The sequence below is a fragment of the Ruegeria sp. AB10 genome, assembly GCF_056542745.1.
In genome coordinates this window covers 168352-223110 of sequence record NZ_JBQGAI010000002.1, presented here as the reverse complement: position 1 = coordinate 223110, position 54759 = coordinate 168352, and the positions used below count along the sequence as shown (strand labels likewise).

General features: G+C 60.7%; 59 protein-coding genes, 1 tRNA gene and 1 pseudogene (1 of these 61 only partly in view). 32 read left to right on the top strand and 29 right to left on the bottom strand.

Features of this window, described 5'->3' with window-relative positions; genetic code table 11:
• The first annotated feature begins 98 nt into the window (after positions 1-98).
• From ACR0NT_RS06095 to ACR0NT_RS06085, 3 genes are all read left to right on the top strand, one after another.
• Positions 99-1181: a TRAP transporter substrate-binding protein gene (locus tag ACR0NT_RS06095; RefSeq protein WP_170443460.1), complete on the top strand. Its 1083-nt coding sequence runs from the start codon at positions 99-101 to the stop codon at positions 1179-1181.
• 121 nt (positions 1182-1302) lie between these two features.
• Complete coding sequence (locus tag ACR0NT_RS06090) at positions 1303-2229, top strand: TRAP transporter small permease subunit (RefSeq protein WP_170671871.1); 927 nt, start codon at positions 1303-1305, stop codon at positions 2227-2229.
• A gap of 17 nt (positions 2230-2246) precedes the next feature.
• Positions 2247-4601, top strand: a complete 2355-nt coding sequence (locus ACR0NT_RS06085) for a TRAP transporter large permease subunit (RefSeq protein ID WP_170671869.1) — start codon at positions 2247-2249, stop codon at positions 4599-4601.
• Between the two features lie 132 nt (positions 4602-4733).
• Here the strand turns inward: ACR0NT_RS06085 and ACR0NT_RS06080 are convergent, their stop codons facing one another.
• From ACR0NT_RS06080 to ACR0NT_RS06065, 4 genes are all read right to left on the bottom strand, one after another.
• Positions 4734-5123, bottom strand: coding sequence for a VOC family protein (locus ACR0NT_RS06080; protein ID WP_170671867.1), 390 nt, complete (start codon positions 5121-5123; stop codon positions 4734-4736).
• 5 nt (positions 5124-5128) lie between these two features.
• A complete protein-coding gene (locus tag ACR0NT_RS06075; RefSeq protein WP_170671865.1) occupies positions 5129-5953 on the bottom strand; it encodes an arginyltransferase in 825 nt (274 codons plus the stop codon).
• 75 nt (positions 5954-6028) lie between these two features.
• Positions 6029-6460, bottom strand: a complete 432-nt coding sequence (locus ACR0NT_RS06070) for an RDD family protein (protein ID WP_170671863.1) — start codon at positions 6458-6460, stop codon at positions 6029-6031.
• 65 nt (positions 6461-6525) lie between these two features.
• A complete protein-coding gene (locus tag ACR0NT_RS06065) occupies positions 6526-6948 on the bottom strand; it encodes a DUF2852 domain-containing protein (protein WP_170443472.1) in 423 nt (140 codons plus the stop codon).
• Between the two features lie 154 nt (positions 6949-7102).
• Here ACR0NT_RS06065 and ACR0NT_RS06060 point away from each other — a divergent pair, with 154 nt between their 5' ends.
• From ACR0NT_RS06060 to ACR0NT_RS06040, 5 genes are read left to right on the top strand one after another with little or no spacing between them, the layout of a single operon-like run.
• The gene (locus ACR0NT_RS06060; RefSeq protein ID WP_170671861.1) at positions 7103-7492 is read left to right on the top strand and encodes a nuclear transport factor 2 family protein; all 390 of its coding nucleotides are present in this window, start codon (positions 7103-7105) and stop codon (positions 7490-7492) included.
• Positions 7489-10278, top strand: a complete 2790-nt coding sequence (locus ACR0NT_RS06055; protein ID WP_170671859.1) for a [protein-PII] uridylyltransferase family protein — start codon at positions 7489-7491, stop codon at positions 10276-10278. The genes ACR0NT_RS06060 and ACR0NT_RS06055 overlap by 4 nt, the downstream gene beginning before the upstream one ends.
• Positions 10265-10537, top strand: a complete 273-nt coding sequence (locus ACR0NT_RS06050; RefSeq protein ID WP_170443478.1) for a hypothetical protein — start codon at positions 10265-10267, stop codon at positions 10535-10537. The genes ACR0NT_RS06055 and ACR0NT_RS06050 overlap by 14 nt, the downstream gene beginning before the upstream one ends.
• Before the next feature lie 38 nt (positions 10538-10575).
• On the top strand, positions 10576-11778 hold the full coding sequence (locus ACR0NT_RS06045) for an RSP_2647 family RNA methyltransferase (protein ID WP_170671857.1): 1203 nt from the start codon (positions 10576-10578) through the stop codon (positions 11776-11778).
• A complete protein-coding gene (locus ACR0NT_RS06040) occupies positions 11775-12317 on the top strand; it encodes an RSP_2648 family PIN domain-containing protein (protein WP_170671855.1) in 543 nt (180 codons plus the stop codon). Before ACR0NT_RS06045 ends, ACR0NT_RS06040 begins: the two co-directional genes overlap by 4 nt.
• Before the next feature lie 70 nt (positions 12318-12387).
• Here the strand turns inward: ACR0NT_RS06040 and ACR0NT_RS06035 are convergent, their stop codons facing one another.
• The gene (locus ACR0NT_RS06035) at positions 12388-13077 is read right to left on the bottom strand and encodes a M48 family metallopeptidase (protein ID WP_170671853.1); all 690 of its coding nucleotides are present in this window, start codon (positions 13075-13077) and stop codon (positions 12388-12390) included.
• 150 nt (positions 13078-13227) lie between these two features.
• Here ACR0NT_RS06035 and ACR0NT_RS06030 point away from each other — a divergent pair, with 150 nt between their 5' ends.
• Positions 13228-14031 carry a methyltransferase domain-containing protein gene (locus tag ACR0NT_RS06030; RefSeq protein ID WP_170671851.1) on the top strand — a complete coding sequence of 268 codons (804 nt, stop codon included), beginning with the start codon at positions 13228-13230 and terminating at the stop codon, positions 14029-14031.
• Between the two features lie 18 nt (positions 14032-14049).
• Here the strand turns inward: ACR0NT_RS06030 and ACR0NT_RS06025 are convergent, their stop codons facing one another.
• The 5 genes from ACR0NT_RS06025 to ACR0NT_RS06005 all read right to left on the bottom strand — a co-directional run bounded on the left by ACR0NT_RS06025 (position 14050) and on the right by ACR0NT_RS06005 (position 18184).
• Positions 14050-15234, bottom strand: coding sequence for a vWA domain-containing protein (locus ACR0NT_RS06025; RefSeq protein WP_170671849.1), 1185 nt, complete (start codon positions 15232-15234; stop codon positions 14050-14052).
• Positions 15235-15237: 3 nt separating this feature from the next.
• Positions 15238-15408 (bottom strand): hypothetical protein, encoded by a 171-nt coding sequence (locus tag ACR0NT_RS06020; RefSeq protein WP_170671847.1) that lies wholly within the window; start codon positions 15406-15408, stop codon positions 15238-15240.
• A gap of 3 nt (positions 15409-15411) precedes the next feature.
• Positions 15412-16776, bottom strand: a complete 1365-nt coding sequence (locus tag ACR0NT_RS06015; protein WP_170671845.1) for a DUF2927 domain-containing protein — start codon at positions 16774-16776, stop codon at positions 15412-15414.
• The gene (locus ACR0NT_RS06010; RefSeq protein ID WP_480442735.1) at positions 16773-17222 is read right to left on the bottom strand and encodes an N-acetyltransferase family protein; all 450 of its coding nucleotides are present in this window, start codon (positions 17220-17222) and stop codon (positions 16773-16775) included. The genes ACR0NT_RS06015 and ACR0NT_RS06010 overlap by 4 nt, the downstream gene beginning before the upstream one ends.
• 116 nt (positions 17223-17338) lie before the next feature.
• Positions 17339-18184: an AAA family ATPase gene (locus ACR0NT_RS06005; RefSeq protein ID WP_170671843.1), complete on the bottom strand. Its 846-nt coding sequence runs from the start codon at positions 18182-18184 to the stop codon at positions 17339-17341.
• Between the two features lie 371 nt (positions 18185-18555).
• Here ACR0NT_RS06005 and dksA point away from each other — a divergent pair, with 371 nt between their 5' ends.
• Together dksA and ACR0NT_RS05995 are read left to right on the top strand one after the other, a co-directional pair.
• Entirely contained in the window at positions 18556-18978 is a 423-nt protein-coding gene (gene dksA / locus ACR0NT_RS06000) for an RNA polymerase-binding protein DksA (RefSeq protein WP_170443495.1), read from the top strand.
• Positions 18979-19049: 71 nt separating this feature from the next.
• Positions 19050-20201, top strand: coding sequence for an FAD-dependent monooxygenase (locus ACR0NT_RS05995; RefSeq protein WP_170671841.1), 1152 nt, complete (start codon positions 19050-19052; stop codon positions 20199-20201).
• Positions 20202-20205: 4 nt separating this feature from the next.
• Here the strand turns inward: ACR0NT_RS05995 and xth are convergent, their stop codons facing one another.
• Together xth and ACR0NT_RS05985 are read right to left on the bottom strand one after the other, a co-directional pair.
• On the bottom strand, positions 20206-20985 hold the full coding sequence (xth, locus tag ACR0NT_RS05990) for an exodeoxyribonuclease III (RefSeq protein WP_170671839.1): 780 nt from the start codon (positions 20983-20985) through the stop codon (positions 20206-20208).
• Positions 20986-21266: 281 nt separating this feature from the next.
• Complete coding sequence (locus tag ACR0NT_RS05985) at positions 21267-21590, bottom strand: HesB/IscA family protein (RefSeq protein ID WP_170325221.1); 324 nt, start codon at positions 21588-21590, stop codon at positions 21267-21269.
• Between the two features lie 76 nt (positions 21591-21666).
• Here ACR0NT_RS05985 and ACR0NT_RS05980 point away from each other — a divergent pair, with 76 nt between their 5' ends.
• Positions 21667-22809, top strand: a complete 1143-nt coding sequence (locus ACR0NT_RS05980; RefSeq protein WP_170671837.1) for a deoxyguanosinetriphosphate triphosphohydrolase — start codon at positions 21667-21669, stop codon at positions 22807-22809.
• Here ACR0NT_RS05980 and ACR0NT_RS05975 read toward each other — a convergent pair whose 3' ends face one another.
• Positions 22810-23361: a molybdopterin-binding protein gene (locus ACR0NT_RS05975; RefSeq protein ID WP_170671835.1), complete on the bottom strand. Its 552-nt coding sequence runs from the start codon at positions 23359-23361 to the stop codon at positions 22810-22812.
• A 132-nt stretch (positions 23362-23493) separates the two neighbouring features.
• On the opposite strand from ACR0NT_RS05975, the gene argS reads away from it, so the two are divergent.
• From argS to ACR0NT_RS05945, 6 genes are all read left to right on the top strand, one after another.
• Positions 23494-25239: an arginine--tRNA ligase gene (gene argS, locus ACR0NT_RS05970; protein WP_170671833.1), complete on the top strand. Its 1746-nt coding sequence runs from the start codon at positions 23494-23496 to the stop codon at positions 25237-25239.
• Positions 25240-25278: 39 nt separating this feature from the next.
• Positions 25279-26391 carry an SPOR domain-containing protein gene (locus ACR0NT_RS05965; RefSeq protein ID WP_480442733.1) on the top strand — a complete coding sequence of 371 codons (1113 nt, stop codon included), beginning with the start codon at positions 25279-25281 and terminating at the stop codon, positions 26389-26391.
• Entirely contained in the window at positions 26388-27395 is a 1008-nt protein-coding gene (gene nagZ / locus ACR0NT_RS05960; RefSeq protein WP_170443508.1) for a beta-N-acetylhexosaminidase, read from the top strand. Before ACR0NT_RS05965 ends, nagZ begins: the two co-directional genes overlap by 4 nt.
• Positions 27385-28179, top strand: a complete 795-nt coding sequence (locus ACR0NT_RS05955) for a segregation and condensation protein A (protein WP_170443510.1) — start codon at positions 27385-27387, stop codon at positions 28177-28179. Before nagZ ends, ACR0NT_RS05955 begins: the two co-directional genes overlap by 11 nt.
• Complete coding sequence (gene scpB, locus ACR0NT_RS05950) at positions 28172-28828, top strand: SMC-Scp complex subunit ScpB (protein WP_170443512.1); 657 nt, start codon at positions 28172-28174, stop codon at positions 28826-28828. Before ACR0NT_RS05955 ends, scpB begins: the two co-directional genes overlap by 8 nt.
• A 64-nt stretch (positions 28829-28892) precedes the next feature.
• Positions 28893-29069 (top strand): hypothetical protein, encoded by a 177-nt coding sequence (locus ACR0NT_RS05945; protein ID WP_170671613.1) that lies wholly within the window; start codon positions 28893-28895, stop codon positions 29067-29069.
• Between the two features lie 27 nt (positions 29070-29096).
• Here ACR0NT_RS05945 and ACR0NT_RS05940 read toward each other — a convergent pair whose 3' ends face one another.
• The 8 genes from ACR0NT_RS05940 to ACR0NT_RS05905 form a co-directional block, all read right to left on the bottom strand.
• Positions 29097-30176 carry a 2'-deoxycytidine 5'-triphosphate deaminase gene (locus ACR0NT_RS05940; RefSeq protein WP_170671831.1) on the bottom strand — a complete coding sequence of 360 codons (1080 nt, stop codon included), beginning with the start codon at positions 30174-30176 and terminating at the stop codon, positions 29097-29099.
• A 61-nt stretch (positions 30177-30237) separates the two neighbouring features.
• Positions 30238-30314 (bottom strand) — tRNA-Pro (locus tag ACR0NT_RS05935).
• Between the two features lie 61 nt (positions 30315-30375).
• Positions 30376-30996: a MerR family transcriptional regulator gene (locus ACR0NT_RS05930; protein ID WP_170671829.1), complete on the bottom strand. Its 621-nt coding sequence runs from the start codon at positions 30994-30996 to the stop codon at positions 30376-30378.
• 18 nt (positions 30997-31014) lie between these two features.
• Positions 31015-31317: an integration host factor subunit alpha gene (gene ihfA, locus ACR0NT_RS05925; protein WP_008755922.1), complete on the bottom strand. Its 303-nt coding sequence runs from the start codon at positions 31315-31317 to the stop codon at positions 31015-31017.
• A 96-nt stretch (positions 31318-31413) separates the two neighbouring features.
• On the bottom strand, positions 31414-32385 hold the full coding sequence (locus ACR0NT_RS05920; protein ID WP_170443518.1) for a beta-ketoacyl-ACP synthase III: 972 nt from the start codon (positions 32383-32385) through the stop codon (positions 31414-31416).
• A 20-nt stretch (positions 32386-32405) separates the two neighbouring features.
• Complete coding sequence (plsX, locus tag ACR0NT_RS05915) at positions 32406-33494, bottom strand: phosphate acyltransferase PlsX (RefSeq protein ID WP_170443520.1); 1089 nt, start codon at positions 33492-33494, stop codon at positions 32406-32408.
• Between the two features lie 23 nt (positions 33495-33517).
• Positions 33518-33724, bottom strand: a complete 207-nt coding sequence (gene rpmF / locus ACR0NT_RS05910; RefSeq protein WP_008756996.1) for a 50S ribosomal protein L32 — start codon at positions 33722-33724, stop codon at positions 33518-33520.
• 206 nt (positions 33725-33930) lie between these two features.
• Entirely contained in the window at positions 33931-34467 is a 537-nt protein-coding gene (locus ACR0NT_RS05905; RefSeq protein ID WP_170671827.1) for a DUF177 domain-containing protein, read from the bottom strand.
• Positions 34468-34552: 85 nt separating this feature from the next.
• On the opposite strand from ACR0NT_RS05905, the gene ACR0NT_RS05900 reads away from it, so the two are divergent.
• From ACR0NT_RS05900 to ACR0NT_RS05890, 3 genes are all read left to right on the top strand, one after another.
• Positions 34553-35029, top strand: a complete 477-nt coding sequence (locus ACR0NT_RS05900) for an outer membrane protein assembly factor BamE (RefSeq protein WP_170671825.1) — start codon at positions 34553-34555, stop codon at positions 35027-35029.
• A 97-nt stretch (positions 35030-35126) separates the two neighbouring features.
• Positions 35127-35861, top strand: a complete 735-nt coding sequence (locus tag ACR0NT_RS05895) for a GNAT family N-acyltransferase (RefSeq protein ID WP_170671823.1) — start codon at positions 35127-35129, stop codon at positions 35859-35861.
• Between the two features lie 68 nt (positions 35862-35929).
• Positions 35930-37738 carry an ABC-F family ATP-binding cassette domain-containing protein gene (locus ACR0NT_RS05890; protein ID WP_480442731.1) on the top strand — a complete coding sequence of 603 codons (1809 nt, stop codon included), beginning with the start codon at positions 35930-35932 and terminating at the stop codon, positions 37736-37738.
• On the opposite strand, the gene ACR0NT_RS05885 is transcribed toward ACR0NT_RS05890, so the two are convergent.
• Positions 37735-38280 (bottom strand): sugar O-acetyltransferase, encoded by a 546-nt coding sequence (locus tag ACR0NT_RS05885; protein ID WP_170671821.1) that lies wholly within the window; start codon positions 38278-38280, stop codon positions 37735-37737. The two genes, ACR0NT_RS05890 and ACR0NT_RS05885, sit on opposite strands and share 4 nt — an antisense overlap.
• A 9-nt stretch (positions 38281-38289) precedes the next feature.
• The gene (locus tag ACR0NT_RS05880; protein WP_170671819.1) at positions 38290-39045 is read right to left on the bottom strand and encodes an SDR family NAD(P)-dependent oxidoreductase; all 756 of its coding nucleotides are present in this window, start codon (positions 39043-39045) and stop codon (positions 38290-38292) included.
• Between the two features lie 210 nt (positions 39046-39255).
• On the opposite strand from ACR0NT_RS05880, the gene ACR0NT_RS05875 reads away from it, so the two are divergent.
• Positions 39256-40029 (top strand): hypothetical protein, encoded by a 774-nt coding sequence (locus ACR0NT_RS05875; RefSeq protein ID WP_170671817.1) that lies wholly within the window; start codon positions 39256-39258, stop codon positions 40027-40029.
• A gap of 85 nt (positions 40030-40114) precedes the next feature.
• On the opposite strand, the gene tyrS is transcribed toward ACR0NT_RS05875, so the two are convergent.
• On the bottom strand, positions 40115-41368 hold the full coding sequence (gene tyrS / locus ACR0NT_RS05870; RefSeq protein WP_170443534.1) for a tyrosine--tRNA ligase: 1254 nt from the start codon (positions 41366-41368) through the stop codon (positions 40115-40117).
• 90 nt (positions 41369-41458) lie between these two features.
• A complete protein-coding gene (locus ACR0NT_RS05865; protein ID WP_170671815.1) occupies positions 41459-42724 on the bottom strand; it encodes an MFS transporter in 1266 nt (421 codons plus the stop codon).
• A 210-nt stretch (positions 42725-42934) separates the two neighbouring features.
• On the opposite strand from ACR0NT_RS05865, the gene ACR0NT_RS05860 reads away from it, so the two are divergent.
• Positions 42935-44038: an anhydro-N-acetylmuramic acid kinase gene (locus ACR0NT_RS05860; protein ID WP_170443538.1), complete on the top strand. Its 1104-nt coding sequence runs from the start codon at positions 42935-42937 to the stop codon at positions 44036-44038.
• A 9-nt stretch (positions 44039-44047) separates the two neighbouring features.
• Positions 44048-44470: a GIY-YIG nuclease family protein gene (locus ACR0NT_RS05855; RefSeq protein WP_170671813.1), complete on the top strand. Its 423-nt coding sequence runs from the start codon at positions 44048-44050 to the stop codon at positions 44468-44470.
• Between the two features lie 67 nt (positions 44471-44537).
• On the opposite strand, the pseudogene ACR0NT_RS05850 reads toward ACR0NT_RS05855, so the two are convergent.
• Together ACR0NT_RS05850 and ACR0NT_RS05845 are read right to left on the bottom strand one after the other, a co-directional pair.
• Positions 44538-45314 (bottom strand): annotated as a pseudogene (locus tag ACR0NT_RS05850) (fatty acid desaturase).
• Positions 45315-45428: 114 nt separating this feature from the next.
• Positions 45429-45848: a cupin domain-containing protein gene (locus ACR0NT_RS05845; protein ID WP_170671811.1), complete on the bottom strand. Its 420-nt coding sequence runs from the start codon at positions 45846-45848 to the stop codon at positions 45429-45431.
• Positions 45849-45935: 87 nt separating this feature from the next.
• On the opposite strand from ACR0NT_RS05845, the gene ACR0NT_RS05840 reads away from it, so the two are divergent.
• The 8 genes from ACR0NT_RS05840 (at position 45936) to ACR0NT_RS05805 (ending at position 53245) form a co-directional block, all read left to right on the top strand.
• Positions 45936-47354 (top strand): protein adenylyltransferase SelO, encoded by a 1419-nt coding sequence (locus tag ACR0NT_RS05840; protein WP_170671809.1) that lies wholly within the window; start codon positions 45936-45938, stop codon positions 47352-47354.
• A gap of 80 nt (positions 47355-47434) precedes the next feature.
• Positions 47435-48274: an isocitrate lyase/PEP mutase family protein gene (locus tag ACR0NT_RS05835; RefSeq protein WP_170671807.1), complete on the top strand. Its 840-nt coding sequence runs from the start codon at positions 47435-47437 to the stop codon at positions 48272-48274.
• Between the two features lie 188 nt (positions 48275-48462).
• Complete coding sequence (locus ACR0NT_RS05830) at positions 48463-48825, top strand: cupin domain-containing protein (protein WP_170671805.1); 363 nt, start codon at positions 48463-48465, stop codon at positions 48823-48825.
• A gap of 48 nt (positions 48826-48873) precedes the next feature.
• Positions 48874-49596 carry an endonuclease/exonuclease/phosphatase family protein gene (locus tag ACR0NT_RS05825; RefSeq protein ID WP_170671803.1) on the top strand — a complete coding sequence of 241 codons (723 nt, stop codon included), beginning with the start codon at positions 48874-48876 and terminating at the stop codon, positions 49594-49596.
• 55 nt (positions 49597-49651) lie between these two features.
• Positions 49652-50065, top strand: a complete 414-nt coding sequence (locus ACR0NT_RS05820; protein ID WP_170671801.1) for a Fur family transcriptional regulator — start codon at positions 49652-49654, stop codon at positions 50063-50065.
• Between the two features lie 137 nt (positions 50066-50202).
• The gene (locus ACR0NT_RS05815; RefSeq protein WP_170443557.1) at positions 50203-51084 is read left to right on the top strand and encodes a DMT family transporter; all 882 of its coding nucleotides are present in this window, start codon (positions 50203-50205) and stop codon (positions 51082-51084) included.
• A 145-nt stretch (positions 51085-51229) separates the two neighbouring features.
• Complete coding sequence (gene eno / locus ACR0NT_RS05810; protein ID WP_170443559.1) at positions 51230-52507, top strand: phosphopyruvate hydratase; 1278 nt, start codon at positions 51230-51232, stop codon at positions 52505-52507.
• Positions 52508-52567: 60 nt separating this feature from the next.
• Entirely contained in the window at positions 52568-53245 is a 678-nt protein-coding gene (locus tag ACR0NT_RS05805; protein ID WP_170671799.1) for a haloacid dehalogenase type II, read from the top strand.
• A gap of 394 nt (positions 53246-53639) precedes the next feature.
• Here ACR0NT_RS05805 and ACR0NT_RS05800 read toward each other — a convergent pair whose 3' ends face one another.
• Both ACR0NT_RS05800 and ACR0NT_RS05795 read right to left on the bottom strand, forming a co-directional pair.
• Positions 53640-54089: a GNAT family N-acetyltransferase gene (locus ACR0NT_RS05800; protein WP_170671797.1), complete on the bottom strand. Its 450-nt coding sequence runs from the start codon at positions 54087-54089 to the stop codon at positions 53640-53642.
• A protein-coding gene (locus ACR0NT_RS05795) for a nucleoside hydrolase (protein ID WP_170671795.1) crosses the window boundary here: on the bottom strand, positions 54086-54759 show its 3' portion. The gene runs 268 nt beyond the window's last position; the window shows 674 of its 942 coding nt (coding positions 269-942); the start codon falls outside the window, past its right edge; its stop codon occupies positions 54086-54088. Before ACR0NT_RS05795 ends, ACR0NT_RS05800 begins: the two co-directional genes overlap by 4 nt.

Sequence of the window (54759 nt, the reverse complement as noted above, 5' to 3'; positions counted from 1 at the left end):
ATTCACATTCAATATCCGCTGTTTAAGCTGACGCACACTGATAACGACTGCACCCGGACTCTGTCCGGGTTTTGAATATGTAGGGGAGGAACACTCATATGGATCGTCGTTCATTTCTAAAAACATCTGCTCTGGGCGGCTCGGCAGCTGCGGCCACCACGCTGGCAGCTCCGGCTTATGCGCAGGGCAATCGCACCCTGACCATGGTGACGTCATGGGGTCGTGGCGCGGCAGGTGTGTTTGACAGCGCGCAGCGGTGTGCCGACAGCATCAACGCCATGTCGGATGGCAGCCTGACGGTTGACATCAAGGCAGCGGGCGAACTGGTCGGCGCATTTGAGGTGTTCGATGCTGTATCGTCGGGTCAGGCCGACATGTACCACGCGGCAGACTATTATTTCGTGGGCCAGCACCCGGGTTACGCGTTCTTCACGGCTGTTCCGTTTGGCATGACCGCGCAAGAGCAGGTGAACTGGTACTATCATGATGGCGGCATGGAGCTGCATGACGAACTGGGCGAGATCTTTGGCCTCAAGTCGTTCCTGGCCGGTAACACTGGTGCGCAGGCGGGTGGCTGGTTCTCGAAAGAGATCAACAGCCCCGACGATTTCAATGGCCTGAAGTTCCGGATGCCGGGTCTGGGCGGTAAGGCTCTGGGCAAACTGGGTGCATCGGTTCAGAACATTCCGGGTTCGGAAGTGTATCAGGCGCTGTCCTCGGGTGCGATTGACGGCACTGAGTGGATCGGGCCATGGGCTGACGAAAAGATGGGTTTCCAAGAGATCACCAAGACGTTCTACACCGCCGGATTCCATGAACCCGCAGCGGGTCTTTCGCTGGCGACAAACCGCGATGTATTCGATGAACTGACACCCGCCCAGCAGAAGATCATCGAGATCGCCGCCGCCGAAGCGCACCAGTGGAATCTGGCGCAATTCCTGGCAAATAACGGTGCGGCCCTGCAGCGTCTCAGCTCTGGCGGCGTGAAGGTTCTGGAATTCCCTGACAGTGTCTGGGATGCCTTTGGTCAGGCCAGCCAGGAAGTGCTGGACGAGAACATGAGCGATGACCTGTTCAAAAAGATTCACGACAGTGCGATGGCTTCGATGGCAGCCTCTTCGGCATGGCTGAACCTGTCTTCGGGCGCTTACACCACGCAGCGTGACCGCGTGCGCGGCTAATCGCAGAATCTATGCTAGACTGGTTTCCCCGCAATAGCGGGGAAACCTTTCCCGTTGCACATGCGCGGTTCGGACAAATCCGCGATAAACAGCAGTGCAACCGATACGACCTGGGGACAACATGCAGGACGAAAACGGTATCTCGTTCTTCGGCGCCCTGTGGAACGGACTGGTGTGGTTCGTTCAGAACATTGCCGAAGCCTTCTATAATTTCGGATACGCCATCACGCATCCGCAACTCTGGCTGAACTGGTCGGACAAAGAAGCCATCATGCGCTTTGTCTATTACGGCGGATCGGTCGAGTTCTTCTTTGTGGTATTCACCCTGTTTTTGGTGCTGACGGCCATCGGGCTGTATTACCGGAGCTTCATGTGGGGGATGGTGCGTGTCCTTGAAGGGTTCGCCAACACGACCGGGCGCTTCTTTGCCTGGGCGGGACTGCTGATGGTGATCCAACAGATCGTTATCGTGTTCATGCAACGGGTTTTTGCACGGCCGGATATGTCCTTTGGTCTGGGTATCCCGTTCAGTCAGGACATCAGCTGGTATGCGGAAGAGCTGAAGCTTTATAACGCCATGGTCGTTTGCCTGTGCTGTACCTACACTTTCGTTCAGGGCGGCCATGTGCGGGTTGATCTGGTCTATGCCGGGATCAGCCACCGGGCCAAGCGTGTTGTCGACATGCTGGGGTCGTTGTTGTTCATGATGCCCATCGCCGTGCTGACATGGATGTATGGCTGGTACTTCATGTGGCGGCACCTGATCGTGCCGAAACCCTCGGCCAGTGACGCGCTGGATCGATTGATCGCGAAGTCCCGTGCGCTGCGTTGGAACGTGGAAACCATCGGGTTCAGTCCGAACGGGTTCAACGCCTATTTCCTGTTCAAAATCCTGCTGGTCGGCTTTGCAGCCATGGTGTTCCTGCACGCGATTGCCTTCTTCTACCGGTCGTATCTGGAATACGTGGAAGGCCCCGACAGCGTTGGAAAATACCTCGACAAGGACACCCTTGGCGAGGGTGAAGAAGCCTACGAAGGCGCACATTAAGGACGGAGACCAAGACAATGCTATTCGGGCTTGATGGCGTCGAGATAGGCCTCATTATCGTATTTCTATGCCTTTTCGGGGGCATCCTTTCCGGTTTCCCGGTGGCGTTTGCCATTGGCGGCGCGGGTATCATTTCCTTCGGGATCATCGCGGCGCTGGACAGTGCCGGTCTGCTGATCCATCAGGCGATTGATACCGGATCTCAAGCCTATCGGGATCTGGTCAATTCCGGGGTCAAACCCGATACCGTGTCCACGTTCCGATACCCGGACTTACCCAGGATCGCCGAACCGGTCTTTGTGCAGGGCTGGGAAACCGCGCTGGACCGCAATGTTTCGTTCATCGTGAACCGTATCAACGAGCGTGTTCTGGCCGGTCAATCCATCGAGACCCTGCTGGCCGTTCTGATGTTCGTCCTGATGGGCATCACGCTGGAACGCTCGAAGATCGCAAACGATCTGCTGACCACGATGGCGCGTGTCTTTGGCCCGCTGCCGGGCGGTCTGGCCGTTTCGATCGTGGTTGTGGGGGCGTTTCTGGCGGCCTCGACCGGGATCGTCGGCGCGACCGTGGTGACCATGGGCTTGCTGGCGCTGCCAACCATGCTGCGAAACAACTATTCGCCGGAGCTGGCGACCGGTGTAATCGCGGCCTCGGGTACGCTGGGGCAGATCATTCCGCCCTCGATCGTGATCGTTCTGCTGGGTACGCTGGCCGGAGACCTCTATTCCACCGCGCAGGAAACCCGTGCGGTTGATGCCGGATGTACCGATGCGCTGACCTATTTGGGTGAGCCTGCTGTGGTCTCGGTGGGTACGCTGTTTCAGGCGGCGCTGCTGCCGGGGATCATGCTGGCCTTGCTCTATGCGCTCTATGCGTTTGGTTATGCGTTGCTGAACCCCGAAAAGGCCCCGGCGGTCGAGATTTCGGGCGGCAGTGGTGAGCCGATCACCCGCGCCGAAGGCCTGACTTGGCTGTTGGGTGCGCCGGTCGCGCTGATCGTCGGCGTGGTCATGCTGGGCAGTGCGGGTGTGATTGGCAGCCAGAACATCAACGTGTCCGCCTTTTCGGATATCGGTGAGGGAGCATCGCTTCGGACCAACGTGTCCGCAGAGTGTCAGGCATCGATGATCGAACTGCATGGTCAGTCCGCCTGGGATCAGGCCGTGGCCGAGCAAGAAGCCATTGACGCCGCTGGTGGAGCGGCAGCATCCACCCGCCTGAACGAGGAAGAACTGGCCGCAGCGAAGGAAGCCAAGATTGCGGCGGCTGCTCCGATTGGCAATGGCGTCGCCGTGGTTGTGGTGCTGCTGGGTCTGACCTTGCTGATGGGGCGCGGTATCGCACCGTCGAAATCGCCGCAGCCGCTGATCCTCGGGACCATTGGTCTGTTGCTGATGCTGCTGGTGGATTTGGTGCTGATCGCGCCGACAACCTCATCCGGTGCCACGTTCCTGTTGCTGGCGCTGCCGTTTGCACTGGCGATCTATGGGGCCAAGGAGGCCGCGATCCGATGTTCAACCAATGACCTGATCCGGGTGGTCTTTCCGCCGCTGGTTCTGATCATCGCGGTGCTCGGCTCGATCCTCGGAGGCGTCACCAACCCGACACCGGCGGCTGCGCTGGGGGCGGGCGGAGCGATCATGCTGGCGGCCTATCGCAAGCTGCAGGATCAGGAACGTTCGGGCAAGGTGATCATCTGGTCGACCTTTGCCGTCATCATCTGCCTGGTTCTGGGCGTGAACTTCGATCTGCGCGTCAATCAGGGTAGCGTCACGGTCGAGACCTGGATTGCGTTTGTTCTGGCTTATGCGGCGTATCTGTATGCGCTGTTCGGCCTGATCTACGCCTGCTGGGTCCTGTTCTCCAGCGGGGTTCTGACCCCTGTGGTGCGCGAGACGGCCAAGGTGACCTCGATGGTCTTTACCATCCTGATCGGGTCGCAGCTGTTGAACCTTGTGGTGATCTCGTTCGGCGGTGAGCACTATATCCAGCAATTCCTCAAGAGTTTTGACAACGAGTTCACGGTCTTCCTGATCGTGATGCTGGTGCTGTTCTTCCTGGGCTTCGTGCTGGATTTCCTTGAGATCATCTACATCGTGATCCCCATCGTGGGCCCGGTGATCTATGGCGGGTCGTTTGATCCGAAATGGGTGACGATCATGGTGGCGGTGAACCTGCAGACCTCGTTCCTGACGCCACCGTTCGGCTTTGCGCTGTTCTACTTGCGGGGCGTTGCGCCGAAAGAGGTGACGACGGGGCATATTTACCGCGGCATCGTGCCCTTTGTGATCATTCAGGTGGTGGGGATTGCGATCCTGTGGTTCTTCCCGTCGATTGTGACCATTGTGCCGGATCTGATCCCGAAATGATCTGTTGCATGACCAAATGGAAAAGGGGGCCGTATGGCCCCCTTTGCTTTGGTGCCTTGGGGAAGGGGCCAGCCCCTTCTTGGCCTGCGGCCAATTCAACCCCGAGATATTTTTGGCCAGATGAAAAGCGGATCAGGTGAACTGGATCAGGTCCCAGCGATTTCCGAACGGGTCGCGCCACACGGCGACTTTGCCATAGGGTTCGTGTCTTGGGTCTTCTTCGAAATGGACCCCTCTGGCGTGCATTTCGCGGTGGTCGCGGTCGAAGTCATCGGTTTGCAGAAAGAAGCCGACGCGGCCTCCGGTCTGGTTACCGACGGCGGCGATCTGGTTCGGGCCGTCAGCCCGGGCCAGCAACAGTGAGGCACCGGCTGAGCCCGGAGGCGTCACCAGCACCCAGCGCTTACCATCGCCCAGATCAATGTCCTGTGCCAGGCTGAAGCTCAGTGTCCCGGTGTAGAACGCGATGGCGGCATCGTAATCCGGCACCACAAGGGTGACGGCAAAAAGGCTCTGGCGCATGGGGGTCAGCCCTTGGTCGGGTGGCGGTCGGGCAGTTGGATGCCCGCGACCTGTTCGGCGATCGGGGCCGTGGACAAGGGGTGATGGCTGGCGTCCGCCAGTGCAGCCGGATTGTCGACGCGGTTCCAGTTGCCCTGCATGTAGGCCTCGAGGCCGGAAAAGCGCGCCTTGTATCCCATCTTGGGGCTGCCGGGCACCCAATAGCCGAGATAGACGTAAGGCAGTCCGGCCTCGCGCGCGATATCGATGTGGTCGAGGATCATGTAGGTACCCAGAGAGTTTTGCGGCTGTTCCGGGTCATAGAAGGAGTAGACCATGCTCAGCCCGTCATCCAAAACGTCGGTCAGGCTGACGGCGATCAGGTTTCCGGTTTCGGGGTCGGCGTATTCCACCACGCGGCTGCGGATCGGGGTTTCCTCGATCATTGCAGCGAACTCGAACACGTCCATGTCAGCCATGCCGCCATCGGCGTGGCGGGTATCCAGATAGCGGCGGAACAATTCGTATTGTTCATCCGTTGCCCAAGGCGAATTTGCCCGGCGGCGCAGGTAGGCGTTGCGCTTGGCGGCGCGTTTCTGGCTTTTGCTCGGGCGAAAGGCCGAAACGTCGATCCGGGCGGACAGGCAGGCGGAGCAATCGGTGCAGGAGGGACGGTAGAGTACGTTCTGCGACCGGCGAAACCCTTGTTGCGACAGGGAATTGTTCAGCTGATCGGCGCCTTCGCCCTGTAGGGCGGTGAACAGCTTACGCTCCATCCTGCCCTCAAGGTAGGGGCAGGGCTGGGGGGCCGTCACATAGAATTGCGGCGCGATTGGCAGCGTGTGTCGCATGAAGGTTCCGTGTTTCCTGAGATAGGATGATAACAACGGTTCCCTGAGCCGCCAAGTGATTCAATTGGCTGATCATTATGCCCGTTGGTTGATCATGACGGTGCCCAGGAACGCATCGGTCAGGCCCTGACAACGCGCGCTGGTCAGCATCATGATGACCGAGATGATCTGGACCACAAAGAACGCCATGCTGACAAAATACCCTGCGGTATGGGCCACGGCCTTGCCCGTATCCATCCGGGCGCCAAAGGCGTCGCGCAATTCGATACCCATGAAACGCATCCCCAGCGTTGCCGATCCGTTGGCAATTGTGACGACGCGGTAAACGAAACTGATGACGCCGTAGATCAGCGGCAGAAAGAACAGCCCCGCGCCGAGTGTCAGGAAAACCGGCACGATGCACAGAAGCGAGATTAAGGCGATGTCAAAGAGCCATGCGACAAAGCGTTTGGTTGCCACCGACTGATAGAATTCGGGTTGGCTGTCTGGATCGGGCAGGTGGGTCATTCAATGTAATCCGCGTCGTTGATGGGGGGACCCTGTCCCGAAATGCAGGACAGGGCAAGGTTGGATCAGGCGCGCTCGCCGTTTTCGGCCTCATCGCGGTTTTCGCGGGCACGTTCGTCCATGAACTGGTCGAACTCGGCCTTGTCCTTGGCTTCGCGCAGGCGACGCAGGAAGGCCTCGAAATCTTGCTGCTCGCGCTCCAGCCGCGCCAGGGTGTCAGCCTTGTAGGCATCAAACGCGCTGTTGCCCGAGGGTTTCATGGCGCTCATGTGGCTGTGCCAGGATTTGCGGCGGCTGCAGGATTTGCTGAACATGCGTTTGCTCCAGATCATGTAGGCCAAAAGGGCGAGGCCAACGGGCCAGAAGAAGATGAACCCAAGGACCATGGCGGCGATCCAGGCCCCTTTGCCCTTGTCATCCATCCAGGCTTCGGCTCGGGAAAGCCATCCCGGGTTTTCAGGGACGGCGTGGTCGGAAAGTGCAGTCATTTGTGGTCTCCGGGGTTGATGTAAATTGTTTTCACATTGTTAAGATGGGGAGCGTGCGGCCTGTTGCAAGGGACCGATGTGAAAAAGATTTACATTGGGTGTGCCGACGCGTTCTTCGGTTGACCTCACCCCGGATCAGGCGCAGGTTTCGCAGATGCAAAATACTGACGACACGACCCCTCCGGCGCTGGACGAAATTCTCACTTTGGAAAAGCAGGTCTGGGCTGCATTGGTTGATGGCAATGCCTCGGCCGACCGGGCGCTGCTGAGCGCGGATTTCCTGGGGGTGTACCCCACCGGTTTTGCCAATCGGGATGATCATGTCGGGCAATTTGCCGATGCGCCGACCATGGCCCGGTATGAGCTGAGCGAGACGAAATTGCGGATTCTGACCCCGGACATCGTGTTACTGACCTATCGCGCGGATTATCAGCGCCCCGGATCAGAGGGATGGGAGGCAATGCTGATCTCCTCTCTGTGGGAGCGCCGCCTGGACGTCTGGGTCAACAGTTTCAGCCAGGATACCCCGTTGGAGGCGCAATGACCGGCCCGCTGACCATCCACCGTGTCCCGCGTGCCTTTGATGCCGCGTTGGGTGATGAGGCGCTGAATGCAGTTTCCGGCCTCACGCCCGAACAGGGGGAACTGATCGCCGGGGCGGCCGGATCCAGCCCCTATCTGAAAGGTCTGATCGAGCGCGAACGTGAGTGGTTGCCGCAGGCCTTGCAGCAACCGGATCAGGCGCTGGCTGATGTCATGGCTGCGGCAAAAGCTCTGCCGCCGGATCAATTGAAACCGGGCCTGCGGCAGGCGAAACGGCAAATGGCGCTGCTGACCGCGCTGGCCGATCTGGCTGGGGCGTGGCCGTTGGAGAAGGTCACGGCGGCGCTGACGGATTTTGGGGCGCTGGCGGCGGATGTGGCCGCCAAGGCCGAGATCGCGGCACTGATCCGGCGTGGGAAGCTGCCCGGCATGGGACCGGATGACGTCGAGACCGCCGCCGGGATGATCATTCTGGCGATGGGTAAGATGGGTGCGCATGAGCTGAACTACAGCTCGGATATCGACCTGATCGTGCTGTTCGATGAAACCCGCTTTGACCCGGATGATTTCTACGACGCACGGCAAGGCATGGTGCGGGCGACGCGCAACTTCTGCGCCACGCTCAGCGACAAGACCGCTGATGGCTATGTCTTCCGCACCGACCTGCGCCTGCGCCCCGATCCTGCCGTGACTCCGGTCTGCATGGCGGCTGAGGCGGCCGAGCGGTATTATGAAAGCCTTGGCCGCACCTGGGAACGCGCCGCTTATATCAAGGCACGCCCTTGCGCGGGCGATCTGGCGGCGGGCCAACGCTTTCTGGATACGCTGCGCCCCTTCGTGTGGCGTCGGCATCTGGATTTTGCCGCCATCCAGGACGCTCACGACATGCGCCTGCGCATTCGCGAGAACAAGGGCACTGGGGGGGCGCTGACCGTTCCGGGCCATGACATGAAGCTGGGGCAGGGTGGCATCCGTGAGATCGAGTTCTTCACCCAGACCCGTCAACTGATCGCAGGGGGGCGCGACCCCGATCTGCGGGTGCGCGGCACGGTGCCCGGATTAGCTGCGCTGGCCGGGAAAGGCTGGGTCCCGCACGAGGTCGCCAACAAGCTGACCGACCATTACCGCGCCCATCGCGAGGTCGAGCATCGCATTCAGATGGTCCACGACTCGCAGACCCATAAGGTGCCTCAATCGCAGGACGGGATCGACCGCGTCGCTTGTCTGATGGGCATCGACAGCACCGCGCTGACCGCCGAGTTGACCCACCGCCTGACCGAGGTACATGAGTTGACCGAAGGGTTCTTCGCGCCCGGCTCCTCGACCCCGACTCCGGCCAAAGAGGCTGAATTCGACCAAAGCGTTCTGGCGCGATGGCCCACCTATCCGGCGCTGCGCTCGCAGCGGGGCGCGCGGATTTTCGAGCGGCTCAAGCCCGAACTGCTGTCGCGCCTGTCGAAAACAGCAAAACCGGATGAGGCACTGCTGGCGCTGGACGGGTTCCTGTCAGGTCTGCCCGCCGGGGTGCAGCTGTTTTCCCTGTTCGACGCCAACCCGCACCTGATCGACCTGTTGGTGGACATCGTGGGGACGTCGCACGCGCTGGCCGGGCATCTGTCACGCAATGCCGCCGTGTTTGACGCCGTGATTGGCGGCAGTTTCTTCAATGACTGGCCGGGGCAGGCAATCTTGCAGGCCGAACTGTCACAGGCGTTACAGCAGGAGGCGGACTATGAAACGCAGCTGGATTACGCCCGCCGCTGGTGCAAGGAATGGCATTTTCGCATCGGGGTTCACCACCTGCGCGGGTTGATCGACGGATCGCAGGCCGGGCAGCAATATGCCGAACTGGCCAGCGCAGTGATCGCCGCGATCCTGCCCTGTGTCGTCGAACAATTCGCCAAGAAACACGGCCCCGCGCCAGGACGTGGCGCAGCGGTGTTGGGTATGGGCTCGATCGGGGCAGGGCGGATCAACTCGCAGTCCGATCTCGACATGATCGTGATCTACGACCCGCAAGATCAGGACATGTCCGACGGTCCGCGCCCTCTGGCCACGCGCACCTATTACGCCCGGTTCACGCAGGCGCTGATCACGGCGCTGTCGGCGCCGATGTCGCAAGGGCGGCTTTATGAGGTCGACATGCGCCTGCGCCCCTCGGGCAATCAGGGGCCGGTGGCGACCAGTTGGGCCAGCTTCACCAACTATCAGCAGAACGAAGCCTGGGTGTGGGAGCATCTGGCCCTGACCCGCGCCCGCGTGGTGGCCGGAGACGCAGGGCTGGCACAGGATATCGAGACCTTCCGCGCTGATTTTCTGAAACAGCCCGAAGACCGTGAAAAAGTCCTGGGCCAGGTGGCCGAGATGCGCGTCCGTCTGGCGGCGGCCAAAACTCCGGCCGGGATATGGGATGCCAAGAACGGTCCGGGCCGGATGATGGATATCGAACTGGTGGCCGAAACCGGGGCGTTGCTGTCGGGCGTTGCGCAGCGCGACGTGCAGTCCGGGCTGCAGGGGGCTGTCGCTGTCGGTTTGCTGGACGTCGCTCAGGCACAGACGCTCAGGGACTGCTACGATCTATGCTGGTCGGTGCAATGCGCGGCCCGGCTGCTGTCGGGCAAGGTGATCGAGGCCGACAAGATCGGCGAGGGCGGCGCGGCCTTCCTGTGCCGCGCTACCGGGTTCGAACAGGTCGAACAGCTTCAGGCCGCCTTGCAGGACGGGTATACCACCGCCGCCGAGATCATCGGCAGCGTGATAGAGGAGGGGAAAGATGCCGCGCAGTGACGATCCGAATGATCACAAGGGCCTGATCCGAGAGGCTTATCGCATCGACGGCATCACGCTGCCCGAATGCCGCAGCATCTTTCTGGACTGGGCGCTGAGCCTGCCGGCCGAGCGCGACCAAAAGCAGGCCCTGACCGAGCTGCACGCGGTCTACGCCGCGCAAGAGGCTGATCACCCGATGACTCAGGTGCTGGCCGAAGGGCTGCAATCGGCGCAGGCACCAAAACGGCGTGGTGGCTGGCGATCCCGGCCTCGCTAGGGCTTTCCCCCCGACGTGTTCACCACTATGAGGGCGTCATGACCCAAGCCACTGACCGCCCCCGTATCCGACTGAAACCCAAAGCCAACGCGCGCGGTCTGCGCCATGGCTTCCCGTGGGTCTATGCCAATGACATCGTCACCGACCGCCGCACGCGCAAAATCCCGGCTGGTGCGTTGGCCGTGCTCGAGGATGAAAAGCGCGCGCCTATTGCTTTGGTCGCAGTGAACCCCGAGTCCAAGATCATGTGCCGTGTTCTGGATCGCGATCTGGATGCCGAGCTGAACGCAGAATGGTTCGAAACCCGCCTGCGCCGCGCGTTGGACATGCGCGAGCGCCTATTCGACGCGCCGTACTACCGCCTGATCCACGCCGAAGCGGACGGTTTCCCCGGCGTGATTATCGACCGGTTCGGAGACGCTTGCGTCATCCAGCCCAACGCCGCCTGGGCCGAGGCGCATCTGGACACGTTGACTGATGCTCTGGTCCGCGTCGCCGGGGTTACGACCGTGCTGAAAAACGCCTCGGGCCGCACGCGGGGCTTGGAAGGGCTGGATGACGAAAATCAAACCCTGCGCGGTACCGCGCCCGATGCGCCCCTGCCGGTTCCGATGAACGGGGCCACCTATATGGCCGACCTGACCGGCGGACAGAAAACCGGCCTGTTCTACGACCAGCGCCCCAACCATGCATTCGCCGCGCGGCTGGCACAGCCGGGCGCAAAAGTGCTGGACGTATTCAGCCACGTGGGAGGGTTCGGATTGGCGATGCTGGCCGGAGGGGCGGGGCAGGCCCTGTCCGTCGACGGATCCGCCGCCGCCCTCGATCTGGCCGCGCAGGGTGCGCAGGCCTCGGGTTGCGCTGATCGCTTCGCAATCCGACAGGGCGATGCGTTCGACGTGCTCACCCAACTGGGCGAAGAGAGTGCGCAATTCGACGTCGTCATCTGCGACCCACCCGCCTTTGCGCCCTCGAAACAGGCGCTGGACGCTGGGCTTCGCGCCTATGAACGTATCGCACGTTTGGCGGCGCCGCTGGTGAAACCCGGCGGCTATCTCGGCCTGTGCTCCTGTTCCCATGCGGCAGATCTGGGCCGGTTCCGTGATGCGTCTTCGCGGGGCATTGGCCGGGCAGGGCGACAGGCGCAGTTGATCCATACCGGCTTTGCTGGATCCGACCATCCGCAACTGCCGCAACTTGCCGAAAGCGGCTATCTCAAAGCCGTGTTCTATCGGCTGTGAAAGCCGTTCTGGATACCTGCGTCATTTACCCCACAGTGATGCGAGAGATGCTGCTGGGTGCGGCCAAGCGCGGCCATTTCCAGCCCATTTGGTCCGCCCGAATCCTCGAAGAATGGGCCCGCGCCGCCCGCAAACTTGGCCCGGATGGTGAGGCGCAGGCCCGTGCCGAAATCGCCCTGACGCAAGCACATTGGCCAGACGCAGAGCGCGCGGCCCAACCGGGCGTCGAACAGCGTCTCTGGCTGCCCGACAGCGCCGACATTCATGTTCTCGCAACGGCCCTTACGGCCTCGGCGGATGTCATCGTCACCGTGAACGCCAAGGATTTCCCCCGCAACATCCTGTCGGAAGAGGGCCTGACCCGCCAAGACCCCGACGCGCTGCTGCACGGTTTCTGGCAAACCGATCCCAAAGGGCTGTCGGACGCCGCCCAACGTGTCCTGGCCGAGGCCAACCGCCTTTCGGGCGATCAATGGACCCTGCGCGCCCTGATGAAAAAAGCCCGCCTGCCAAGGCTCGGCAAAGCCCTCACAACCTGAACCGGATCCGCTCTTCATCTGTCTAAAAATATCCCGGGGTGTGTGAGGGGCTGGCCCCTCGCATCCAAACCTATCCGCCCGCGCCCCAACGCCGCTCAAGCGCTTCCAGCGCGGCGATCCGCTCATCGGTATTCGGATGGCTCATCAACCAAGCCGGAACCACACCGGCGCGTTGCTGGGTCAGGCCTTCCAGCTTGTGAAACAGGGATTTTTGCGGCCCGATCCCGATGCCAGCCTTGGTCAACAAAGCGGCGGCGTATTCATCGGCCTCATACTCATCCCCACGTGACAGGCGTGAGGCGAGAAGATGCGTCAGCATGTTGGCAATCCACGCGCCGATAAAGGGAATGAACCGGGCAAACAGCATCATCAACGCCGCCCGCAACGCGTTTTGGCCGGAAAAATCAATCATCCGCCGCCGCGCGTGCCCCAAGGCCACATGCCCCAATTCATGTGCGATCACGCTGGCCATTTCGTCGGCCGAGACTTCTCCGTTACGGAACTTGCGATAAAACCCGCGGGTGATGAATATCCGCCCGTCCGGGGCTGCCAACCCGTTTACCGGATCAATCTCATAGATATAGACGGGCACCCGGTCGATCTCCAACGCGGCCGCCAGCCGATCGGTCATGCGTTTCAGCGCCGGATCGGCCAGTTCAGTCGATTTCGCATCCAGTTCCCGATGGGTGCGCCAGACGGAAATCCGATACATCACGACGGCATAGGCGATGGCCAGCAGGATTGGGGTCAGGCGAAGCATGGGTTAGATATGGGTTGGCCAGCACGACAGAGCAACACAAATCTGCGTATTCAGTCCGGCACGCTCGGGTTTCGCCGCCACACAGGGCGCGGCAGGTGAGCATTTCCCCAATGTGAGGTATGATAGGGACATTTAATCAGGAGCCGTCCTTTGTCCGATCCTTATTCCGATCTCGCCGCGCAACAGAAACACATGCAGGAACGCATCGCCGACGCGATGGAGGCACGCTGTCTTGAACCGGCGCAAAAGGCGATCAGGCGGGCCTATCTTGCCGATATCAACCTTTCGGCAGAGGCAAAGGCGCTTGAGATGGGGTCGGGGACCGGGCATGTGACCGAGGACCTGTTGCATCTGGCTGGGGCGACCTCAGCCATTGGGATCGAGCCGTCTCCGGTCATGGTCGCCCGCGCAACGGAACAGTTTTCTGACAATCCGCAGCTCAGCTTCGAAATTGGCGATGCCAAGAACACCGGTTTCCTTGACGAGTCGTTCGACATGATCCTGATGCATACCTTGCTGTGCCATGTGCCCCAGCCGCGGGAGGTTCTGGCCGAGGCCCACCGGTTGCTGAAACCGGGTGGTGTGTTGGCGATTTGCGACGGGGATTACGATACCGCAACAGCCCAGATTGCCGACTATGACCCGCTGGATCAGCTTGTCCGCTTTATGATCAACCAGAACGTCACCAATCTGTGGATCATGCGTCAGATCTCGGGGTTGCTGGACGAATTTGGATTCCGGCTAGGGGCGCGGCAGGGGCACAGTTACGTGGCTGAGGGCGATGCGGCCTATTTTCTGACGGTCATCGACCGGGGCGCCGACCGGATGTTCGAAGAGGGGATGTTGGGGTCTGAGACCGCAGCCGCGCTGAAGAAGGAGGCGCGGGACCGGGTGGACAAAAACACCTTCTTCGGATTCATGTCCTATGTCAGTCAGATCGCATACAAGCCCTAACCCCCGGCGCGGGTCGCGTTACCGGGTCAGGTCCCGCATCCCCTGTTCCAGCCCGGCCAGTGTCATCGGCACCATGCGGTTTTCGAAAACCTCCTGAATCATGCCGATGGAATGGGTGTAACCCCAGTATTTCTCGGGCACCGGGTTGATCCACAGGTTCGATGGCCATTGTTCGCGCGCACGTTGCAGCCAGACCTGTCCGGCCTCTTTGTTCCAGTGCTCGTTGGCACCGCCGGGATAGGCGATCTCATACGGGCTCATCGAGGCGTCGCCGACGAAGATGCACTTGTAATCCGAGCCATAGGTCCGCAGCACCTCATGCGTCGGGGTCTGCTGATCCCAGCGGCGGCGGTTGTCGCGCCAGACGCCTTCATAGAGGCAATTGTGGAAATAGTAATATTCCAGATGCTTGAACTCGGTCCGCGCGGCCGAGAACAGCTCTTCTACCACCTTGATATGCGGGTCCATTGATCCACCCACGTCGAGGAACAGCAGCACCTTGACCGCGTTGTGACGCTCGGGGCGGGTTTTGACATCCAGATAGCCGTGCTCGGCGGTGGCGCGGATGGTGCCGTCCAGATCCAGCTCCTCGGCTGCACCCTCACGCGCCCAGCGGCGCAGGCGTTTCAGGGCGACCTTGATGTTGCGGGTGCCCAGTTCAACCGTGTCGTCCAGGTTCTTGAATTCGCGCTTGTCCCAGACCTTGACCGCGCGCTGATGGCGGCTTTCCTTCTGGCCGATACGCACGCCTTCGGGGTTATAGCCATAGGCCCCGAAGGGCGAGGTCCCGGCGGTGCCGATCCACTTGTTGCCGCCCTGATGGCGACCCTGCTGATCTTTCAGACGCTCGCGCAGCGTCTCCATAAGCTTGTCGAATCCGCCAAGCGCCTCGATCTCGGCCTTTTCTTCGGCGCTGAGGTGCTTTTCGGCCATCTTCTCAAGCCATTCGGCGGGAATATCCACCGCTTCAAGCACCTGATCAAAGCTGATCTCGTTCAGGCCCTCGAAACTGGCGGCAAAGGCGCGGTCGAACTTGTCGATGTTGCGCTCGTCCTTCACCATCGAGACGCGGGCGAGGTAGTAGAACGCCTCGACATCATAGGTGGCCAGACCCTTTTTCATGCCCTCCAGAAAGGTCAGGTATTCGCGCAAGGATACGGGAATGCCAGCTTTGCGGAGGTTTTCGAAAAAGGGCAGGAACATCGCTTACCCTACAAACCTGACAAGGATCAGCGACAACACCAGCCCGACCAGCGCAAAGGCGATGCCATAGCCGGCAGCGTATTGGGCCATGTCGGCGCCGTTACCGTTGCGTTTGCGTGCCGTCAGCGCCCCAAGGATTGCCCCCAGTACCGCCATTCCCAAAACCACGACCATGCGTTATCCGCCCCTGTTGTTGGGGGGCCCTTCCGCAACGTCCTGCATCAGCGACCGGGCCACCGTCTCCGAGCCGAACCCGTAGCGCGCCCACCCAAGACTGTCCAGCCTGACGGAACGTGCCTGAGCGGTCCGGCCCGCCTGGTTGAGCGCCTCGGATTTCAACAGCAGCAGCGTCGCCAGTTGCGAGGCATTTTCGGCGCGCGTCATCACATCGATGGCCTTGTTCAGCTCGGGCAGAACCTCGGGTCCTTTGCCTTGCGCCAGCGCATAGGCGGCGGTCTGGGTGGTGATATAGGCCTGATGCACCTCGGTGCCGGGGGTGGTGCGCAGGAACTGAAGGGCCGTCTGGTAGTTGCGCAATGCCTCTTGCGGGTTGTCGAACTGCTCCATGCGGCCCATCACGTAGTACGGATAGGCGCGGCGGTGGTCCGTCCATCCCTGTTCCTGCCCGATCCGGGCGGCCTTTTGGGCGTCTTTCAGACGTCTCTGTGCCCCGCGTGTCGGCCGCAGAGATTTCTGAATCGCATTGATCCATTCGCGCGGTGTATCGGAAACCGGTTGCGTGGGCAGGGCGTCTCCGCGCGGGTTCAGGCGGCTGAGAATGCCGGGCAGGGCGGCTTCGACCTGTTCGCGGGTCATGCCGCTGCGCAATTCGGGCGCATAGGCCGTGCGCAGGATCAGCATGTCGAACCCGGTCAGAACGGTGTGAATGTTGTCGTCGTTGAACACTGAATCCGGCAGGTGATAGAGGTCGTTCAACGGCCCCAGCGCCTGCGCGATCTCTTCATGCAGGCAGTCGCGCTTTTCCTGCGGACTGACGTCGTAGGGGATGAACACCCCCAGACGTTCACGGCTGCGCAGGCGGGACCAGCTGCTTTTCTGTTTCCGCCGGTCGCGGCGGTATTCCTCGAAGCTTGAGGAATTCGGCACCACGAAACAGGCCGCCTGCGGCAGGATGGCATGGATCTGTTCCTGGCTGACGGCCTCGACGGTGATGTTGGCTGCACCGCTTGAGACCTGGCTGATGTTGATCCCGGCCTCATTGCGCAGGCGGTTCAGCAAGCGGGTCAGGTCGCGCTGCATCGACGGGGTAGGGGCGCCGGTCAGACGCACGGTGATCGGGGCTTCAAACCGGGTGAACACCGGCAGTTGCGCGCCGCCCTCCAGCGCGAAATGCAACGAGACGAAATCGGCCGCGATATTGGCGTTCGAGCGGCCAGGGGGCGTCGGGGCTGAACGGGTGAAAGACTTGGCCGGCGGCAGTTTTTCTTCAATCGCCTGAACGCGGGTCGGAACCTCAATCGGCTCTACCGCCGCGCAGCCCGCCAGCGCCAGGGCGGCAAGGATCGCGGCCCATCGCGTCATGGGCGCTGATACCGGATGAACGGGGTCTGCTTGCCGATGCGGTCATACAGCTTGCGGGCCGTGTGGTTGAAATCCTGCGTCAGCCAATAGACCGAGGGGGCGCCTTGCCGGTCGGCCTCGTCATACACCGCCTGGATCAGGGCCCGCCCGATGCCGGTGCCGCGTGCCTCGGGTCGGGCAAACAGGTCCTGCAGATAGCAGACGGATTCGACTTTCCATGCGTGGCGGTGAAACAGGTAGTGGGTCAGGCCCAGCAGTTGCCCGTTGGCCTCGGCAACAAAGCACGAGAAATCATGCGGATCGTCGCCCAGCAGGCGGGTAAAGGTGGTGTCATAGACCTCATCCGGCACCGATGTTTCATAAAATGCCAGATAGTCCCGCCACATGTCGGACCATTCAGCGCGGTCTTCGGACCGCAACGCGCGGATGGTCACAGTGTCAGCCAATCAGATTGCCCCGTTTTGTCCGGTCTTACATAGCCCGAATGCACCGGGCCGCCACCTGCAATGCTGACAGGCTGATCTGCCCAAGGCAAGCGGCGATCACCGAAGGTTCAATAGCCTCAACGTTTGGCGCGCGCCATAAAGGCCAAACGTTCGAACAGATGCACGTCCTGTTCGTTCTTAAGCAGCGCCCCGTGCAGCTTGGGCAGGGCATTGGCACCGTCGCGTTTGAGGTCCTCGGAGGTCAGGTCCTCGGCCAGCAGCAGCTTCAGCCAGTCCAAAACCTCGGATGTCGAAGGCTTCTTCTTCAGCCCCTGTGTCTCGCGGATTTCATAGAACTGGGTCAGCGCGGTGGTCAGAAGCGCATCCTTGATGCCGGGGTGATGCACCTCGACGATCCGGCGCATGGTCGCCTCATCCGGGAAGCGGATATAGTGGAAGAAGCAGCGGCGCAGGAACGCATCGGGCAACTCCTTTTCGTTGTTCGAGGTGATGATCACGATGGGACGGTGCCTGGCGCGGATCGTCTCGCCGGTCTCGTAGACGTGGAACTCCATTTTATCGAGCTCCTGCAGCAGGTCGTTGGGAAACTCGATATCGGCCTTGTCGATCTCATCGATCAGCAGAACGACCTTTTCGTCGGCATCGAACGCCTGCCACAGCTTGCCCTTGCGGATATAATTCGACACATCATGCACGCGCTCATCGCCCAACTGACTGTCGCGCAACCGGCTGACGGCATCATATTCATACAGACCCTGTTGCGCGCGTGTGGTTGATTTCACATTCCACTCGATCATCTTCAGACCCAGCGCACCGGCCACCTGTTTGGCCAGTTCGGTCTTGCCGGTTCCGGGCTCACCCTTGACCAGCAGGGGGCGTTCCAGCGTCACGGCAGCGTTTACCGCAATGGTCAGGTCATCGGTGGCAACATATTCTGCGGTGCCTTGGAAACGTGCGGTCATGGGCCCCTCGTGTGGTTTCGCGCGATCTGTGCCGTTGGGGTTACAGAGAGGCGATGATTTTGACAAGCGGGCCGCGGCGTCCCGAACCGCGAACTTCGCCGCGACTCCGGTCCCTTTTGCTTGATTCGGCGGCTATCGGATGTCCCGCTGGTTGTGGTTTGCCACAGAAATGCCCAACGAATTCCGCAGAAAAACAAGGTTTTGTTGTTACATGTCTCATATTTAGACAAGGCCAGAGGCGTGACGAATCAACACGGCGTTTGTGTAGTGACATTCCCATGCGCGTCAGATAAACGCTCCGCAGAAGGGAGAGCCAAATGTCAGGTGAAACAACCGCTACCGACGTTTCTGGCCATACCGAGGGAGCAAAGATGAAGCAGGAAGTTTTTCTGTCGGAGGACTACCGTCCGGCTGAAGATGAGCCTTTCATGAATGACCGTCAGCTTGAGTATTTCCGTCGCAAGCTGCTGGATTGGAAGAACGAACTATTGGCGGGCAGCCGCGACACGATCGAAGGGCTGCAGGACAACACCCGTAACATTCCGGACGTTGCTGACCGCGCGAGCGAGGAAACCGACCGCGCGCTTGAGCTGCGCACCCGTGACCGTCAGCGCAAGCTGGTGGCCAAGATCGACTCGGCCCTGCGCCGCATCGACGAAGGTGAGTACGGCTATTGCGAGATGACGGGCGATCCGATCTCGCTGAAACGTCTGGATGCGCGTCCGATCGCAACCATGACGCTGGAGGCACAAGAGCGCCACGAGCGCCGCGAGAAGGTCCACCGCGACGATTGATCGCTGGGAAATTCGGGAAAACTCGAACGCCGGGGCCTGTGGCTTCGGCGTTTTTGCGTTAAGGCGGTGCCATGAATATCGACGGTCTGAAATTCAGTGTCATCGGTGGCGGCATCGGCGGCCTGGCGGCCGCTCTGGCGCTGCGGCAGCGCGGGGCGCGAGTTACGGTTCTGGAACAGGCTCCGGCCCTGACCGAGGTTGGTGCTGGGTTGCAGATCAGCGCCAACGGTATAGCGGTTCTGCGGGCCCTGGGTGTGGTTGGGAAGGTGCCCGAGGACGGGCAGGTCTCTCACGGAACGATACTGCGCGATTACCGTAAGGGTCGTGTGATCAGCCGGGTTCCCGCACCCGCCGTCGGTCCGACCTATTACTATCACCGTGCCGATCTTCTGGACCTGTTGCACCGGGCGGCGCGGGATGCAGGTGTCGATATCCGGCTGGGCGCGCGGGTGACGCAGGTTGTCAAATACCCAAGCGAGGCTGACGTCGTGCTGGACAGCGGCGAGCGGCTGCGGTCGGAATGCGTCATTGCCGCAGACGGAGGGCGCAGCACAATCCGCCCGATCCTGAACGGCACCGAGACGCCTCAGTTCACCCATCAGGTCGCCTGGCGCGCAACGATCCCCTGGTCGCAGCATAATGAGATGCCGCGCGCGTCGCTGACCATGGGGCCGGGGCGCCATGTGGTCACCTATCCGTTGCGCGACCAACGTCTGATGAATGTGGTGGCGATCGAGGAGCGCTCGGACTGGCAGGATGAAGGTTGGCGTCTGCAAGGCGATCCGAAGGATTTGCGCGCTCGTTTCGCTGATTTTGGCGGCCCGGTGCGCGACATTCTGGCCGAGGTGACCGAGACCCATCTCTGGGCCCTGTTCCTGCGCCCCGTTGCGCAAAGCTGGCAAAACGGGCGTCTCGCCTTGCTGGGGGATGCCGCGCATCCGACGCTGCCCTTCATGGCGCAGGGCGCATGTCTGGCGCTGGAGGATGCGTGGATTCTGGCCCGCGCGTTCAAAGACCAATCGGGGGTTAAACAAGCCCTTGCCGCCTATGAAACCCAACGCCGCCCAAGGGCAAGGCAAGTGGTCGCCGCCGCCGGAGCAAATGCGCGTAACTTTCACCTGCGTGGCCCCATGCGACTGGCGGCGCAGATGGCGCTGATGGCCGTTGGAGCGCAACTGGCAAAGAAATACGAGTGGATCTACAGCTACGACGCCACCGCGTGATCGGTTAAAGGTCGAGGTCAACCCATACCGGCACGTGGTCTGAGGGCTTTTCGTGCCCGCGCACCGCTGAGTCAATCTGGCAGTCACGCATCCGATCAGCAGCCTGCGGCGTCAGTAGAAAATGGTCGATGCGGATGCCGTCATTCTTGTTCCACGCCCCGGCCTGATAGTCCCAAAAGGAATAATGACCGGGTCCCTGAGTGCGCGCGCGGAAGGCTTCGGTGAACCCGAGGTTCAGAATCTTGCGAAACGCGGCGCGGCTTTCGGGGCGGAACAGGGCGTCTTCGCGCCAAACACCCGGGCGGGCCGCGTCTTCGGCTTGCGGAATAATATTGTAGTCACCTGCCATCAATGCCGGTTCTTCGCTGGCCATCAAGTCGCGCGCGCGATGATACAGCCGCTCCATCCACGCCAGTTTGTAGTCGTATTTCGGACCGGGGGCCGGGTTGCCGTTGGGCAGGTACAGGCCACAGATACGCAGCGCCTGGTTGCCAATCACCGTGGCCTCGATCCAGCGCGCCTGTTCGTCCTCGTCATCGCCGGGCAAGCCTCGGGAGACGTCTTCCAGCGGCAGCTTGGACAAAATCGCCACGCCGTTGAAGCTTTTCTGCCCATGCGTTTCGACGTTATAGCCTCGCTCTTCGAAGACCTCGCGGGGGAAGTTCTCGTCGACCGACTTGATCTCTTGCAGCAGAACAACGTCCGGCTGCGCGTCGTCAAGCCACCGGGGCAGAGCCTCGGCCCGCGCTTTGATGCCGTTGATATTGAACGTGGCGATTTTCATGCGCGATCCTCCGGTGGCTTATGGCAACCTATCGCCCAGAACCAATCCAACGGCAAGGCGGTTGGCTTGGTTGCGAGGCTCTGCCTCGCGCTCCGGGATATTTTTGGACAGATGAAGAAACGGATTCTTAACCATTTTGAGTGAAGAAGATCGGGCGGTACAGGCGGGGACGCCGATGACCGCGACAGGTGAAGCTCTCCGGCGGAAGGTCGGAGAGCGGATCCCTGCTTCATCTGTCTAAAAATATCCTGGGGGTGTGGGGGCAAAGCCCCCGCCGGCGCTTACATCGAAAAAGACGTGCCGCAGCCGCAAGAGGACGTGGCGTTTGGGTTTTCGATCACAAAGCGCGCACCGATCAGTTCCTGCGTGAAATCGATTACCGCGTTTTCCAGAAACGGCAGGGAAATTGAATCCACGATGACTTTCTGGCCTTTGCCTTCCAGTACAAGGTCGTCCTCTTTCGGCTCGTCCAGCGCGATTTCGTATTGAAAACCGGAACATCCGCCGCCTTCCACCGCAACGCGCAGGGCTTGCCCCTGATCGGCCGCGCCGATCTCGGCCAGGCGGTCAAAGGCGCGTTCTGTGACTGTTGGGGGCAGATTCATGCCGGACTCCAAAGGTTTATTTCCTTACCGCAGTACAATATATGAAACCTAAGGACAGGCGACAAGGACAAGACCTTTGGACAGAGCGGGTTTTGCCTCGGACCCAGGCCGCGCAAGAGGGCGGCTTGTGCCAGAGGAGGAGAGCAGTTTTCGGTCATGCTTTCAGCGTGATCGCGACCGTATCATTCATGCTAGCGCGTTTCGGCGGCTCAAACACAAGACGCAGGTGTTTGTTGAGCATGAGGGTGACAGCTATCGCACCCGTTTGACTCATTCGATCGAAGTCGCGCAAGTGGCGCGCACGATTGCCGGGGCGTTGGGCCTGAACCCGGAGCTGACCGAAGCGGTGGCGCTGGCGCATGACCTGGGGCACACACCATTTGGACATACGGGTGAGGACGCTCTGCATGCGTTGATGGAGCCCTATGGCGGATTCGACCACAACGCTCAGGCCATTCGGATCGTGACCAAGCTGGAACGGCATTATGCCGAGTTTGACGGATGTAACCTGACTTGGGAGTGTCTTGAGGGCATTGCCAAGCATAACGGGCCGGTCGTCGGTGAATTGCCCTGGGCTCTGGACGAGTGCAATGAGTGCTTCGATCTGGAACTGCACACCCATGCCAGTGCCGAAGCGCAGGTGGCCGCGCTATCGGACGACATCGCCTACAACAATCATGATCTGCTGGATGGTCTGCGCGCCAACCTTTTTACAGACGATGAAATCCTGCAATTACCAGTTGTGGGCGACTGCTATGCAGAAGTGGATCGCAAATACCCCGGTCTCGACTCCTATCGCCGCCGACATGAGGCGCTGCGGCGGGTGTTTGGGGTCATGGTGTCCGATGTGATCGACACTTCGCGCGGGTTGATCGCCGCGTCAGGGGCGCAGACGGTCGAAGATATCCGGCACCTTGGCTATCCGGTTGTTCAGTTCTCGAACGACCTGTGGGCGCAACTCAGGGAAATTCGCTCTTTCCTGTTCACCCGGATGTATCGGGCCCCCAGCGTAATGGAAGTGCGCGCCGAAGTCAGCGCAGTCGTGCAGGAGTTGTTTCCGATATACCTCAATGATCCCAAGCAGATGCCTGCGCGCTGGCACCACGATATCGAGGCCGCAAAGGACGAAACGGCACTGGCCCGGATTGTGTCGGATTATATCGCCGGCATGACGGACCGCTTCGCCTTACAGGATCACAAACGGCTGACGGGCAAATAGTTACTCGACCCCGATATAGGCCAGCGCCCAAACCTGTTGGCCAGATTGTTCTTGCGCCAGTTCCGCATCGTCGGTCGGAGGGAAGACGATCATGGTGGGGCCATATCCGCCAATCCCCATTGGGCTGCCATCCGCGTGGGTCGCGACAATCGGCTGATGCGCCGTGATGCTCTGCCACGGAATTTCTGACTGATAGCCGTCCAGCGCCATCGGCTTTGCGGTTTTGCCCGCAGCGCCTGCCATCGTCATCACGTCAGACAGCAGCGGGCCTGAAAAGGCGATGTCACGCTGGTTGCCTTCGGGGCCGTAGGTGACGGTGATCTCGACCTGGTCCAGACCATCCAGCATGGCGGCGTCGAACCCCGCGGCCCCGTCGTGCTGGACTTCGAGATAGCCCAGAAGGCCGCCGTCATTCTCGCCCCGGGCTGGCAGGTTGGCTTCGGTAACCGCGCCGCCCAGCGTCAACAGAACGTGACCTTGCGGCGCAGGCATTTCGGCCCAGGCCGGCAACAAAATGGTCAGGGCGATGGCAAGGGGCAGGGCTAGGCGCATGAAACGGTCTCCGGGTTGGCATTTCCTGAGACCTTAGCCCCGTTTACGGTTAATCCAAGCGGAAACTGATCGCTTGCATTGACCTTGCCGCTTTGCGTGGTAAACCGCCGAGCAAGCAAAAGGACATCCGAAATGAACCTGTTTTCCGAGATACGCGGCCTTGTACTGGACGCGCTGGCACAGATGCAGTCCGAAGGCGCGCTGCCCGAGGGGCTGAGCTTTGACAACGTGGCGGTCGAACCGCCGCGCGACGCCGCGCACGGCGATATGGCGACAAATGCTGCAATGGTGCTGGCAAAACCGGCCAAGATGAAGCCGCGCGACATTGCCGATGTGCTGGCCGGGAAACTGGCCGCCGATGACCGGATCACCAGTGCCGAGGTGGCCGGACCGGGGTTTCTGAACCTGCGTCTTGCGCCCTCTGTTTGGCAAGGTGTTCTGGCGGCGGTGCTGCAGCAGGGCACGGACTATGGCCGCTCGACCATGGGGCATGGGCAGAAGGTGAACGTGGAATACGTCTCGGCCAACCCGACCGGCCCGTTGCATGTCGGCCATACGCGGGGCGCTGTGTTCGGCGATGCGCTGGCCAGCCTGCTGGCCTATTCCGGCCATGACGTGACGCGTGAGTATTACATCAACGACGGCGGTGCGCAGGTGGATGTGCTGGCGCGCTCGGCCTATGAACGCTATCGCGAGGCCAACGGGCTGAGCCCCGAGATCGCCGAAGGGCTGTATCCGGGTGACTACCTGATCCCGATCGGTGAGGCGCTGAAAGAGAAGTACGGCGACAGCCTGATCAACAAGCCGGAAAGCGAGTGGCTGGAAGAGCTGCGCGAATTCTCGACCGATGCGATGATGGACCTGATCCGCGCTGACCTGAAGGCGCTGGGCGTCGAAATGGATGTGTTCTTTTCGGAAAAGTCGCTCTATGGCACAGGCAGGATCGAGGCCGCGCTGGAGTCACTGACCGAGAAGGGCCTGATCTACGAAGGTGTGCTGGAGCCGCCAAAGGGCAAGAAGCCCGAGGATTGGGAACCGCGCGAGCAGACCTTGTTCAAATCGACCGAGCATGGCGATGACGTGGATCGTCCGGTCAAGAAATCGGACGGCAGCTGGACCTATTTCGCCCCGGATATCGCCTATCACTATGACAAGGTGACCCGTGGCTTTGACGCGCTGATCGATGTGTTTGGTGCCGACCACGGCGGTTACGTCAAACGGATGAAGGCGGCGGTGTCGGCTCTGTCCGATGGCAAGGTGCCGCTGGATATCAAGCTGACCCAGCTGGTGAAGCTGTGGAAGAATGGCGAGCCGTTCAAGATGTCCAAGCGGGCAGGGAACTTTGTCACCCTGCGCGATGTGGTCGATCAGGTCGGCCCGGACGTGACCCGGTTTGTGATGCTGACCCGCAAGAACGATGCGCCACTGGACTTCGACTTTGACAAGGTGCTGGAGCAGAGCCGCGAGAACCCCGTGTTCTACGTGCAATACGCCCATGCCCGCGTGATGAGCGTGCTGCGCCGCGCAGCCGAGGCCGGGATTGCCACCGATGATGCGACCCTTGGCGGAGCTGACCTGAGCAAGAACGACCATGCCTCGGAACTGACCGTGGCCAAGAAACTGGCCGAATGGCCCCGTCTGGTCGAGATTGCCGCGCGCACCAATGAACCGCACCGCGTTGCCTTCTACCTGTATGAACTCGCAGGGGATTTCCACGCTCTGTGGAACAAGGGTAACGATGAGACGCAATTGCGGTTCATTCAGGATGGCGATGTTGCCACAAGCCAGTCAAAAATCGCATTGGCCCGGGCTGTTTCTGTTGTGATTTCAGCGGGCTTGGGTATTCTTGGCGTTACCCCGGCGCAGGAGATGCGGTAACTAACACCGCCCGAAGCACCGGTTCGAGGTAGGCAAGAAATGACCCGCGCGCCACGTTTTAAGGCGCTATCGGGCGGTGAGGCGGATATGGCAAGTTACGATTACTCGGGGCAGATGCGCCCCGAGCAGATGCATTACACGAATCAACCGCATCCTCAGGATGGGTACGAGTATTCCGATGATATGCACGGATATGAAGAGGCACCGCGCGCAGCGGGGCTGAGCCGTATCTTCAACGCGATGGGGGCGGTTGCATCCCTGGCTCTGGTTGCCGGGATTGGCGTCTGGGGCTACAAGCTGGTGATGCGCGATGTGTCCGGCGTGCCGGTCGTGCGTGCCATCGAAGGGCCGATGCGCATTCAACCCGAAAACCCCGGCGGAACGCCTGCGGATCATCAGGGTCTGGCCGTCAACGCCGTCGCCGCAGTGGGAACGGCAGCACCGCCAGCGGATCGCCTGATCCTTGCGCCGCGCCCGGTGTCGCTGACCGACGAAGACACGCCGGTTGAACCGCTGAAACCCACTCCGGCCGTGCATGTGGTTCAGGAAGAGATTTCCAATCAGGAAGCTGCCGAGCTGCGTCAAGGCACGGTGGATGCGCTGGTTTCGGAATTGGCAGGGGATGCCGCCCGGATTGATGAACCGGCGGAAGAGGGTGTGCAACTTGCCGCCCTGTCCTTGCCCGAGGAAGAGCCTGCAATCGATCCCGCCGATCTGGCGGCGCAACAGCCCGATCCGGAATTGGCGGCACTGCCAGGGGTCCGCAGGTCCTTGCGCCCGGTGACCCGCCCGGCCCGAGCAACGCCCAGCAGCATTACGTCGAACAACAGCACCGAAGCCGCAATCAACGCTGCCGTCAAAGCGGCCGTCGGGGTGGATATCGACCCTGATACGCTGTCCAAGGGCACGCGCATGGCACAGCTTGGTGCTTATGAAAGCTCGGACGTTGCGCGCGCTGAATGGGATCGTCTGAATAATCGATTTGGCGATTATATGGATGGAAAACAGCGTGTTATCCAGAAAACCTCACGCGGGGGCCGGACCTTCTACCGCCTGCGCGTGCTGGGGTTTGATGACCTGAGCGACTCGCGTCAGTTCTGTGCCGCGCTCGAGGCGCGCGGTGCCGATTGTATCCCGGTGGCCGCTCGGTGAGTTTCGGTGCGGCGATCACCGATGCCGAAGGCCTGCGCCTGACGCCTCAGGAAAAGAGACTATTCCGCGAGATGAACCCGTTCGGGTTCATTTTGTTTGCGCGCAACATCGACACCGCCGATCAGGTTCGCGCCCTTTGCGATGATTTCCGCGAGGCCGTAGGCCGCAATTGCCCCATCACCATCGATCAAGAGGGCGGCCGGGTACAACGCCTGCGCGCGCCTTTGGCCCGCGAATGGCTGCCGCCAATGGATCACGCCGCACGGGCTGGCGATCAGGCCGAACGGGCGATGTATCTGCGCTATCGTCTGATCGCGGACGAGCTGTTCGGACTGGGTATCGACAGCAATTGCGCGCCGATGGTCGATCTGGCGCGTGAGGACACGCACAAATTTCTGAAAAACCGCTGCTATGGATCTGATCCCAAACAAGTTTCGCGGCTGGGAAGGGCCGTTGCCAAGGGCCATCTGGATGGCGGTGTTCTGCCCGTCATCAAACACATGCCGGGGCATGGCCTATCCACGCTCGACAGCCACCACGACCTGCCGCATGTGGACCTGACGCAGGGCGCGCTGGAACAGGCCGATTTCGCGCCGTTCCGCGATCTGAACGATCTGCCGATGGGGATGACCGCTCATCTGGTCTATGACCGGATTGACCCGCAGCCAGCAACAATCTCACCGACCATGATCGGACTGATCCGCGACAAGATCGGATTTGACGGGCTGATCATGACCGACGACATCTCGATGAAGGCCCTCAGCGGCGCGCCCGAGGACATCGCCCGTCAGGCGCTGGACGCCGGCTGCGATGTTGTTCTGCAATGCAATGGCACGTTCGACGCACGCGCCAAGGTGCTGGATGCCGCCGGAGAGATGACCGAACAGGCCGGGAAGCGCGCAGAAAAGGCGCTGGCGATGCGGCAAAAGCCTGCGGAACTTGACATCCAGGCCGCCGAGGCGGAACTATCTGCCCTAATGGGCGGGCAGGTATATGAACGATAATCTTTTCAGCGAAGACCCGGTCTCGGTCGCGGATCGGCTTGCGGCCGAAGCCCTGATCGTTGACGTCGACGGGTTCGAAGGCCCGTTGGACGTACTGCTGACCCTGTCGCGGACGCAAAAGGTCGACCTGCGAAAAATTTCGGTTCTGGCGCTGGCGCAGCAGTATCTGTCCTTTGTCGAAAAAGCCCGTGCGCTGCGGATCGAACTGGCCGCCGACTATCTGGTGATGGCGGCCTGGCTGGCCTTTCTGAAATCGCGTTTGCTGCTGCCGCCCGATCCGGATGACGAAGGCCCGTCGGGCGAGGAACTGGCCGCACATCTGGCGTTTCAGCTGGAGCGCTTGCAGGCCATGCGTGACTCGGCCGCCCGTCTCATGGCGCGCGACCAGTTGGGCCGCGATTTCTTCAAACGCGGGCAGGGTGAGGATATCACCCGCATCCGCACCGTCACCTACTCTGCAACGCTGCTGGACCTGATGCAGGGGTATGCCCGCATTCGCACCCGTGACGAATTCCGCCCGTTTGTGATGGACCGCGACGCCGTGTTCACGATGGAACAGGCGCTGGAGCGGATGCGGCCGCTGATCGGGTTCGCAGGCACTTGGACGGATATGGAGACCTATCTGCCCGACGGCTGGGATGCCGATCCGGTGCGTCGACGCTCGGCGACGGCGGCGACCTTTGCGGCCTCGCTGGAGCTGGTGAAAGAAGGACATATGGAGATCAAGCAGAGCGAAACCTTTGCCCCGATCCATCTGCGCAAGAGGACTGACACACGTGACTGACGCCCCCGAAGACGAAGGCACCGGCACCCTGTTCGAAGCGCCGCCCATTGCGGAACAGGAACGTATGGTCGAAGCCGTGTTGTTCGCCAGTGCCGAGCCGGTGACGATTGGTGATCTTGAGGCGCGGATGCCCCATGGCAGCAACGCGGCGCAAGCGGTTGAAATGCTTCAGAAACGCTATGAAGGGCGCGGTGTGCGTGTGGTGCGCGTGGGTGAGGCCTGGGCCATCCGCACGGCCCCCGATCTGGGTTTCCTGATGCAGAAGGAAACGGTCGAGACACGGAAACTCAGCCGGGCCGCGATCGAAACGCTGGCAATTGTCGCCTATCACCAGCCCTGCACTCGGGCCGAGATTGAAGAAATCCGCGGTGTGTCGGTGTCGCGCGGGACCATCGACCAGCTGTTGGAAATGGAGTGGATCCGTCTGGGCCGTCGCCGCATGACACCGGGCCGTCCGGTGACCTTTGTGGTGACGCCGCAATTCCTTGATCATTTCGGGTTGGAAAATGCCCGCGACCTGCCGGGTCTCAAGGAATTGCGCGCTGCAGGTTTGCTGGAAAACCGGCCTCCGCCGGGCACCATCCCCATGGGGGAAGGGCGCGAGGACGAAGAAGACGAAGATCAAACCGAACTGTTCGAGGAAGAGTGATCGCGCAGCCCTTTTGTTGCCGCATAAATCACCTATGTTGGGGCTCAGAAAACGGAGTTGAGCAATGAACGCCAATCAGATCATCAATATGATCGTGCGCCAGGTAATGCGCCGCCTTGTCAATTCGGGCGTGAACAAGGGATTTGACATGGCCGGTCGGGTGGGGCGCAAGGCCAATCAACCGTCGTCCCGGCAGGATGACGCGGATGCGGGTCGCGGAAACTCCAACAATCGCGGTTGAAGCCAGATCAGGCGCGGATGCCCGCCCTTAACCAGCTGCTTTGAAGTGCTTGGACAATTTCAGCCCCTGTCCCTGATAGTTCGACGCAATGCCCGCGCCGTATAGCTGCGTGGGCATCTCGGCCATCTTCTCATAGACCAGCCGTCCGACGACCTGACCGTGCTCCAGCACGAAGGGCGCCTCGTGGCAGCGTACCTCAAGCACACCGCGCGACCCTGCGCCACCGGCTTCGGCGTGGCCAAAGCCGGGATCGAAGAATCCTGCGTAATGCACCCGGAACTCACCGACCATTGCCAGATAGGGGGCCATTTCGGCGGCATACATCGGCGGGATGTGGACGGCCTCTCGGCTGACGAGGATATAGAACGCGCCGGGGTCTAGGATGATGCGACCATCACGGGTGCGCACTTCTTCCCAGTATTCCTGCGGGTCATATTCGCCGATCCGGTCCAGATCGATCACGCCGGTATGCGGCTTGGCGCGGTATCCCACCAGATCGGTGTCGGGCAGTTGCAGATCGACCGAAAAACCCAGCCCGTCCTGAATGACCGCAGGCCCATCGACTAACGGCGAGTCGGTGTGCAGCGCCGTCAGTTCCCCGTCGCTGAGCACCGCCTGTCCCTGACGGAAGCGAATCTGGTTCAGCCGCATTCCCGGACGCACCAGAACCGAGAAGGAGCGGGGGCAGATCTCGGCATAGAGCGGCCCGGTATAACCCGCAGGCACCCGGTCGAACTCGGTGCCGCCATCAGTGATGGCGCGGGTCAGCAGGTCCAGCCGCCCGGTCGAGCTTTTGGCATTGGCCACGGCGGTCACAGTTTCGGGCAGAGCCAGCGATTCCATCAGCGGCACCAGATAGACGCAGCCTTTTTCCAGCACGGCGCCGTCGGAAATGTCGATGCGGTGCATCTCGAACTCGGACAGACGGTCGGCAACCGAGCGCCCTTCGCCCGCCAGAAAGGATGCGCGCACGCGGTAAGCCACTGTTCCCAGACGCAAATCAAGGCTGGCTGGTTGAACCTGAGCGGGAATGACCTCGGGGCTGGCGGTAATCTCACCGCGCGCAATCATGCCTTCGATCTGCTGGTTTGGGCATACACCTGTCATTCCGATCCCCCCTGATGCCAGAGCGGGATCTGGCCTGTCTGCCATAAACGTCGGTGTGATTTGGTCGGGCTAGCAGGACTCGAACCTGCGACCTTCCGTCCCCCAGACGGACGCGCTACCAGGCTGCGCCATAGCCCGACGTTGAGGTGTTCATAAAGACTTTCCCGGCGGGGGCAAGAGGAAATCATCGCCTTTTTTCTTATCCCGCCGATCGATTTTCAATGCGGTTCAGAACGGCGCGCAAGTCCTTTGCCACCGGTGCGATCTGTTTCAGCAACTGGTCGTCAAACTCGGTGCGATTCCACGCTTGCGTTGCGATTCCACCCAACAGGGGGCTTTCATCCAGATATTCAGGCTCGGCTTTCGGGGCGATCTCTTCTGGCGCTGCTGGTTTGGCCTGAGCGGGCTCTGCCGTCTGCGGGGCCTTGGGTTCGGGGGCAGCATCGCCCAAGTCCAGATTGATCTGTTCGCTGGCCGAGGCAGGTTTCGACGTGAAGGGTACGACAACGCTGTCGTTTTTCGGGGTTTCCGGCTCGGCCACCTCATCCAGCCCCTGCGACAGCGCCGCGACATGGGCCACGCCTTGTTCGCGCAGGATACGCTGAACACCCTTGATGGTGATGCCGTCCTCGTGCAGCAGTTTCTTGATGCCGCCCAGTAGGCGCATGTCATTGGGCCGGTAGTATCGCCGGCCACCGGCGCGTTTCACCGGTTTGACCTGATTGAAACGGCTTTCCCAGAATCGCAGAACATGAGCCTGAACGCCCAGCCAATCCGCAACTTCACTGATCGTGCGAAACGCGTCGGGGGACTTGCTCATGACCGTGCCGCCCTGATCTTACTTGCGGTTCCCTGCCGCGACGCGATCCTTCATCAGGTGCGACGGGCGGAAAGTCAGAACCCGGCGGGGTTGAATCGGAACCTCTTCGCCGGTTTTGGGGTTGCGGCCGATGCGGGCGGTTTTGTCCCGAACGCTGAAGGTGCCGAATGACGAAATCTTCACCTGTTCGCCGCGCACCAAGGCGTCGGACATGTGGTTCAGAACGCTTTCCACCAGCTGCGCACTTTCGTTGCGTGACAGGCCAACCTCGCGAAAGACGGCCTCGCTCAGATCCATTCGGGTCAGTGTTTTATCGCCCATACCATTTCCCCTGTTGATACCAGAGAATAGGGCGAGGGGAAATTCGCTGTCAATATCAATGAATTGCAGGTCTGTGTGTAAGCCGTTTTGCGCCGGTTACCAGCGCAGGACAACCGCACCCCAGGCCAGACCGCCGCCAATCGCCTCGGTCACGATAAGATCGCCTTGCTTGATCTGGCCGCGCTGCTTGCCCACGGACAGGGCCAGTGGAATCGATGCCGCCGAGGTGTTGCCGTGGTCCTGCACGGTGACGACCACGTTATCCATCGGAAGGCCCAGCTTCTTCGCCGTGCCCTGAATGATGCGGATATTGGCCTGATGCGGCACGATCCAGTCGATATCCGAATTGCCAAGACCCGCCGAGCCCAATGCGGTTTCTGCGGTTTTCGCCAGTTTTTCAACGGCATGGCGGAAGACCTGATTGCCTTGCATCCGCAAATGGCCGGTCGATTGGGTCGACACGCCGCCATCCACATACAGCAGATCCTTGTACCGACCGTCCGAATTCAGGTCGGTGGCCAGAATGCCGCGATCATCGGAGGTGCCTGCGCCCTCTTGCAGCTCCAGCACCAGCGCACCCGCCCCGTCGCCAAACAGAACGCAGGTCGACCGGTCGGTCCAATCCATGATTCGCGAAAAGGTCTCGGCCCCGATGACCAGAACCCGTTTGGCCTGACCGGACAGGATCAGTGCATTGGCGTTGCTGAGCGCAAAGACAAACCCGGCGCAGACGGCCTGAACGTCAAAGGCAAAGCCCTTGGTCATGCCCAGCCGCGCCTGAACCATGGTTGCCGCGGACGGAAAGGTCAGATCAGCGGTCGAAGTTGCCACGATGATCGCGTCGATATCGTCCGCCGTCAGGCCCGCATCGGCCAGCGCGGCCTCGGCCGCCTTGGTGGCCAGATCCGAAGTGGATTCATCATCGGCAGCAAAATGGCGGCGTTCGATCCCCGAACGGGTTCTGATCCACTCATCCGTTGTATCGAGCGTCTTTTCAAACTCGGAGTTCGGAACGACGCGCTCTGGCAAATAATGTCCGACACCTACGACAACTGAACGGCCTGCCATGTTGGGTACTGCCTTTTTTGTTATTCGCCGGCCTTTGGCGGCGTGTGGGCGGCATCTTGTGCAAGCTCGGCTGTTGATGCAACCCGTGCCGCCAATTTTTCGGCAAAACCAGACTGGGCCAGGGTAAAGGCCAGTTTGACTGCCGCCGAGACTCCGGTGGCATCGGCGCCACCATGCGATTTGACCACGGTACCGTTGAGGCCAAGGAAGACCCCGCCATTCACACGGCGCGGGTCGATACGTTTCTTGAGGCGATTGAGCGACGTGATCGCCAGCACCGAGGCCAGGCGCGACAGCGGTGAGTATTTGAACGCCTCGCGCAGCAGGTCGCCGATCAGGCTGGCGGTGCCTTCGCCGGTCTTGATCGCGACGTTTCCGGTAAAGCCATCGGTTACAATGACATCCGCCTTGTCGCCGGGAATGTCGCTGCCTTCGACGAAGCCGACGAATTCGAAATTCGCCTGCTCTGCGAATTCCGCGATCATTGCGTGGGCCTCTTTCAGTTCGGCGCGGCCCTTGTGTTCTTCGGTGCCGACATTCAGCAGGCCGATGCGCGGGCGTTCCAGGGCCATGCCGTTGCGGGCATAAGAGGCCCCCATCAGCGCATATTGCAGCAGGTCTTTGGCGTCGGCGCGCACATCCGCACCCACATCCAGCATCACGTTGAACCCCTGCGGGTTGCGCGACGGCCACAGAATCGCAATTGCCGGACGGTTCACGCCCGGCAGTTTGCGAAGCCGCATCATCGACAGCGCCATCAGCGCGCCGGTATTGCCACAAGAGACAGCGCCGTGGGCCTCGCCATTGCGGACCGAATCCAGCGTCGACCACATCGAGGTCTGCTTGCCGTTGCGAACAACTTGGCTGGGTTTGTCCTCCATCGTGACCACATCGGGGCAATCACGAAAAACGACGCGCCCTTGCAGGACACGCCGTTTGGCGACAAGTTTGCGCAGAACCTGTTCAGGTCCGTGCAGAACGAAGGCGATATCGGGGTTCTTGTTTGCCGATTTGGCAATGCCCGCAACCACAGTTGCGGGCCCCGAGTCTCCGCCCATAGCGTCAACCGAGATGGTAATCCGTCCGGCGTGCGTGGGCTGTTCCGTCATGCCTTGCCTGCGCTTTTAAAGGCTTAGGCCGCGTCTTCGTCCAGATCGATTTCGTCGGCTTGTGCGACGACTTCACGATCATCGTAGTGACCGCAGGATGCGCAGACGTGGTGCGGGCGCTTCAGTTCACCGCAGTTCGGGCATTCGTTCGGGTTTGCAGCAACCAGAGCGTCGTGTGCGCGGCGGTTGTTGCGACGCGACTTGGAAACTTTGTTCTGTTGGACGGCCATGGTCTCAACCTTTGTCTACTGAGGGTCAGCAGATTCGCCGCCGACCGGGTTTCATTCTTCGTTTTTCTCGTGGTTTGACGCGCGTTTAGGGTACGAGCCCCACGTTGTCCAACCCAAATTCCGATGAGCGCGCGAAAATACTGCGATTCTCGACATGTTCAAGCGATTTTTCTGAGCGCCTGCTATGACAGGAAAACAGACCTATGTCACTCGTCTTTTTTCAACGCATCGCGCAAACCTGCCAACCCGGCAAAGGGCTTGGCATCTTCGTCCGTCATCGCCTGTTTTCCGGGTTCGGTAAAGTCGGCCTGGTCCAGCGCGGCTCCGTCCTTGCGCGGGTATTGGGGCAGGGCGAGAGACAGCGCCTCGATCATCACCAGAGACGGGTCGATCTCTGGGCCCAGAGGTTCGGAATCGTCGCCTTCGGGGATTTCGAATTCTTCCTCATCGGGGTCCGACCAGTCCGCCATAAAGGTACGCGTGACCGGGATGTCGATGCGCGTGGTCACCGGTTCCAGTGTTACGACGCAGGGCTGAATTACCGTGGCACCCAGTTTTCCGCTCAGCGCCCAGTCGCGTTTGCCCTGTGCCCTTACGTCACCCGAAAAGCTGAGCTTGCGCAGGCCCAGCAGGCCCAGATCGTCCCGGATTGCCTCCAACGCCTTGCTGTCGGGGCGTAAGTCAAAGGCGGTTGGGGCGTTTTGGGGCAGGTCGGCCACCCGCAGAGATGTCTGGTTGCTCATTCGTGACCCTTTCCTGTGTTGAACCGGGGCTGCGGTTTGATGTAAGCGGATAGGGTCCGCATAGGGCCAAGGCAAGAGGGTGTAAATGTTGAAGGTTGTGAACAGGTTGAAACCGGTGTCCAGAACGCTTGTCCTTGCGGCCTGTCTGGCAGCGGCCAGCGCGTGTACCCCGGTCTTTAAGAATCACGGATATATCCCTCCTGCGGAAGACCTGGCCGAGATCAAGGTTGGCGTCGACACACGCGATAGTGTGATGGAAACCGTTGGTGCGCCCAGCTCATCCGGTGTGGTGCGCGATTCCGGGTTCTACTACGTTCGGTCCCGCATCCGGCATTACGGACCGAAGAAACCCGAAGTCGTCTCGCGCGAACTGGTCGCGATCAGCTTTGATGACCGCGGCGTCGTTCGCAACATCGAACGGTTCGGGCTTGAGGATGGCATCGTTGTAACGCTGGACCGCCGCGTGACCGAATCGACCATTCAGGGTCAGGGCTTTATCCGTCAGCTGTTGGGTAACATCGGCAACTTCAACCCGGCCAATATCCCCGGCGCGTCGCAGTAACGAAAGCCATACCTTGCTATGGTCACATGACAGTCACACATGGTGTGATAGGGACACAGCAAGACGTAACGGGTCAGCAACCGCGGAGGATGCGACCATGGCATTATTGCTTGGCAAAGGCCGTTATCGCGCCCGGCTGGCGCGTTCGCCGCAGGATTTGGCGGCTGCGCAGCGATTGCGTACGCGGGCCTTTGGCACGGATCAGACCGATCAGGACGATTTTGATCCGGTCTGCGCCCATATCCTGGTCGAGGACATGCGGGAAGGCGGGCAGTTGGTCTGCTGCTTGCGCATGCTGACGATGGAAAATGGCGCTGAGGTCGGCCGCAGCTATTCGGCGCAGTTCTACGACCTTTCGGCGCTGCAAGGGTTCGACGGGCGCATGGTCGAGATGGGGCGGTTCTGCATTCACCCCGACCGGACCGATCCGGACATCCTGCGCGTCGCATGGGGGGCGATGACGGCTTATGTTGATCAGAACGAGGTCGAGATGCTGTTCGGCTGTTCGTCCTTTGCGGGGACGGAAACAGAGGATTATCTTGACGCATTTGCCATGTTGAAACACCGGCATTTGGCGCCGAAACGCTGGTTGCCACGGGTGAAGGCTCCGAATGTGTTCCGGTTCGCGGCCCGTTTGCGACGCAAGCCGGATGTGAAAAAGGCGATGCTGCGGATGCCGCCCTTGCTGCGCACTTATCTGATGATGGGGGGCTGGGTCAGCGATCATGCGGTGGTGGACCGCCACATGAACACGCTGCATGTCTTTACCGGGCTTGAGATCGGCGCGATTCCCCCAACCCGAAAGCGCCTGCTGCGGGCGGTGGTCGGGTAGAATGAGTATTTTTGAAAAGATAAAGCCGGGGCGTTGACGCCTTCTGTCCGCCGGTTTAGCTGGCGGGCATGGCGAGAATTCCTTTGTTGCAGATGTCCGGCATTTCCCTGACCTTTGGGGGTGATCCGGTGTTTTCCGAGCTTGATCTGGTGGTTCAGCCGGGTGACCGCGTAGCGCTGGTCGGGCGGAACGGATCGGGTAAATCCACATTGATGAAAGTGATGGCCGGTCTGGTTGAACCCGATCATGGCGACATCGTGGTGCCGCCGGGCAAGTCTGTCGGGTACATGGAGCAGGACCCTGGCATGCAGGGGTTTGCCACGCTGGGCGACTATGCTTCGAGCGGGTTGGAGCCGGGCGAGCTGTATAAGGTCGAGCGCGCCGGTGAGGGGCTGAAGTTCGATCCGTCTCGTGCGGTCGAAACCGCCTCGGGCGGGGAACGGCGGCGGGCAGCATTGGCCAAGCTAATGGCCGAGGCCCCCGACCTGATGCTGCTGGACGAGCCGACCAACCATCTGGATATCGAAGCCATCGCCTGGCTGGAACGCGAGTTGGGATCGACCCGGGCGGCCTTTGTGCTGATCTCGCATGACCGGGCGTTTTTGCGGGCGCTGACACGGGCGACTTTGTGGATCGACCGCGGCGCCGTGCGGCGGCAAGAACAGGGGTTTGATGCGTTTGAAACGTGGCGCGATAAAGTCTGGGACGAAGAGGACCAACAACGCCACAAGCTGAGCCGCCTGATCAAATCCGAGGCCAAATGGGCCGTGGAAGGCATCAGTGCACGACGCAAGCGCAATCAGGGCCGGGTGCGGGCGCTGCAGGCGTTGCGGGCCGAGAAGGCGGCGCAGATTAAACGTCAGGGCTCGGCGGCAATGACGTTGGAGTCAGGGCCGAAATCCGGGCGAAAGGTGATTGAGGCCAGGGGCTTGGCCAAGTCTTTTGACGCGCAGCAAATCATTCGGAACTTTGATCTGTTGGTCCAGCGCGGTGACCGTGTGGCCTTTGTCGGCCCTAACGGTGTGGGCAAAACGACCTTGTTGAAGATGCTGTTGGGGCAGGAGCAACCGGATGAAGGCTCGGTGACACTGGGCACCAACCTTGAGATCGCCGTGTTCGACCAAACCCGCGCGCAATTGGACCCGGAAATGAGTCTGTGGGACAGCCTGACCGGCGACCCCGAGATGCGCGTGTCCGGCAAAGCCGATCAGGTGATGGTCGGTGGTCAGCCCAAACATGTGGTCGGCTACCTCAAGGAATTCCTGTTCGACGAACGGCAGGCAAGAGCGGCCGTTAAATCTCTGTCTGGCGGTGAAAAAGCGCGGTTGCTGTTGGCCAAGCTTATGGCCAAATCCTCGAATTTGCTCGTGCTGGACGAGCCGACCAATGATCTGGACGTGGAAACACTGGATCTGTTGCAGGAGTTGCTGGACGACTACGACGGCACCGTTCTGTTGGTCAGTCACGACCGGGATTTTCTGGACCGGGTCGCCACCACGACTATCGCGATGGAGGGGAATGGCCGCGCCACTGTCTATGCAGGCGGATGGTCGGATTATATCGCGCAGAGGGGCGATATTCTGCCAAAAAAGGAAGAAAAAACAAAACCCTCCAAGCCGAAGGTGAAGCAGGATAGCCAGCCGAAATCCGGCCTGTCCTTCTCGGAAAAGCACCGACTTGAGAAACTGCCGGCCGAGATCGAACGCCTTGAGGCCGAGATCGGCAAGCTGGAAGAGCTCATGTCCGATCCGGAACTCTTTACCCGCGAGCCGGTCAAGTTCCAGAAGGCGACAGAGGCTCTGGTTGAGCGGCAGGAAAAGCTGGCCGCCGCCGAGGAGGAATGGCTGGTTTTGGAAGAGAAGGCCGAGGGCGCTTAGGGCAGCGGACGGGCGGGGTTGCCAACGACCGTTTCTCCGGCGGCGACGTCTTTGGTCACGACGCTGCCCGCGCCGATGGTGGCGTTGTCGCCGATGGTGATGCCGGGCATCAGGATGGCGCCTCCGCCAACCCAGACGTTCCGGCCGATGGTCACAGGCAACCCGATTTCCAGACCCCGCGCCCGCTCAGCCGGGTCCTTGGCGTGCTGAGCGCAATAAATCTGAACGTGCGGGCCGAACATCGTGCCATCTCCGACCCGCACAGGTGCCGTATCCAGAACCACGCAGCCGGCGTTGAAATAGACCCGCGCGCCGAGGTGGATGTTCATCCCATACGCGCAATGGAACGGGGCTTCGAGGAAACAATCCGGCCCGGTGCTGGCCAGCAGCGCTTGTAATTCCGGTGCCATCGCGCCACGGTTATCCGGGGCGCGCGTGTTATGCGCATGAACCGCGCGCCGGGCTTGCGCGCGCAGGGCGTCCAGTTCTGGGTCCAGACAGCAATACCACTGCCCGGCCTGCATTTTCTCCCGCTCGGTCATGGGGCAGATTTACCGCATCCGCAGGGCGCCGTCGATGCGGATGACCTCTCCGTTCAGGTAGCCCATCTCGACGATGAACCCGGCCAACCGGCCATATTCCTTTGGGTCGCCCAGGCGGGCGGGGTTGGGAACGTCGGCGGCCAGTTGCTGTTGCACCTCTTCGGGCAGCCCGGCCAGCATGGGGGTCATGAAAATGCCCGGTGCGATGGTCATCACCCGAATTCCGGTCGAGGCCAGATCGCGGGCCATCGGCAGGGTCATTCCCACCACGCCCCCTTTCGAGGCCGCGTAGGCTGCCTGACCCTTTTGCCCGTCAAAGGCCGCGATTGATGCGGTGTTGATGATCACCCCGCGTGCGCCATCGGGATCAGGGTCATTCCTGGCCATCTCGGCCGCCGCAAGGCGCGAGACGTTGAAGGTGCCGACCAGATTGATGTCGATGGTGCGCTGGAAGGCGTCCAGCGCGTGCGGGCCGTCCTTGCCGACCGTCTTGATGCCGTAGGCGATACCGGCGCAGTTTACCGCTGCCGTAATCCGGCCCATTTTGTCAGTTGCCTGCGCAATCGCTGCCGCGACCGAGGCCTCGTTGGTCACGTCCGTTTCCGCGAAATGCCCACCGATTTCCGAGGCAACCCGCGCGCCGCGTTCGGCGTCACGGTCCAGAATGGTGACCTGCGCGCCCTGGCTTGCAAAATGGCGGGCCGTGGCCTCACCCAGGCCCGAGGCCCCGCCGGTTACGATCGCGGCTGTGGTGGACAATTGCATGACGGCTCCCTCCCATCAGGATATGAACGTATGTTCATTTAATCTAACGATTTAGGTGATGTCCATCATTTTTGGTGCCTGCTTTCTATGATTTCGGGCGTTTCTCAAGCCTTTCTCAGAAGACCTTTAAGTCTGCTTAATGCACGAGTCTCACATCGATACCAGGCGAAATGACGCGTCAACGAGGCGTCGTGCAAGGAGACAATCGTTATGGTTAAGAGTTTGAAGGTTGGAATTCCCGTGCTGGTGACGGCTCCGTTTCTGACCGTGATGGCAGTAAGCAGTGCAGCCGCAGCCCCCGAAGTGTGCAATTGGAAAACGGCGCGGGATGCGGCAAACCGCGGAGACTATCAGACGCTGTGCGATTGCCAGCAGGTGACGCCCAGCTTTCTGAAACGTTTGCAGGTGCGGTCGGATTTCCCAACGACGCTGCTCAACACAACTGCTCAATGCCCGGGTTTGGCAGCTTTGCTGACCGATCAGCCGACCGGCTCGATCAGCGCATCGGCAAGTCTGGGAGAGGCGCGCGGCAATGACCAGTTTGCTGGGTCCGGTTCGGACAACGGAAATGACTCGGGCTCGGGCGGTGGTGGCGGGGGCGGCAACCCCGGTGATGGCGGCGGCCCCGGTGACGGAGGAGGTGATCCCGGCGATGGTGGTGGCGACCCTGGCGACGGTGGTGGCGATCCCGGCAATGGTGGCGGCGGAGGCAACGGCGGCAACAATGGCGGCGGCAACGGCGGCAACAATGGCAGCGGAAACGGTGGCAACAATGGCGGCCCCGGTAACGGGAACGGAAACAACGGGAACTCTGGCAATGGCGGAGGAAACAACGGCGGATCCGGCCCCGGAACCGGCAATGGCGGTAGCAACAACGGTCACGGGAATGGCTCTGGCCACGGCGGCGGCGGCCACGGCAACGGTGGCAGCAACGGCGATGGCAAAGGTGGCGGCAAGGGCGGCCACGGCGGCGGCAAACGCTAAACCTGCGAAGGTTTGAGGCCGCAATGCTGAAAAAGAAAACGGCCACCCGATCGGGTGGCCGTGATATTTGCTGACTGGGGCAGGATCAGCCCAGTTGCACCAGCGCGTGCCGCTTTTTACCGGCGCTCAGTTTGATCGGCGACGACAGTGCACCCGCGTCGATCATCAACCCGGCATCCGTCAGCGGCGCGTCATCCAGCTTGGCGCCGTTTTCGGCGATCAGGCGCTTGGCCTCTTTCCCCGACTTTGCCAACCCCGATTTCACTATGATCTGAACGATGGACATGCCGTCACCCAGTTCATCGGCGCTGAGCGTCAGGGTCGGGAGATCGCCCCCAATGCCGCCTTTTTCAAACACTTCGCGGGCGGTGGCTTCGGCGGTCGCAGCAGCTGCGGCACCGTGGGCCAGGGTGGTCACTTCGTTGGCAAGACGGATCTTGGCTTCGTTGATCTCGGACCCTTGCAGTGCGCCCAGACGGTCGCACTCATCCACCGGCATTTCGGTGTAGAGCTTCAGGAACCGGCCAACATCCGCATCGGTGGTGTTGCGCCAGAACTGCCAGAACTCATAAGGCGAGCGCATGTCGGCGTTCAGCCAGACCGCACCGTCCTGAGACTTGCCCATCTTCTTGCCGTCGCTGGTGGTCAGCAGGGGCGAAGTCAGGCCATAAATCTCGTGATCCAGCACGCGGCGGGTCAGGTCGATGCCGTTGACGATATTGCCCCACTGGTCACTGCCGCCCATCTGCAGAACGCAGCCGTAACGGCGGTTCAGCTCAAGGAAGTCATAGGCTTGCAGAATCATGTAGTTGAACTCGAGGAAGCTCAGCGATTGTTCACGATCCAGCCGCGATTTCACGGATTCAAACGAAAGCATCCGGTTGACCGAGAAGTGCCGTCCGATATCGCGCAGGAAGTCGAGGTAGTTCAACTCGTCCAGCCACTCTGCATTGTTCAGCATCAGCGCCTTGTTCTCGGCGTCGCTGTCATAGTCGATATAGGCCGAGAACACCTTTTTGATGCCGGCGATGTTTTCGTCGATCTGTTCGGGGCCCAGCAGGGGGCGCTCATCCGCGCGGAAGGACGGATCACCCACCTTGGTGGTGCCGCCGCCCATCAGGGTGATCGGCTGGTGGCCGGTTTTCTGGAACCAGCGCAGCATCATGATCTGGATCAGGCTGCCCACATGCAACGACTTGGCCGTTGCATCAAAGCCGATATAGGCCGGCTTGCATCCACTCATCAGCGCTTCGTCAAGGCCCTGATAATCGGTGCAGTCGGCGAGAAAGCCGCGCTCGATCATCGTGGCGATGAAATCCGATTTGGGATGGTAGGTCATAGCGTGCCCTTTGGGTTGAAGTTGCGGGGCACTGTATAGGCGGCGCTTTCCACAAGGAAAAGGCACCTTTTCATGGAAAACGCGGCGATGTCAGCTTTTGGTCGGGGGCAGGCGGAAGGCATAGCCCATCGCAATCAGGTTCAGCACCGCCAGCGCCAGGATCGGCGTCACCGGATCGTGCAGATGCGCCACCGCGCCAAGGATCGCGGCAAAGACCATACCGACCAGACCGGCACTGACATCTCCGAGTGCGACCAGATAAGGGCGCTCTTTTTCCGAGGTCATTTCGATGATGTAGAGGTAGCGCCCGTAGATCACTCCGTTCCCGCCTAGCGACAGCAGCAGGATGACCAGCGCATAAATCCAGACATTCTGCGCATAGCCCATGAAGGTGAAGGCCAACGCCATGAGGGCCGAAACCGCCGAGATCAGGCAGCCCAGCCACATCACCGGCTTGACCGAGATCCGCCCGCTGAGCCAACCCCAGATGATCGAGCCGAGCACCATCCCAAGGCTTGCGGCCATGACGAAATAGCTCAGCGAGTGTTTGGTTCCCACGTGGAAGGTTGCCGCGTGGATCGTGTAGAACGGCATCGCCAGTTCCACCGAGACAAAGATCAGCCGGGCCGTCAGGAACTTGCGATACCACTCATAAGCCATGCCGGTTTTGAACCCGGTCACAAGTTCGGCCAGCGGTTTCGGTTTTGCCTTCGGAGCGGGCGCGTGGGCCTGTTCCTCTTCCAGCAGGCGGACACCTGCAAAGCTGACCCCGGCAGCGAACATGGCAATGACCCCGCACCAAAGCACAACGATATGGCGCTGCATCGGTTGGTCCGAGGCCAGAAGGTCTCGGGTGATCCAGACAACAAGGATGGCCAGAATGCCCGAGATCGTGGCCTGCGCGAACACCATCCGGTTGCGTTTTTCATTGGGGACAGAGATGCCGTAAATCTGACTGGTGCCCAGGCTGGCGATGCCCTGACACAGCCCCATGATCAAAGCGGTTGTCAGGAACAGCAGCACGATCATCACATTGGGCAGGTTGGTCGCGAACAGGGCCACGATGGCCAGAATCGCGGCGGTCAGGATGTTGGGCACGTAGACCGCCAGTTTCGCGCGGGTCACCCGATTGATGAACGGAGACATGAAGATCTCGGCGATTAACCGTGATCCGGTCACGAAAGGCAGCAGCAGACCGGCGAAGAACGTCGGTGCACCCAAGGCCAGATACAGGAACGGCAGCACCAGATTAGGGTTCACCAACTGCCCGCCAATCGTCGCCAGCGACCCGGACCAGAAGATCAGCTGGTAATTGCGCCCTTCGGCGGGTTGTTTGGGTGTCTCGGTGTCCGTCATGGCCGTCCGTTCGGGATGCAGATGGCCGCAATGGTTACTCAGCCCGCGCTGTCGCGCAACTGCCCCTTGGGTTTGATGTGGTTGCAAGCGCGCACATGGCGTCAAAAATACACGCGGAAGGTGCGTTCCGGCTTGCCTTCGGTTGCGTGAAACGTGCAGGTTTGGCGCGCCGCGTCGGGCAGCCGACGCCAATAAACACAAGAGGTGAGCGTGAACCGGGCCATCAGGAAAAGCGGGCCGATCAAGGCCCTGGGTGCGATGTCTGGCACATCGCTGGACGGAGTGGATACGGCAGTGGTTGAAACCGATGGGCACCGGATTATCGGTTTTGGTCCCAGCGGTTATCGCGCCTATACCGACGCCGAACGCGCCGACCTGCGCGCCGCCCTTGGCCAGTGGCACGGACCTGCGGTGGACAACGCAGCCGAGCTGGTGACCTTTGCCCATGCCGAGGCGCTTTCGGAGTTCGAAGATGTCGATCTGATCGGCTTCCATGGTCAGACCCTTGCGCATGAACCAAGCGGGAAGGGCACGTTGCAGGTGGGCGACGGCAAGGGGTTGGCGCAGGCGCTGGGCGTGCCGGTCGTCTGGGATTTCCGCAGCGATGATGTGGCGATGGGGGGCGAGGGTGCCCCGCTGGCGCCGTTCTTCCACTTTGCCTGCGCCAAATGGATCGGCGCGACCGAGCCGCTGTGTTTCCTCAACCTCGGTGGCGTTGGCAACCTGACTTACGTGGACCCCAGCTTTGACGGGCCGGAAATCCCCGGCGCGCTGCTGGCTTTCGACACCGGGCCTGCAAACGCGCCGGTGGACGATCTGATGCAGGCCCGGCTTGGTCTGCCGATGGACCGCGACGGCGCGGTGGCGCGGGGCGGCACGGTCGAAACCGGCGCGCTCGAGCTGTTTCTGGCCGAGCCCTTCTTTACCCGCATCCCGCCGAAATCCCTGGATCGCAACGACTTTGCCGAGATGATCGGGCTGGTGCAGGAGCTTTCCGACTCTGATGCCGTTGCAACCCTGACGGGCATGTGCGCAGCCGGCGTGGTGCAGGGGATGGAGCACTGCCCCAAACCTCCCGCCCGCGTGCTGGTGACCGGAGGCGGGCGCCATAACCCGGTGCTGATGGAGATGCTGCGCGTGTCGCTCGATTGCCCGGTCGAACCGGTCGAGGCCGTGGGGCTGGACGGAGACATGCTCGAGGCGCAGGCCTTTGCCTATCTGGCCGTGCGGGTTTCGCGTGGGCTGCCGACCTCATGCCCGGGTACGACGGGTGTCAAGGCGCTGGTTGGGGGCGGCGTGTTGAGCGCGGTTTGAGGGCAGCAGATGGATTTTGACGATGAGCAGAGCGTTGTCGCAGACCTGAACCTCAGACCGCAGGACCGTTTTTCGAATCCAAAAGGTTATGCCCTCGGGGCGGAATACGATGCGCTTTATTGTTCGTTTAAAATCAACGCACCGAAAACCTCGGGGATCTACTGGATCTTGGCTGACGGAGTCGTTGTTTACATCGGCCGAGCGAAAAACCTGCATAACCGCCTAAGCGTTCAATACGGTACGGTTTCCCCGCGGCATCCGTTTAAGGGTGGGCAACTGCAAAAGTGCCGAACCAACGCGAAGATCAATTCCATTTTATCCGCAGGTGGCCGCGTTACTTTCAGATGGCGGGCTTGTGACGACTATGTCGAACAGGAACATGCGTTGTTGAAGTCACCAGACGCCAGACCGGCATGGAACCTGCGCGCCTAACAATGTGCACGACCGTTTCGGGATTCCATCCTCTGGAGAGCGTGAAAGGGCATATCAGTTTGAATGGTCATCTGAGAGACCGGACATACTCACCCGTAAAGTCCAAATACCCGTCCGAGGTGGACAGCAGGTGCGCTCGCGTCCAATCGTGCAAGGCCGGTAGTTGGTGGAAAGGCACGTTGGGAAAGGCATGGTGTTCCGCATGATACGGCATGTTCCAGGCCAGAAATCGGACGACTCGGTTGGTAAAGGTGGTGCGCGAGTTTTCCAGCATGTTGGCGACCGGGGGGCATAACCCGTGCTCGGCCAGCAAGTAGAGGCGCAGGAAAGGCTGCCCGATCAGGACCGGACAGAACCACACCCAGAACAAAAGCGGCGTGTAGAACAGGCTGACACAGGCGAAAGTGTAGAGTGCCAACAACAGCCGCGCCTCGGTCCGCATGGCATGGTGTTGGGGGGCGGGCAGGTAGGGCGCATCGATCTGGCCAAAAGCGTTTTGCAGCAGCGTCTTCGCCATTCCGGTCCAATAGGGCCAACCACTGAGATAGATCAGTAACTAGGGCCAGTTGTCTGGCCGGGGTTTACCCGCAAGCTCGGGGTCTTTTTCGGGGTGGTTGGTCCATTTGTGGTGCGCCAGGTGAAAATACCGGAACCATGTGAAAGGCAGGGCAATGGGGATCGAGATCAGATGCCCGATGACGTCGTTCAGCCATCCGTTGCGAAACGGTGTCTTGTGAGTACATTCGTGGCTAAGGGTGAACAGGAAGACCAACAGCACCCCCTGGGGCATCAGGAAAACAGGCCAAAACGGAACCTTTATCGCGATACAGGTGGTCGTAGCCATCAGCGCAGCAAGGTAAAGCGCAAGATGCCATAACCCGGCCGTGTTCGAGCGCCGCTGCAGTCTGGCTTTCACCGGGGGCGGGATTGACGATATGAGGTCGCGGTGATCCATGCCTTAGATGCGGGGAATATCAAAACCCGGTTTGGCCAGCACGAACCCGTCAAACTCGAATCCCGGTGAGACGGTGCAACTGACCAGAGTGTAATCTCCGGTCGTCTGCGCCGATTGCCAGTGGTTTTCAGGCACGATGACCTGCGGTGCGCCCTTGGTCGGGTCCGGGGTGAGTTGATGGTCGGTCGCGGGGCCGTCATCCGTGGGGCTGAGCGACAAGGTCAGCGGCGCGCCAGCGTGATATAACCAGATTTCTGTCGCATCGACGCGGTGCCAATGGCTGCGCTCATCCTTTTGCAGCAGGAAATAGATGCAGGTGCCGGTGGCGCGGCCTTCGTTATCGGCGCGCCATGTTTCGCGGAACCAGCCTCCTTCGGGGTGGCGGGACAGGTTCAGGTGGTCGATGATCTCTTGCGCGGTCATGGGGGCCTCGGTGTTGTTTGGCGCGATTATGCATGCAGAGGCGCGATCCGCTATGGTATTCGTGTGGTTCAGCAATATGTTTGCGGCATGACCCTGACGATCCCGTTTGACAACAGCTACGCCCGGCTTCCCAACAGCTTTTATGCGCGGCAGGCGCCAATACCCGTGCGCGCGCCGCGTCTGGTCGCGTTTAACGAAGAACTGGCGCAGATCCTGCGTATCACGCCCGGTGACGTACATGAAATGGCCGACGCTTTTGCGGGCAACACGCTGCCCCAAGGGGCCGAACCGATTGCGCAGCTATACTCGGGGCATCAGTTCGGCAGCTATAACCCTCAGCTTGGCGACGGGCGTGCGGTTCTGTTGGGGGAAACGGTCGGCACCGATGGCATTCGGCGGGATATTCAACTGAAAGGGTCCGGCCCGACACCGTTCAGCCGCCGTGGCGATGGTCGGGCCTGGCTGGGGCCGGTGTTGCGCGAATACGTGGTGTCCGAGGCGATGCACGCGCTGGGCATCCCGACCACCCGCGCCCTGGCGGCGGTAGAGACAGGTGAGATCGTTTTGCGCGAAGGCCCGATGCCCGGCGCGGTACTGACCCGCGTGGCGCAAAGCCATCTGCGCGTGGGGACGTTTCAGGTGTTCGCCGGGCGCGGGCAGACCGGCAACCTGCGGAAACTGACCGAATACGCCATTGCCCGCCACTATCCGGATGCCGAGGGGCCAATGGGCCTGCTACGCGCGGTGCGGGACGCGCAGGCCCGGTTGATCGCACAGTGGATGAGCGTGGGGTTCATCCACGGGGTGATGAATACCGACAATTGCTCGATTGCCGGTGAAACCATCGACTATGGGCCTTGTGCCTTCATGGACAGCTATCATCCGAATACGGTCTACAGCTCGATTGACCAGATGGGGCGCTATGCCTATTCCAACCAGCCGGACATTGCGGTGTGGAACCTGGCACAATTGGCAACGGCGCTGATTCAGCAGGTCGATGACCCCGAGGCCGCCGTCGAAGAAGCCACCGAGATCGTGCACGCCATGCCGGGTCTGATCCATCAGGAATGGTGGGGGCGGTTCCGGGCCAAGATTGGTCTGACTTCTGAGGAAGACGGCGACGAAGCGCTGATTAATGATCTGCTGACCCGGATGGCACACAACAATGCCGATTTCACCAACACGTTCCGGGCGCTGGGCAGTGACAACCCCCGCGATCAGTTCCTGACGCCCGAGGCCTTTGACGCATGGGCCGTCGGTTGGCTGGCACGTCTGGAACGGGAAGAGAATCCGCAGGTGGTTATGAACACTGCCAACCCGGCCTTTATTCCGCGCAACCACCGAGTTGAGCAGATGATACAGGCGGCCGTTCAGGGCGACTATGCCCCGTTCCATCGTTTGACCAAGGTTCTGGCGCAGCCCTACGACGATCAGCCCGAGGCGGCCGACCTGACTTATCCTCCGACCGAAAAGGAAGTGGTCCACGCGACGTTCTGCGGGACGTGACTTGGCCCTCCAATAGGCTGAGAAAACGGTTCTCTGCCTGTTCCGGATAGTTATACTCCCCGCTGCCGGGAGGATGCGACGTGAATCAGGACACAAAATTCAAACGCTTCAAAGCGCTTCACGACAGGGATGAGGCATTTGTTATTCCGAACCCTTGGGATGCGGGCTCTGCGCGATTGCTGGCCAGCATGGGGTTTGATGCATTGGCGTCTACAAGTGCTGGATACGCCTTTTCAAAGGGTAAGCGGGATTCATTTGCCAGCCTTGGACGGGACGAAATTCTGTTGAACGCGGCCGAGATTGTTCAGGCAACGGATTTACCGGTCGCTGCGGATTTGGAAGACGGGTTTGGCGCCGCCCCTGAAACCTGCGCTGAAACAATCAGGCAGGCAATCGATATTGGCTTGGTCGGCGGCTCCATCGAAGACGCGACGGGTGATGAAAGCGATCCGATCTACGCGCTGCCAATTGCGGTCGACCGCATTCGTGCGGCTGCGGATGCGGTGCGGGGAAAACCCTTTCTGTTGACCGCCCGGGCCGAGGGGTTTCTTTGGGGTCGAAAAGACCTGTCGGAAACAATCAAGCGTCTACAGGCGTTTTCGGATGCGGGGGCAGATGTTTTGTACGCGCCCGGGCTTCCGGATATCGACGCGATTCGAACCGTATGCAGCGCCCTGGACAAGCCCGTGAATGTTGTCATGGGTCTGCAGGCTCCGTCCTATACCGTCGCGCAATTGTCCGAGGCCGGGGTCAGGCGGATCAGCGTGGGGGGATCGTTTGCCCGCGCGGCATTCGGAGCGTTGCAGCGAGCCGCGCGTGAAGTCAGGGTCAACGGAACCTTCGACTATGCCCGTGATGCGATGTCCGGAGATGAGATCAGTGAAGTAATGTCGCAACGCAAACTGCCGGATCGCCAATGACGCCCTTTCGGGTCCGCAGAGGTCACCGCGCCGAAATGAGGGGGTGATTTGGCATCCTCCCGTGGCAACCCGTGGACCGGGGGCAGGAAAACTGTCACTTCAAATCGCCCTGCGACTTACCCTCAAGGAAGAATGCTGCATAATAGGTGTTCCAGGGGAATATTCAGATTTGATTTAGGGAGCACGGAATGCGCTACTCCATATTGCTGGAAGACGCAGAAGGCGTCTCGTATTTTGAAGACCGGGACGTTGACCTTGAACTCAAGACCTTTGCCCCGCCCGCAGCCGCGTTTCACGTTTCTGGGGAATATGATGCCTCGCGCTTTGTCTTCCTTACTTTGCCTGCAGGGTGGAAAGGGATACCGCACCGCTCTCCCAAGCGGCAGCTTGCGACGGTTCTGTCGGGGACGTTTCGTGTTCAGGCAGGGTCGGGTGAGGTCCGCGACTTTACCGCCGGTGATCTGTTCTGGGCGGAGGATGTCACCGGAACAGGCCATGCCTCCTCTGCCGAAGGGGGCGAGCCTGTCAATTTGATGGTCACGCAGTTTTGAGAGTAATCGGATAGCCGCGCACCGCTTCTTGCCAATCACAGGACGTCCATGACCCAAGCCTCAACCCTGCGCATCGCCAGCTATAATATCCAGAAATGTGTTGGCCTGGACTTCCGGCGGCAGCCGCAGCGCATCATGCAGGTCATCGACAGCATGAAAGCCGATATCGTGGTGCTGCAAGAGGCCGACAAACGCCTGCCGCCGCGACCCGCCGCCTTGCCGCATTTCCTGCTGGATGAGGCCGGTTGGCAGGTCGTCGATCTGGGTGGGGCAGGCAGTCTGGGCTGGCACGGGAACGCGGTGATCTGGCGTGGCGATGCGCTCCGGGTACGGCAGACCGGTCACCACGATCTGCCGGGGTTGGAACCCCGTGGGGCGGTGCGGGTGGAGTTCGACACCCATATTGGACCGCTGCGGGTGATGGGAATGCATCTGGGTCTGCTGCCCGCGTCCCGGCGCCAGCAAATCACTCATATCCGTCGTTTTGAGGACGATCTGGATCAGATGCCCACCGTCTGGGCCGGGGATTTCAACGAATGGTCGCGCCAGCCGGTGCTGGATCATCTGGCCCCGGATATGCGCTTTTTGCCGCCCGTTCCCAGCTTTCCGGCCGCGCAGCCCTTGGGGGCGCTGGACCGGATCGCGCTGGGCGCGGGGCTTGAGGCGGTGGTGCATGGGGTGCACGACGCGCGGCCTGCGCATATCGCATCCGACCATCTGCCGATCTGGGCCGATTTGAGGCTGGCGCGGGAAACCGCAATTCCGCGGTAGCGCCAGCCGCATAGACGTATTAAGACAGAAACCCGAACCACTCTGGGGATCACATATGTCCGACACGATCATCGCCCGCTGCGAAGCCAAAGGCCTGCGTATGACCGGCCAGCGCCGTACGATCGCGCAGGTTTTGCAACAAAGCGAAGATCATCCGGATGTCGAGGAGCTGTATTCCCGCGCCTCGCAGGTGGATTCGGGGATATCCATCGCCACCGTCTATCGCACCGTGAAACTGTTCGAAGAGGCCGGGATTCTCGAGCGTCTGGAATTCGGCGACGGGCGTGCGCGCTATGAAGATGCCGAGCGCGACCACCACGATCACCTGATCGACATGCAATCGGGTGAGGTGATCGAATTTGTCGACCCCGAGATCGAAGCGTTGCAGGAAAAAATCGCGGCCAAGCTGGGCTATAAGCTGAAAGGTCACCGGCTGGAGCTGTATGGCGTGCCGCTGGATCAGGACTGACCCATCACAAAACGCGAACAGTGGGTCCACGGGAAATCATGATTTTTGGCCGGTTAATGCTTGCCTGAACGGGTGTCTTGCGTATTGGGTGACGTAAGGGGCGGCGCTTTGCGCTGCGGAGTTTTACGGAAATGACCATGAACAACGTAAACGGCATTTTGCTTGTCGTCGGCGCGATGGCGGCTTTTGCGCTTGAGGACATGTTCATCAAGCTGCTGTCGGGCACCGTGCCGACCGGCCAGATCATGGTTGTTCTGGGCGTGGTCTGTGGCTTTCTGTTTGCGGTATTGGCGCTGGCCACTCGCAAGCGCATCCTTGACCCGGTGGCCTGGAAGCCCCTGCCGCTGGCCCGCGCCGCGACCGAGATGGTCGGGGCGCTGACCTTCGTCACTGCACTGTCGCTGGTGGACCTGTCCACCGTGGCCGCCGTGTTCCAGGCGCTGCCGCTGGTTGTCACCATGGGTGCCGCGCTGTTTCTGGGGGAAAAGGTCGGCTGGCGGCGGTGGAGCGCCGTCGGGGTCGGCTTCATCGGCGTTCTGATGATCATCCGGCCGGGGTTTGAAGGGTTTCAGCCCGACTCTCTGTTCGTCGTGGCAACCGTAATTGCCATCGCTGCGCGGGACCTGCTGACCCGCAAGCTAGATCCGCGGGTTGCGTCATCGGTGGTGGCGTTGCAGGCCTATTTTGCGGTGGCCGTGTCGGGTGTGGCGCTGATGGTGTTTACCGCACAACCCGTTATTCCGCTGCAATCAGCGCAGATTGGCCCGTATTTGGGCGCCGTCGGTTTTGGCGTTCTGGGCTATTACGGCATCGTCACTGCCATGCGGATCGGCGAGGCTTCGGCCCTGATGCCTTTCCGCTATACCCGGCTGATCTTTTCGATCATGGCAGGGATGCTGATGTTCGGGGAACGCCCTGATTTCGTGACTCTGTCCGGGGCCGCGTTGATCATGGGGTCGGGCATGTACACCTTTATTCGCGAACGCAAGCTGGCCCGCCAGATGGCGCTTGCGGCCTGACGGATCGTCGCACGTTGGCGCAAACAGCAATCTGTTAGCCCTAAAGCTCCGATTATATAAGTGTTAGCGTTAACATGACCGGTTTACTTTTCACCCGGTAATGCTATGAGGCGTGCAACTGATTTCAGCCACAGGGACGGGCCTCATGAGCACCATCATCGACATTCACGCACGCGAGATTCTGGACAGCCGGGGAAACCCGACGGTCGAAGTGGACGTGATCCTGGAAGACGGCACCATGGGCCGCGCGGCGGTGCCCTCGGGTGCATCGACCGGTGCCTATGAGGCGGTGGAAAAGCGCGACGGTGACAAAAGCCGCTACATGGGCAAGGGCGTGCTGGAAGCCGTCGCTGCTGTGAACGGTGAGATCGCCGAGGAACTGGTGGGCTTCGACGCAACCGAGCAAGTTGCCATCGACGAGGCAATGATCGAACTGGACGGCACCGAAAACAAGGGCCGTCTGGGCGCAAACGCCATTCTGGGTGTCTCGCTGGCGACCGCGAAAGCCGCAGCGGATTTCACCACGCAGCCTCTGTACCGCTATGTCGGCGGCACCTCGGCCCGCGTTCTGCCGGTGCCGATGATGAACATCATCAACGGTGGTGAACACGCCGACAACCCGATCGACATTCAGGAATTCATGATCATGCCGACCTCGGCCGCGAATATCCGCGAGGCGGTGCGCATGGGGTCCGAGGTTTTCCACACGCTGAAAAAAGAGCTGTCGGCCGCTGGTCTGGCCACTGGTGTCGGTGACGAGGGCGGCTTTGCTCCGAACATCGCCTCGACCCGCGAAGCGCTGGATTTTGTTCTGAAATCCATTGAAAAGGCGGGCTACAAGCCGGGTGAGGAAATCCACCTGGCGCTGGATTGCGCTGCGACCGAATACTACAAGGACGGCAAATACGTTTTGTCCGGTGAGGGTAAGACCCTGACCTCGGACGAAAACGCGGCCTATCTGGCGGCGCTGGTCAACGACTATCCGATCATCTCGATCGAAGACGGCATGTCCGAGGATGACTGGGACGGCTGGAAGGCGCTGACCGATATGCTGGGTGACAAGGTGCAGTTGGTGGGCGATGACCTGTTCGTGACCAACCCGGAACGTTTGGCTCAGGGGATCGAAAACGGCTGCGCCAACTCGATGCTGGTCAAGGTGAACCAGATCGGTTCGCTGACCGAAACCCTGCGTGCTGTGGATATGGCGCACCGGGCGCGCTATACCAACGTGATGTCGCACCGCTCGGGCGAGACCGAGGACGCCACCATTGCGGATCTGGCCGTGGCAACCAATTGTGGTCAGATCAAAACCGGCTCGCTGGCGCGGTCGGACCGGTTGGCCAAGTACAACCAACTGATCCGCATCGAGGAATCGCTGGGCGAGGTTGCGGAATATGCCGGGGCTTCCATCCTGAAGCGCTGATCCGGCAAAAAACAGCCCTGCCTGAAACCGGGCAGGGCTCGTCAGGATGAAGGCCAAGTCATGGTAGAAGCGCTGATCTTTGACGTGTTCGGTACCTGCGTAGACTGGCGCAGTTCCATCGCACGCGAAGTGGCAGCGGTTCTGCCAGATTTGGACGCCTTTGACTTCGCCGATGCGTGGCGGGCCGAGTACGACCCCTCTATGGCCACCATCCGCGAAGGGGGCAGGGGTTATGTGCCTCTGGATGACCTGCACCGCGAAAATCTTGAGGTCGTCGCCACCCGTTTTGGCGTCACGCCCCCAAATCCCGCCGATCTGACCGCCGCATGGGAACGGCTGGACCCTTGGCCCGACGTAGTGCCGGGATTGCAGGCCCTAAAGCACAACAGGATCATCGCGCCCTGTTCCAACGGTTCAATCGCTCTGATGACCCGGCTTGCGAAATATGGCGGATTGCCCTGGGACTGCATTCTGGGGGCCGAGATCGCCAGGAACTACAAACCCAAGCCACAAGTCTATCTGGCGAGTTGTGCCGCGCTGCGTCTGCCCCCCGACCAGGTCATGATGGTCGCTGCGCATAACAATGACTTGTATGCCGCCCGACAGGCGGGTTTGAAAACCGCTTTCGTGGCCCGCCCGACCGAGTGCGGGCCGTCCCAATCCCATGATCTGCAGGCCGAAGGGAACTGGGATATTGTCGCCGAAGATTTTATGACCCTGGCGGACAGGCTGGGCTGAAGAGGGTCGCCGCCCAAAAAAATCGGAATTTTTTTGTTGTGTAATATCCTGAAAAGGCGACGGCTTTTTCGGAAAGCGGATTCTTGACCGACATAAATTGGGTTATGTGTGAACTTTTTCCTATTTGTGTCAAATTGAGCTGACCTATTCTGGCGACATTACAGAAAGGAGAACACCATGACTGGTTCGAAATTCCTTCTCGTAGCCTCAGTGATCAGCACTGTTTTCTTGGCGGCCTGCGCAGGGCCGGGCACTTACCCGATAACCGGTGATCCGGTGTCTGCGAATGATCCGGTTCAGAATATGGACATGCCTACATATGTCTTCCGCGGAGAGTCCCGTTAGGAGCGATTGAACCGATCATGGGTCTTTGCGGTCGTGATGGGGACGTTCGTCAGAGCTTTCTGGACATCAGCATGTAACGCTCACGCGGTCTGAAGCCGGTGCGCAGATACAGTTTCTGGGTGGCTTCGTTGCTACGATCGACTTCCAGATGCAACGCGGTCAGACCTGCCCCGGCAAGGGCTTTGGGCAGGTCCAGCAGCACCTCGGTCGCGATCCCGCGGCCCCGGACGGCGGGGCGGATGTAAATCTCGTCGACGAAACCGTCCATGCCGCCGAATTCGACCGACCAGCCGAAGGTCAGGACGATATAGCCAAGCGGCGCGCGGCCGGGACCAATCAGGTAGATACAACCGTGGGGTATGCCCTCTAACAGGGGGGCCAACGCGTTACGGGTCTGATCGATATCCTGTTCGATACCGGCTTCGGTGTGAAAGGCGGTGACCAGCCCCATCAGGCGATCCAGGTCTGCGGGGCGGGCAAGTTTCAGTGCGGCGCTCATAGGCGGGCCAGCCTTTCTGTTAGCAGGTCAAAGAATCCGTCGGCATCGATTTCACCCATGAACATGGCGTTGGGTGCATGGTCCGTGACGCGCCACCAATCGGCGACGGTCATGCCCATTGTCAGTTCCGACTGTGTTTCGATCTGTACGTTGATGTGACGACCCGAGAACAGGTCCGGCCGGATCAGATAGGCGGTCACGCAGGGATCGTGCAGCGGCGCGCCCTCGGAGCCGTATTTCTCTTTGTCGAAACGTTCGAAGAAATCCGTCATTTCGGCAACCGCATGACCAACTTTTGAATCCAATGCGCGGAACGCGTCATTGCGATGTTTGGTGACCAGCGCATCATGAGTCACGTCCAGCGGCATTACCACGACATGAACGCCGGATTTAAAAACGATTTCAGCTGCTTCTGGGTCAACGTAAATGTTGAATTCCGCTGCCGGGGTAATGTTTCCAACCTGAAAATACGCCCCGCCCATCAGCACGATTTCCTGAACCCGATCAACGATGTCGGGCGCTTTCTGAAAGGCGGTGGCGATATTTGTCAGCGGCCCCAGCGGGCAGAGCGTCACGGTTCCGGGCTCATGCGCACGCAGGGTGTCGATGATGAAATCAACCGCGTGACCCTCGGCCAGAGGCATTTGCGGATCGGGCAGGACGGGTCCAT

Excerpts from the sequence above, each read along its gene's own strand:
- ACR0NT_RS06080 (WP_170671867.1), bottom strand. The coding sequence starts at position 5,123 with ATGCGCCAGAGCCTTTTTGCCGTCACCCTTGTGGTGCCGGATTACGAT.
- ACR0NT_RS06075 (WP_170671865.1), bottom strand. The coding sequence starts at position 5,953 with ATGCGACACACGCTGCCAATCGCGCCGCAATTCTATGTGACGGCCCCC.
- ACR0NT_RS05895 (WP_170671823.1), top strand. The coding sequence starts at position 35,127 with ATGGCATTATTGCTTGGCAAAGGCCGTTATCGCGCCCGGCTGGCGCGT.
- ACR0NT_RS06025 (WP_170671849.1), bottom strand. The coding sequence starts at position 15,234 with ATGTTCCTGCCCTTTTTCGAAAACCTCCGCAAAGCTGGCATTCCCGTA.
- ACR0NT_RS05885 (WP_170671821.1), bottom strand. The coding sequence starts at position 38,280 with ATGACCGAGCGGGAGAAAATGCAGGCCGGGCAGTGGTATTGCTGTCTG.
- ACR0NT_RS05845 (WP_170671811.1), bottom strand. The coding sequence starts at position 45,848 with ATGACCGCGCAAGAGATCATCGACCACCTGAACCTGTCCCGCCACCCC.
- ACR0NT_RS06005 (WP_170671843.1), bottom strand. The coding sequence starts at position 18,184 with ATGACCGCACGTTTCCAAGGCACCGCAGAATATGTTGCCACCGATGAC.
- ACR0NT_RS06020 (WP_170671847.1), bottom strand. The coding sequence starts at position 15,408 with ATGGTCGTGGTTTTGGGAATGGCGGTACTGGGGGCAATCCTTGGGGCG.
- ACR0NT_RS05800 (WP_170671797.1), bottom strand. The coding sequence starts at position 54,089 with ATGAGCGCCGCACTGAAACTTGCCCGCCCCGCAGACCTGGATCGCCTG.
- ACR0NT_RS05900 (WP_170671825.1), top strand. The coding sequence starts at position 34,553 with ATGTTGAAGGTTGTGAACAGGTTGAAACCGGTGTCCAGAACGCTTGTC.
- dksA (WP_170443495.1), top strand. The coding sequence starts at position 18,556 with ATGAAGCAGGAAGTTTTTCTGTCGGAGGACTACCGTCCGGCTGAAGAT.
- ACR0NT_RS05830 (WP_170671805.1), top strand. The coding sequence starts at position 48,463 with ATGCGCTACTCCATATTGCTGGAAGACGCAGAAGGCGTCTCGTATTTT.
- ACR0NT_RS06095 (WP_170443460.1), top strand. The coding sequence starts at position 99 with ATGGATCGTCGTTCATTTCTAAAAACATCTGCTCTGGGCGGCTCGGCA.
- ACR0NT_RS05865 (WP_170671815.1), bottom strand. The coding sequence starts at position 42,724 with ATGACGGACACCGAGACACCCAAACAACCCGCCGAAGGGCGCAATTAC.
- rpmF (WP_008756996.1), bottom strand. The coding sequence starts at position 33,724 with ATGGCCGTCCAACAGAACAAAGTTTCCAAGTCGCGTCGCAACAACCGC.
- ACR0NT_RS06090 (WP_170671871.1), top strand. The coding sequence starts at position 1,303 with ATGCAGGACGAAAACGGTATCTCGTTCTTCGGCGCCCTGTGGAACGGA.
- ACR0NT_RS06015 (WP_170671845.1), bottom strand. The coding sequence starts at position 16,776 with ATGACGCGATGGGCCGCGATCCTTGCCGCCCTGGCGCTGGCGGGCTGC.
- ACR0NT_RS05940 (WP_170671831.1), bottom strand. The coding sequence starts at position 30,176 with ATGACAGGTGTATGCCCAAACCAGCAGATCGAAGGCATGATTGCGCGC.
- ACR0NT_RS05805 (WP_170671799.1), top strand. The coding sequence starts at position 52,568 with ATGGTAGAAGCGCTGATCTTTGACGTGTTCGGTACCTGCGTAGACTGG.
- xth (WP_170671839.1), bottom strand. The coding sequence starts at position 20,985 with ATGAAAATCGCCACGTTCAATATCAACGGCATCAAAGCGCGGGCCGAG.
- ACR0NT_RS06045 (WP_170671857.1), top strand. The coding sequence starts at position 10,576 with ATGACCCAAGCCACTGACCGCCCCCGTATCCGACTGAAACCCAAAGCC.
- ACR0NT_RS05820 (WP_170671801.1), top strand. The coding sequence starts at position 49,652 with ATGTCCGACACGATCATCGCCCGCTGCGAAGCCAAAGGCCTGCGTATG.
- eno (WP_170443559.1), top strand. The coding sequence starts at position 51,230 with ATGAGCACCATCATCGACATTCACGCACGCGAGATTCTGGACAGCCGG.
- ACR0NT_RS05965 (WP_480442733.1), top strand. The coding sequence starts at position 25,279 with ATGACCCGCGCGCCACGTTTTAAGGCGCTATCGGGCGGTGAGGCGGAT.
- ACR0NT_RS05975 (WP_170671835.1), bottom strand. The coding sequence starts at position 23,361 with ATGCGCCTAGCCCTGCCCCTTGCCATCGCCCTGACCATTTTGTTGCCG.
- ACR0NT_RS06085 (WP_170671869.1), top strand. The coding sequence starts at position 2,247 with ATGCTATTCGGGCTTGATGGCGTCGAGATAGGCCTCATTATCGTATTT.
- ACR0NT_RS06050 (WP_170443478.1), top strand. The coding sequence starts at position 10,265 with ATGCCGCGCAGTGACGATCCGAATGATCACAAGGGCCTGATCCGAGAG.
- ACR0NT_RS06060 (WP_170671861.1), top strand. The coding sequence starts at position 7,103 with ATGCAAAATACTGACGACACGACCCCTCCGGCGCTGGACGAAATTCTC.
- ACR0NT_RS05955 (WP_170443510.1), top strand. The coding sequence starts at position 27,385 with ATGAACGATAATCTTTTCAGCGAAGACCCGGTCTCGGTCGCGGATCGG.
- ACR0NT_RS06055 (WP_170671859.1), top strand. The coding sequence starts at position 7,489 with ATGACCGGCCCGCTGACCATCCACCGTGTCCCGCGTGCCTTTGATGCC.
- ACR0NT_RS05875 (WP_170671817.1), top strand. The coding sequence starts at position 39,256 with ATGGTTAAGAGTTTGAAGGTTGGAATTCCCGTGCTGGTGACGGCTCCG.
- ACR0NT_RS06065 (WP_170443472.1), bottom strand. The coding sequence starts at position 6,948 with ATGACTGCACTTTCCGACCACGCCGTCCCTGAAAACCCGGGATGGCTT.
- ACR0NT_RS05930 (WP_170671829.1), bottom strand. The coding sequence starts at position 30,996 with ATGAGCAAGTCCCCCGACGCGTTTCGCACGATCAGTGAAGTTGCGGAT.
- ACR0NT_RS05890 (WP_480442731.1), top strand. The coding sequence starts at position 35,930 with ATGGCGAGAATTCCTTTGTTGCAGATGTCCGGCATTTCCCTGACCTTT.
- ACR0NT_RS05815 (WP_170443557.1), top strand. The coding sequence starts at position 50,203 with ATGAACAACGTAAACGGCATTTTGCTTGTCGTCGGCGCGATGGCGGCT.
- tyrS (WP_170443534.1), bottom strand. The coding sequence starts at position 41,368 with ATGACCTACCATCCCAAATCGGATTTCATCGCCACGATGATCGAGCGC.
- ACR0NT_RS06070 (WP_170671863.1), bottom strand. The coding sequence starts at position 6,460 with ATGACCCACCTGCCCGATCCAGACAGCCAACCCGAATTCTATCAGTCG.
- ACR0NT_RS05825 (WP_170671803.1), top strand. The coding sequence starts at position 48,874 with ATGACCCAAGCCTCAACCCTGCGCATCGCCAGCTATAATATCCAGAAA.
- ACR0NT_RS05920 (WP_170443518.1), bottom strand. The coding sequence starts at position 32,385 with ATGGCAGGCCGTTCAGTTGTCGTAGGTGTCGGACATTATTTGCCAGAG.
- ACR0NT_RS05945 (WP_170671613.1), top strand. The coding sequence starts at position 28,893 with ATGAACGCCAATCAGATCATCAATATGATCGTGCGCCAGGTAATGCGC.
- ACR0NT_RS05855 (WP_170671813.1), top strand. The coding sequence starts at position 44,048 with ATGGATTTTGACGATGAGCAGAGCGTTGTCGCAGACCTGAACCTCAGA.
- argS (WP_170671833.1), top strand. The coding sequence starts at position 23,494 with ATGAACCTGTTTTCCGAGATACGCGGCCTTGTACTGGACGCGCTGGCA.
- ACR0NT_RS06035 (WP_170671853.1), bottom strand. The coding sequence starts at position 13,077 with ATGCTTCGCCTGACCCCAATCCTGCTGGCCATCGCCTATGCCGTCGTG.
- ACR0NT_RS05880 (WP_170671819.1), bottom strand. The coding sequence starts at position 39,045 with ATGCAATTGTCCACCACAGCCGCGATCGTAACCGGCGGGGCCTCGGGC.
- ACR0NT_RS05840 (WP_170671809.1), top strand. The coding sequence starts at position 45,936 with ATGACCCTGACGATCCCGTTTGACAACAGCTACGCCCGGCTTCCCAAC.
- ACR0NT_RS05985 (WP_170325221.1), bottom strand. The coding sequence starts at position 21,590 with ATGAATCTGCCCCCAACAGTCACAGAACGCGCCTTTGACCGCCTGGCC.
- plsX (WP_170443520.1), bottom strand. The coding sequence starts at position 33,494 with ATGACGGAACAGCCCACGCACGCCGGACGGATTACCATCTCGGTTGAC.
- ACR0NT_RS05995 (WP_170671841.1), top strand. The coding sequence starts at position 19,050 with ATGAATATCGACGGTCTGAAATTCAGTGTCATCGGTGGCGGCATCGGC.
- ACR0NT_RS05905 (WP_170671827.1), bottom strand. The coding sequence starts at position 34,467 with ATGAGCAACCAGACATCTCTGCGGGTGGCCGACCTGCCCCAAAACGCC.
- ihfA (WP_008755922.1), bottom strand. The coding sequence starts at position 31,317 with ATGGGCGATAAAACACTGACCCGAATGGATCTGAGCGAGGCCGTCTTT.